A 45,413-nucleotide genomic window follows, 5' to 3' on the forward strand; every position below is an offset into this window, starting at 1 on the left:
CGACCTGCTGCGCCGCGAGCGGATCACCCACTGGACCACCACCCCGGCGGTGCCCGCCCTGATCGACCCTGTTGCGCTCGACGACTTGCGGGTGCTTGCCGTCGCGGGTGACGTGTGCCCGCCGGAATTGGTGTCGCGGTGGGGTTCGGGGCGCACGCTGCTCAACCTGTACGGCCCCACCGAGGCCACCGTGTGGTCCACTGCCGCCGGCCCGTTGGCCGCGGACGATCCGGTGTCGATCGGTGCCCCCATCGACGGCACATCGGTGTTGGTGCTCGACGCGTCGTTGCGGCCGGTGCCGGTGGGCGTGGTGGGCGAGCTGTACCTGACGGGTTCCGGCCTGGCACGCGGATACCTCGGACGTGCGGGGTTGACGGCGGAGCGGTTTGTGGCAAACCTCTTCGGCGATCCGGCCGCACGTATGTACCGGACCGGGGACCTGGTGCGGTGGAACACCTCACACGCCCTGGAATTCGTCGGTCGCGTCGACGATCAGGTGAAGATTCGCGGGTTCCGGGTGGAGCTCGGTGAGATCGACGCGGTGCTCGCGTCCGCGCCCGGCGTCGATACCGCGGTGACGGTGGCCCGCTCCGCGGCGGGTGCGCCGATGCTGGCGTCGTATGTACAAGGTGCGGGGGTGGATTCGGCTGCCGTGCGGGCGTTTGTCGCCGAACGCTTGCCGCGTTTCATGGTGCCCGCGTCTGTGACGGTGCTGGACGAGCTGCCGTTGACACACAGTGGCAAGGTGGATCGGGCGGCGCTGCTCGAGGCGGTGTCGCCCGCTGAAGAGTCGCGTGAACCGCGGACTCCGGTGGAGCAGATAGTGGCGGACGCGGTGGCCGAGGTGCTCGGCGTGCCTGCCGTGGGCGTGGACACGGATTTCTTTGCGTTGGGCGGCAACTCGCTGTCTGCGACCCAGGTGGTGTCCCGGTTGTCGGCGGTGGCCGGCGTGCGCATCGGAGTCCTGGATCTGTTCGAGAACCCCACGGTGTCGGGGCTGGCCGCCCTGATCGCCCACGGGGGACTTTCGGGGACAGGAAGCCCGCGTCCAGCCCTGGTGGCATCTGGTGTCGAAGGTCCCGCGCCGTTGGGACCCGAGCAGCAGCGGCTGTGGCTGATCAACCAGATGGACCCGGCCGCGGACCCGTACGTGATCGCGTTCTCCGTCGACCTGGACGGCCACCTGGATGTGGATGCGTTGCGGTCGGCTCTGGTGGATGTGTTCGATCGGCACGCGCCGCTGCGGACCGTTCTCCCGTTGGTTGACGATGCACCCGTGCAGGTGATCACCGCCGCTTCGGTAGACCTGACGCCGGTGCCGGTGGAGCCCGACACGGTCGATCCGGCGGTGGCTGCGGTGGCCGCGGTGGCGGGTGGCGGGTTCGACCTCGCTGCCGAAACACCGATGCGCCTGAGGCTGTTCCGGATCGCACCCGATCGGCACCTGCTCGCGGTGGCGGTCCACCACATCGCCGTCGACGGGCTGTCGTTTGCCCCGCTGGCCCGCGACCTCACCGCTGCCTACACGGCACGGCTGACCGGCCAGGCCCCCGCCTGGGCGCCACTCCCCGTGCAGTACACCGACTACGCGGTGTCGCAGCGCGCCGTGCTCGGCGATCCCGCCGACCCCACCAGCCTGGCAGCACGCGAGCTGTCCTTCTGGGTGTCGGAGTTGGACGGGATGGACGCCACGCTGCTGCCCACCGACCGTCCGCGCGTGACGCCGGACGCACGGGCCGAGCAGGTCGACTTCGAGATCTCCGCCGAACTGCACCGCGCCATCGAAGCGGTGGCGCAGCAGATCAACGCGACACCCTTCATGGTTCTGCACGCCGCGCTGGCGGTGCTCCTGCGCACACTGACCGGCAGCGCAGACACCGCGATCGGAACATCCGTCTCCGGCCGTACCGACCCCGCGGTGGACGATCTGGTGGGCATGTTCGTCGGCACAGTGGTGCTGCGCGCCCGCGTCGACACCGGGTCGACGTTCGCCGAGCTGCTGGCCTCGGTCCGTCGCGGGGACCTGCGCGCGTTCACACGCACCGACGTGCCGTTCGACCGGGTAGTGGATGCCGTCGCACCCGAACGCTCCGACGATCATCACCCGCTGTTCCAGGTGATGCTGGCCTACCAGAACTTTGTCCCCACCGAACTGGCGCTGCCCGGCCTCACCGCCCGAGCGCGGCCGAGAGGTTCGAAGGCACGAGGATTCGACCTGGACATCGACGTGGAGGAGCTCGGCTCCGGGAACGGGTTGAGCGGGTCGATCACATACCCGACCGCGCTGTTCGACCGCCAGACCATCGAACGATGGGCGGATCTGCTGCAGCACATCCTGAGTTCGGTGGCCGCCGACTCGGCGGTGGTGGTGGGCGACCTGGATCTGATTGCTCCGGCCGACCGCGCAGCACTGGTGCCCGCATCCGGTCCGGCGGCGATGCCTGCACGGACTCTGCCCGACATGTTGGATGCCGGGCTGAGTTCCGGGGGCACAGCCCTGCGGTACGAGGGCGTCGACGTGACCTACCGCGATTTGGATCGTCGCGCGAACCGTCTGGCACGGCAGCTGATCGACCGTGGCATCGGACCCGAGGATCTGGTCGCGGTCATGGCGCCTCGATCGATCGAGTCGGTGGTCGCCCTGTGGGCGGTGGCGCGAGCGGGTGCGGCGTTCGTACCGATCGATCCGGGATATCCGGCCGAGCGGATCGCCCATATGCTCGCCGACTCCGCGGTGAGGGTGGCCCTGGCCGCCGATGCGGCAGTAGTGCCGGGCGGCATCGCCTGGATCAGTACGGCCGAACTGTCCGGGGACGGCTCACCCATCACCGACCGCGACCGCGTCCGTCCGCTGCGCGTGGACCATCCGGCATACGTCATCTACACCTCCGGGTCGACCGGAACCCCCAAAGGCGTCACCGTCACTCACCGCGGTCTTGCCGCAATGGTCGCCGCGAATGCCCAATCCCGGCAACTGGACGAGAACTCACGGGTGATGCACTTCGCGTCGCCGTCGTTCGACGTCTCCGTCGGGGAACTGTTGCTGGCGTTCACCGCCGGGGCCACCCTGGTGATCGCGCCTCCGAGCATGTACGGCGGCGACGAGCTGACCGAGCTGTTCCGGCGTGAACGCGTCACGCACTTCCTCACCACCCCGACCGTGCCGGCGCTGATGAACCCCGAAGGGCTCGACCACCTTCGCGTGCTCGAGGTGTGCGGCGAAGCCTGCCCTCCCGAACTGGCGGCCCGCTGGGCGCCGGGCCGCACCATGATCAACAGCTACGGCCCCACCGAAACTACCGTCGTGTGCACCAGTGCCGAGCCGCTGCGTCCGGGCGTGCACATCACCCTCGGCCGGCCGTACGCGGGCACCGAGGCCGTGGTGCTGGATGAGCGGTTGCGGCCGGTGCCCGTGGGTGTGGTCGGCGAGCTGTACCTGTCCGGCGAGTGCCTGGCCCGCGGATATCACGGCAAGGCGGGGCTGACGGCGGAACGGTTTGTGGCCGGCGCCTTCGGTGCCCACGGTTCGCGCATGTACCGGACCGGTGACATGGTGCGGTGGACGGCGTCTCACGAGTTGGAGTTCGCGGGCCGCACCGACGATCAGGTGAAGATCCGTGGCTTCCGGGTGGAGCTCGGCGAGATCGACGCGGTGCTCGCCCAGTTCCCGGGCGTAGGCACAGCGGTGACGGTGACGCGCACGGCGGCATCGGGCGAGTCGGTGCTGGCGTCGTATGTGCACGGCACGGACGTGGACTCGGCCGCGGTGCTGGCGTTCGTCGCCGAGCGGTTGCCGCCGTACCTGGTACCGGCGTCGGTGACGGTGCTGGACGAGGTGCCGCTGACGCGGAGCGGGAAGCTGGATCGGACGGCGTTGCCGGAGCCGGCAGCGGTCGACGCCCCGTCTCGGGCGCCGCGCGGGGTGCTCGAGGAGCTGGTGGCCGGGGTGGTGGCCGACGTACTCGGTGTGCCGTCGGTGGATGCGGATGCCGATTTCTTTGCGCTGGGCGCAAGTTCACTGACGGCAACCCGGTTGGTGTCACGGTTGGGTGCCGCGTCGGGTCGACGCGTTGCGGTGCGTGAGGTGTTCGAGGCGCCGACCGTCGCACTGCTCGCCGCACGCATATCCGCCGATCGGGTGTCGCGTCCGGCACTGGAGCGTTCATCCGAGGAGGGTCCGGCGCCGTTGGCGCTCGCCCAGCAGCGGTTGTGGTTGCTGGACCGGATGAACCCACGGTCAGCCGACTACCTCGTGCCGTTCGCGGTCGACCTGGACGGCGATGTGGACGTCGACGCCCTCGCGGCGGCGGTGCGGGATGTGGTGACGCGGCACGAGCCGTTGCGCACCGTGTTCCCCGACACCGATTCCGGTCCGGTACAGGAGATACACGCAACGCAACTGGATCTGACGCCGGTAACGACGGGTGCCGAAGGCGTGGACGCTGCGATCGCCGCCCTCGCCGGGCGGGGTTTCGACCTCACCGGTGAGGCGCCGGTGCGGATCCGGATCTTCGAGCGCGCGCCCAGAAATTACACGGTGGCGGTGGTCGTGCACCACATCGTGATGGACGGGTTGTCGTTTGCGCCGCTGATCCGTGACCTGGTCACGGCCTACGAGTCGCGGCGGGCAGGGCGCTCGCCTGCCTGGGCCGAGCTGGCGGTGCGGTACTCCGACTACGCGCGGTGGGAGCGGGAGGTGCAGTCCGCGTCGGCGCAGCAGGATCTCGAGTTCTGGATCGCCGAGCTGGACGGGTTGCCGGAACGGCTGCCATTGCCGACCGACCGGCCCCGCACTTCGCCGGGTCAACTGACCGCCGGTGAAGTGCCGTTCAGGATGGATGCCGAGTTGCATCTCGCGGTAAACGCACTTGCACGCACACACAACTCGACCACATTCATGGTGGTACACGCCGCCCTCGCGGTGGCGCTGTCGGTGGTGAGCGGCAGCCATGACCTTTCTGTCGGCACACCCGTGTCGGGGCGCACCGATCCGGCGCTCGACGATCTGGTGGGGATGTTCGTCGGCACCGTGGTGTTGCGCAGCCGCGTCGACCCGCAGGCCACGTTCGCGGATTTCCTGGCGTCGGTGCGGACGGCGGATCTGGCGGCGTTCGCGCACGCCGATGTGCCGTTCGACCAGGTGGTCGACGCGGTGGGACACGACAGGACCGGCGGTCACACCCCGCTGTTCCAGGTGATGTTGGCCTACGAGAACTTCACTCACGGTGAGGCGGTGTTCGACGGTGTCACCGTCCGGGACCGCGGCGTGGCGAGCACGGTCAGCCGATTCGACCTCGAGGTATCGATCCGGGAACTGCATGGCGAGGGCGGAGTGGCTGCCGGACTCGACGGCGAGATCAGGTACCCGGTCGAGCTGTTCGACCACGCGACCATCGCCCGGTGGGCAGGCCTGCTGCAGCGGGTCCTGGGTGCGGCGGCCGCAGACCCTCTGGTGGTCGTAGGTGAGATCGATGTGATCGATGCTGCCGAGCGGGCGGCGTTGGTTCCCCTCGCCGGTCCGGCTGCCATGGAACCCGTGACGCTCCCGGAACTGCTGCGCGGTGATCTCGAGGGCGTGGCGCTGCGTTTCGAGGGGTCGGACACCACGTATCGGCAGCTCGATGTGCGGGCCAACCGTCTAGCACGCAAGTTGATCGGTCTGGGGGTGGGACCCGAGGATCGGGTGGCGTTGATACTGCCGCGGTCGGTGGACTTCGTGGTGGCAGTGTGGGCGGTGGCCCGGACGGGTGCGGCTTTCGTACCGGTGGACCCCGGCTACCCGGCGGAGCGTGTAGTGCACATGCTCGTCGACTCGGGTGCGACGATCGCGGTGGCCGCGGACGACTCGGTGGTGCCCGCGGGTGTGGACTGGGTAGACGCGGCGGATGGGGCCGGGGATTCGTCTGCGGTGACCGATGCCGATCGGGTGCGGCCGTTATCGGTGAATCATCCCGCATACGTCATCTACACGTCCGGCTCCACGGGAACACCCAAGGGTGTCGTGCTCACGCACGCCGGTCTGGCGAGTCATGCGGCGGCGTTGCGCAGGATGTACGGGGCATCCCCGCAGTCGCGGGTGCTGCAGGCGGCGTCGCCGTCGTTCGATGCGTCGATTCATGAGATGTTGGTGGCGTTCACGGCCGGTGCGACGCTGGTGATCGCCCCGCCGGGAGCGTTCGGCGGGGACGAACTGAAGGATGTGCTGCTGCGTGAGCGGGTGACGCATTGGACGTCGACGCCGGCGGTGCCGGCATTGATGGACCCGAGTGGGCTCGAGAGTCTGCAGCTGTTGGCGGTGGCGGGCGACGTGTGTCCGCCGGAGGTGGTGTCGCAGTGGGGTGCAGACCGCACGGTGCTGAACCTGTACGGGCCGACCGAGACGACGATATGGGCGTCGTCGACGGAGCCGTTGCACCCGGGCACATCCGTGACGATCGGCCGGCCGATCGAGGGTGCGTCGGCGGTGGTGTTGGATGCGATGTTGCGCCCGTCGCCCGTCGGCGTGGTCGGTGAGCTGTACCTGTGGGGCCCGGGAGTGGCACGCGGGTATCTGGGGCAGCCGGGGCTGACGGCAGAACGGTTTGTGGCCAACCCGTTCGGCGATCCGGCAATCCGTATGTATCGGACCGGGGACCTGGCGCGCTGGAGCGCCGGTCACGAGTTGGTGTTCGTGGGCCGCGCCGACGATCAGGTGAAGATCCGAGGGCTGCGAATCGAGCTCGGTGAGGTAGACGCGGTGCTCGCGTCCGCGCTCGGTGTCGACACCGCGGTCACGGTGGTGCGTTCGGTGGCGGGTGCGCCGGTGTTGGCGTCGTATGTGCACGGCACCGAACTGGATTCGGATGCGGTGCGCGCGTACGCGGCGCAGAAGTTGCCCCGCAACATGGTGCCCGCGACGGTGACTGTGTTGGACGCGGTGCCGTTGACTCCTAGCGGCAAGGTGGATCGGGCGGCGCTGCCCGCGCCCGAGGTGCCGGCATTCGCGTCGCGGGCCCCGCAGACCCCGGTGGAGAAGTTGATCGCCGATACCGTGGCCGAGGTGCTGGATGTGTCGGTGGTGGGTGCGGACACGGATTTCTTTGCGCTGGGCGGCAACTCGCTGTCGGCGACGCGGGTGGTTTCCCGGTTGTCGGCGGTGTCCGGGGTGCGTATCGGCGTGCGGGAGTTGTTCGAGAACCCGACGGTCGCGGGGTTGGCCGCGCTGATCGCCGAGGGCGGGGAGCAGCGTCCGCCGTTGGTGGCCCGCGGCCCCGACGGTCCGGCGCCGCTCGCCCCGGCGCAGCAACGGTTGTGGTTGCTGGGCCAGCTCCACCCCGGTTCGGCCGCGTATACCGTGCCGTTCGCCGTCGACCTGGACGGCGACCTGAATGCCGAGGCGCTGCGGTCGGCGCTTGCCGACGTGGTCGAGCGGCACGCGGCGCTGCGGACCGTGTTCCCGGATACAGAAGTCGGCCCGGTACAGCTCATCGCGCCCGTCTCGGTGGACCTACCCGCGGTTGCGGTGGACCCGGACGTCGTCGAATCCGCGGTGGCCGCGGTCGCGGGTCGCGGGTTCGACCTCACCACCGAGCCACCTGTGCGTCTGGCCCTGTTCCGGCTCGCGCCCGATCGGCACCTACTGGCGGTGCTGGTGCACCACATCGCGGTCGACGGACTGTCGTTTGCCCCGCTGATCCGGGACGTGGGAGTGGCGTACCGGGCGCGCTTGGCCGGCTCGGCCCCCGACTGGGTAGCGCTGCCCGTGCAGTACACCGACTATGCGGTGTGGCAGCGCGAGCTGCTCGGCGACCCGGACGACCCCTCCAGCCTGGCTCGCCGCGAACTGAACTATTGGACAACCGCATTGGCCGGCATGCCCGCGCTGCTGGAGTTGCCGGCCGATCGAACGCGTCCGGCGACCGATCAGCTCACCGCAGGTTCTGTGCCCTTCGCTGTGCCGTCCGAGCTGCATCAGATGCTGGAAAATTTGGCTCGCGAACAGAATTCGACATTGTTCATGGTGCTGCATGCGGCACTGGCCGTGTTGCTGGCCAAGCTGACCGGCTCCGACGACTTCGCCGTCGGCACTCCCACGTCCGGTCGCACCGATCCGGCATTGGACGACGTGATCGGGATGTTCGTCGGCACTGTTGCGCTGCGCACCCGCATCAATCCGCGGGCGACGTTCGCTGAGCTGTTGGCATCGGTGCGGGCGACGGACCTGGCGGCGTTCGCGCACGCGGAGGTGCCCTTCGACCAGGTGGTCGACGCCGTGGCCCCCGCCCGGTCGACTGCGCATCACCCGCTGTTCCAGGTGATGCTGGCGTTCGAGAACTTCCACGACATCACCGAGGTGTCCCTGCCGGGGCTCACTGCCCGTGGTCGAGAGATGGGAACCGGAATCAGCCGTTTCGATCTCGAGGTGTCGGTGCGTGAGGAGCGGGCCGACGACGGCACGGCAGCCGGCCTGGATGGGGTGTTCACCTATCCGAGCGAGATGTTCGACCGCGCCACCGTCGCATCATGGGTGCAGCGGCTGCACCGGGTGCTGCGCGCCGTGAGTACCGACCCCGATGTGGTGCTGGGCGCCGTGGACGTGCTGACCGCTGACGAACGTTCCGCGGCGGTCGCGAGCGTCGACGGGACGGCGCCGGACGCCGTGTCACTGGCGGAGCTGTTCACGCAGCGGGCTCTGGAACGCCCCGATGCGGTGGCCGTGACGTTCGGCGAGCAATCGCTGACCTACGCCGAACTGGACGAGCGCTCCGCCGGGGTGGCGTCGGTGCTGATCGACGCCGGCGTGGGTGCAGAAGACGTAGTGGCAGTGGCGGTATCGCGGTCGGTGGACCTGGTGGTAGCGCTGGTCGCAGTGGTGCGGGCCGGCGGCGTGTACCTACCCGTGGACGTGGACTACCCGGTCGAACGCGTCCGGTACCTGCTGGCGGACGCGTCACCGGTGGTACTGGTCTCCACGGTGGCCGACGCACAGCGGCTGCCGGAAGTGTCGTGCCCCACGATGCTGATCGATCGGGCAGCTCCGCTGCCCGGGCGCCTTGTCGGTAGCCAGAGCTACCACAGGGGCGCACGGGCACGAGGCGCATATCTGATCTACACCTCCGGGTCCACCGGACAGCCCAAGGGTGTGCTGGTCTCACACGCCAATGTGCTGTCGCTCCTGGCGAACACGAGCGCCGACTTCGAGTTCGGCCCGCAGGACGTGTGGACGATGTTCCACTCCTATGCCTTCGACTTCTCCGTCTGGGAAATGTGGGGCGCGCTCACCACCGGCGGCCGACTCGTGCTGGTGGACCACTACGTGGCCCGTTCACCCGGCGAGTTCCTGGACCTCCTCGTACGCGAGCGGGTGACCGTGCTCAACCAGACGCCGTCCGCGTTCAGCCAGCTGGCCGAACACGCCGACATCGACCCGGCCGCGGACGACGACCTGGCCGTGCGCCTGCTGATCTTCGGCGGCGAGGCCCTCGATCCGGCGATGGTGTGGCCGTGGCTCGAGCGGCACCCCGGTGTGCGTGCGGTCAACATGTTCGGCATCACCGAAACCACCGTGCACGTCACGCGGCATGACCTGACTGCGACGGATATGTCTCGCGGAAACATCGGGCGGGCGCTACCGGGACTGCACACCTACGTGCTGGACGCCTCGCTGCGCCTGGCGCCTCCCGGCACAGTCGGAGAACTGTACGTGGCAGGTGCACAGGTGTCGCGCGGGTACCTGGGCCGTACCGGGCTGACGGCGCAACGGTTCGTCGCTGATCCCTTCGGCCATGGTTCGGTCATGTACCGCACCGGTGACCTTGCCCGGTACCGCGTCGACGGGCAGCTGGACTACATCGGGCGCGCCGACGCCCAAGTGGAGCTGCGCGGCTACCGCATCGAACCCGGTGAGATCGAGGCGGCACTGCTCCACCACCCCGACGTCGACCGTGCCGCGGTGGTGCTGCGCGACACCGTGATCGGCGAACAGCTCGTGGCGTATGTAGTGGCCGACGCTGATCCGGCCAGCCTGATCAGGCACCTCCGCGCGGCGCTGCCCGAGCACCTGGTGCCCGGATCGGTGGTCCCCCTCTCCGCAATCCCGCTGACCGCCAACGGCAAGCTCGACCGGCAGGCGTTGCCCGATCCGGATCTGGCCGTCGACGGCGTGGACGCCGGGGGGCACGCTGCGCACGGCCCCATCGAGGACGTGGTTGCCGGGGTGTTCGCCGAGCTGCTCGGCGGCATCGACGTGGGCGCGCGGCACAACTTCTTCGACCTGGGCGGCAACTCGATGATCGCCACCCGTGTCGCCGCCCGGGTCAGTGCCGTCTTCGACACCGATGTGACGGTGCGTGATGTGTTCGAGGCGCCCACCGTCGCCGCGCTCGCCGTCCGCGTCGAGGAGCGGGCCGGCGCCGGGCGTCGGCGTCCCGCTCTGCTGCCGGCCACGATCGACGAACCTCTGCCGCTCTCTCCCGCTCAGCAGCGGATGTGGATCGTCAACCAATTCGACACCGGCGCAGCCGGATACAACCTTCCGCTCATCGTGCGACTCGACGGCAACCTGGACGCGGACGCTCTTGCTTCCGCGGCCCGGGACGTGGTGGAGCGGCACCGGACGCTACGCACCGTCTACCCCGCCGCCGCGGACGGGGTCCACCAGGTGCTGCTCGACACCGATGGGGTGGAGCTGGACCTGACACCCGTCGCAATCCCCGACCATGCCGTGACCGCGCACGTGCGCGCACTCGCCGAAGCGGGCTTCGACGTCGCCGTGGAGCAGCCCTTGCGGGCGCGGCTGTACCGCACCGGCCCTCGCGCCCACGTGCTCGCCCTCGTCGTACACCACATCGCGGCCGACGCATGGTCGCTGAACCCGCTGGTCCGCGACACCATCGTGGCGTACCGTGCACGCGCCCTGGGCCGCGCACCCGAATGGCACCCGCTGCCCGTGCAGTACAGCGACTACAGCGTGTGGCAACGCGCGATGCTCGACGGCTCCACCGACGACACACAACAGCAGTACTGGCTCGACACATTGGCAGACCTGCCCGAACAGGTGACGCTGCCCCTCGACCACCCGAGGCCCGCGGAGCCGTCCGGCCGTGGCGCGGCGGTTGCGGTGGAACTGGACGAGCGACTGCACGACGCGCTCGCCGCGTTGGCGCGGGCCGGGCGGGCCACCACGTTCATGGTGCTGCACGCGGCGCTGGCAGCCCTGCTTTCCCGGTACAGCGGCAGCCGCGACGTGCCGATCGGGACGGCTGTCGCCGGACGCACCGACCCACAGCTCGACGACCTGGTCGGCATGTTCGCCGGCACCCTGGTGCTGCGCGCGGACGTGGACCCGTCCGCCACCTTCGCGGAGCTGCTGGCCCACGTGCACGAGCGGGACGTGGCGGCATACACGCACGCGGACATGCCATTCGAGACGTTGGTGGAGCTGCTCAACCCTGCGCGCTCGGCGTCACATCATCCACTGTTCCAGGTGGCGCTGTCGATGCAGCGGCACCGGTCCGGGCACATCGCGCTGCCGGGGTTGAGTGTTACTCCGGTGGCGCTGGCCGCGGAGTGGGCGAACTTCGACCTGCAGCTCACGGTCACCGAACCCGCGCCAGGCGGTCGGATGCACCTCGACTTCGGTTACAACGCAGACCTGTTCGAACCATCGACCATCGAGAGATTTGCATCCCGGTTGGTGCAGTTTCTCGAGGCGGTGACATTGGACGACGGCGTGACGGTGGGCGACATAGACCTGTTGGACGCCGACGAGCGCTCGGCGCTGGTGCCGTCCTGTGGGCCCGATGCGCCCGAACCGCTGTCCATGCAGCAGATCTTGACGCGGGGTGCGGTTCTCGTACCGGACGCGGTGGCGGTCCGGGCCGCCGACGGTGAGCTCACCTATCGTGAGCTGGATGCGCGGTCGGATGCCCTGGCGCGAGAACTGCAGGCGCTCGGTGCAAGACCCGGTGACCCGGTGGCATGGGCGGTGCCGCGATCAGTCGATTCGGTGGTGGCGTTGTGGGCCATAGCGAAGACCGGCGCGGCGCCCGTACTGGTCGATCCCACCCTGCCCGCGGCCCGCATCGAGGTGATGCTGGCGGCGTCGATGGTCTCCGTGGGGGTGGGCGCACCCGACCTCGGTGGCGGCGTGACATGGCTCGATGCAGGGGCGCGCCCATCCGCCCCGGAGGGCGCATTCGCGTGCCCCTACGTGCACCCCGACCACCCGGCGTACGTGGTGTTCACCTCCGGGACCACGGGCACACCCAAGGGGGTGGTGGTGACCCAACGCGGCATGGCCGCCCTCGATGCAGACCTGGCGCACCGGTACGGAGCGGGGCCGGGGTCACGGATGCTGCGCCGCGCCGCGGCCGGATTCGACATGGCACTGCTCGAGGTGCTGGTGGCGGGCGCCTCTGGAGCCACCCTGGTGATTGCGTCGGACACCGAGTTCGCCGGCCCAGCTTTGGGCGACCTACTCGAGCGCGAACGCATCACCCACGCCTGCATCACCCCCACAGCGCTCGCGACCCTCGGCGACCGTGCGCTGCCGGACCTGCGCGTGCTGATGTCCGGCGGCGAACGACTGGGCGCCGAACTGGTCGACCGCTGGGCGCCCGGGCGGCGGATGTTCAACGGGTACGGCCCTGCCGAGGCGACCATGTACGCCGTCAGCTCGAATGCGTTGGTGGCGGGGGAGCCGGTGTCGATCGGCGCACCCGTCCACGGCGTGCGGGCGCTCGTGCTGGATCAGCGGCTGCGGCCGGTGCCCGCGAGCGTCCCTGGTGAGCTGTACCTGGCCGGTGATGCGCTGGCCCGCGGATACTCCGGGCAGCCGGGGCTCACGGCGGAACGGTTCGTCGCTGGTGCCGGTACATCCGACAACCCGGGTGCGCGAATGTATCGGACCGGCGACCTGGTTCGGTGGCGCTCCACCCCGGACGGCTACGTCCTGGACTATCTGAGCCGCAACGACTCTCAACTGAAGATCCGCGGCGTCCGCATCGAACCCGCTGAAATCGACGCCGCCATCGCCCGCGTGGCGGACGTCGACTTCGCCGCCACCGTCGTGCACACCACCCCGGCCGGCGCCGAGGTCCTCGCGTCCTACGTGCTGCCGCGCGGCGAACTGGACGTGACAGAGCTGCGGCGCCGGTTGGCCGCGCTACTGCCGTCGTACCTGGTGCCCACCACGGTGGTGGTGCTCGAGTCGACGCCGCCCACCGTGAACGGCAAGCTGGATGTGCGCGCGCTCGGCGCCTTGGACGGGTGGACACCCCACCTGGGCGTCGAGTTGGATGAGCCGCCCGTCACCGACACCGAACACATAGTCGCCGCGGTGTTCGCCGACCTGCTCGGGGCGGCGGAGGTGGGACGCGGCGCGCACTTCTTCGACGCCGGCGGAAACTCGCTGCTCGCGACGCAGTTGACGGCGCGGCTGGCCGAGACGGTGGGCTTCACGGTGCCGCTTCGCACCCTGTTCGCGCATCCCACGGTCGCCGAACTCGCCGCGGCCCTCGACGGCGCCGTGCCGGAGGCGGACCTGCGTCCCGCTCTGGTGGCCAGGCCGCGGCCGGAGCGAATCCCACTCTCTCGCAGCCAGCACCGCATGTGGGTGCTGGGCCGGAACGATCCCGCCTCCGCCGCCTACAATCTGCCTGTCATGGTGCGGCTGGACGGCCCGCTGGACGCAGCCGCCCTGGCCGCGGCACTCGACGACGTCATCGCCAGGCACGAGATACTGCGAACCCGGTACCCCCTGCTTTCCGGCGAGTTACCTGAGCAGGAGATTCTGCCCGGCCCACCGGTCGACTTGATGCCGGCCGACGTGGCCGCGCCCGAACTTCCAGGCGTGTTGGCGCAGCTCGGCTCCGCGGGCTTCGACCTGACCCGTGACCTACCGATGCGCGCGCGGTTGCTGCGACTCGCACCGCAACGGCACGTCCTGGCCGTGACCATGCACCACATTGCCGCCGACGGCTGGTCGCTGACCCCGCTGGTGGCCGATGTGTTGACGGCGTACGAGGCCCGCCGCTCGGGCACGGCGCCGCAGTGGGCGCCGCTGCCGTTGCAGTACGCCGACTACGCGCTGTGGGAGCAGGAGTTGCTGGGCGGCGGATACGCCGCGCGGTGCGTCGAACATTGGCGACTGGCGCTGGAGGGTGTCGAGTCCTCGGCGCTGCTGCCCACGGACCGACCCCGAACTGTGGCAACGTCCGATCGGGCTGGGGTAGTCGGGTTTCGGGTGTCGGCCTCGGTGCAGAAGGCCGTACACCGGCTGGCCGCTGCTCAGCACGCGACGCCCTTCATGGTGCTGCACGCTGCGCTGGCGGTCCTGTTGGCGCGCATCAACCCAGCGCACCGCGACATCACCATTGCCACCGCCGTCGCCGGGCGCGGCGACCGAGCACTGGACCCGATGGTCGGCAACTTTGTGAACACCCTCGCTCTGCGCGCGCAGGTGGAGCCGGACATGCCGTTCACCGGGCTGCTGGCCCAGGTACGCGACTTCGACGTGGCCGCATTCGAGCACGCCGACGTGCCGTTCGAGACCATCGCCGGCCTTCTCGGTGGGCGAGTCCCGCAGGTGGCGCTGGCCCTGCAGAACCTGGCCGCGCCCACCGTCGAGGTGGCCGGGCTCACGGTGCATGCCGAAGAGTTCGACACCCGCACAGCGAAATTCGACCTGCACTTCACCTTCAGCGAACAGTGGGACGGCGTCGAGCCCGCGGGCATGGACGCTGCCGTGGCATACGCCGCCGACCTGTTCGACCACGCGACGATGCGCTCGACGGCGGAACTGCTTGGGCAGGTGCTCGATGCGATCACCGTCGATGCCGAGATTGCTGTCGGCGACATCGCGCTGACTGCGGCGGAGACCCTGGTGGGCGTGGGGCCGGCCGAGAAACGCACCCTCGCCGAGATCCTGACGGCCACCGCGGCCGCGCATCCGGACAACCACGCAGTGACGGACGGTGCGCTGACGCTGACGTACCGGGCGCTGGACGAGCGGTCCAGCGAGCGGGCGCGGGAGTTGACGGCCGAGGGAATAGGCCCCGGCTCGGTGGTGTCGATCACCGCGCCGCGGTCGGTGGACTTCGTGATCGAACTGTGGGCGATCACCAAGACCGGCGCCGCATTCAGGGCCTCCGGCACCATGCGCCCTTCCGGCAGTCCCGACTACCGAGAAGACGCGCAAGGCCTGGCCTATGTTGTGTACACCTCCGGGTCGACCGGTACCCCCAAGGGCGTCGCCGTCACCCACCGCGGACTCGGTCCGCTCGTCGCCGAGGCCGTACGCCGCTACCGGGTGAGCCCGGAAGACCGGGTGCTGCACGGATATAACCCCGCTTTCGACGCCGCCCTACTCGAGATGCTCCTGGCCTTCGGCTCGGGCGCCTGCCTGGTGGTGGCCCCTGCAGACGTGTACGCCGGCCCGGAGCTGCAGCGGCTGCTGGTGGAGCAGCGCGTCACCCACTACCTGTCGACCCCCGCCGTTCTCGCGACCCTGGACCCTCGCGGGCTCGACGCACTGCGCGTGGTGGCCGTCGGCGGCGAGGCGCTCAGCCGCGAGCTGGCCACGACCTGGTCGGCCGGCCGCCTCATGCTCAACGCATACGGCCCCACCGAGTCGACGGTGGTCGCGACGCTCACCGAGGTGGATGCGCAAGTCACTATCGGCACGCCCATACCGGGCACCACCGCCACGGTGCTCGACGATCGTCTGCGCCCCGTGCCCCTCGGCGGTGTCGGCGAGCTGTACCTCGCGGGGGCAGGGCTTGCGCAGGGGTATATCGACGATCCCGGTCAGACTGCGGAGCGATTCGTGGCGGCGCCCGACGGCGCGCGCAGGTACCGCACCGGCGACCTGGTGCACCGGCGCGCGGACGGCGCCCTGTCCTTCATCGGTCGCGTGGACCGGCAGGTCAAGGTGCGCGGCATGCGCATCGAGCCCGCCGAGGTGGAGGCGGCACTGCTCAGGCTGCCCGGGGTGGACCAAGCGGCTGTGGTGCTGCTGCGGTCCGACCTCGCGGCCTTCGTGGTCGGCACGAACCTCGACCCGGAGTCGCTGAGAGAGCAGCTGACCGAGCAGTTGCCCGCATACCTGGTGCCGCCACGGATCGTGGTGCTCGAAGCCTTGCCGTTGACAGCCAACGGCAAGCTCGATGCCAAGGCGCTGGACGCAATCGAGGACCGTTCGCCGGCCGTGGACCCTCGCACCGTGACCGAGGAACTGGTGGCCGGGGTGTTCGCGGACCTCCTCGGCGGGATCACCGTCGGCTCCCAGCACAGCTTCTTCGAACTCGGTGGCGACTCGCTCTCCGCCACCGCAGTCACCGCCCGCCTGTCCGCGGCATTCGGAGTGGACGTGCCCGCCCGAGTGCTGTTCGAGAACCCCACCGCGGCCGCGCTGGCCCGGTGGCTGGATCATCCGCCGAGCGTCACCCCACGCCCCCCGTTGGTGCCTCGAGACCCCGACGCGCGGATACCGCTCTCGCCGACGCAGCAGCGTATGTGGCTGCTGAGCCGCATGGACCCAGACGCCGTCGTGCACAACATGGTATTCGCGACGCGGCTCGACCCTGCCGTGAATCCCGAGCTGCTGACATTGGCCATCAGCGATGTGCTGGAACGGCATTCGGCGCTCCGCACGGTATTCCCGGAAGACGAGGAGGGACCGCACCAGGTCATCCTGCAAACCCCGCAGGCGCTTGCCGACCTGCACCCGGTGACTGGCGCGGACGTGACGGCCGAGGTGGCGGAGTGGGGGCGGCGCCCGTTCGACCTCACCACCGAGGCGCCGGTTCGAGTACGGATCTGGGCCGAGGAAGGCGGCGGATACGTGATCGCGGCGGTGGTGCACCACATCGCACTGGACGGCGGATCGATGGAGCCACTGCTCACGGACCTCGCGGCGGCCTACCACTCTCGATTGGAAGAGACCGCACCGCAGTGGGTTCCGCCCACCCTGCCGATCGACTATGCAGACTACGCCGTGTGGATGCGCCGACTGCTGGGTGACGTAGCCGACCCGTCCAGCCTCGCCAACGCTCAACTCGAGCACTGGGCGCAGGTCCTCGACGGTGTCGGCACCCCGCTACCGTTGCCGACGGACCGCCCTCGCCCGCCGCTGCCCAGCCGGGCCGCCGACAGCGTGGAGTGGACGGTGGACGCCGATCTGCGTGGTCGACTCGGCGAACTGGCCCGCAAGCGAGGCGCGACCATGTTCATGGTGTTGCACGCGGCGCTCGCGGTGCTTCTCGCGCGCCAGAGTGGACAGTCCGACGTGGTAGTGGGCACGGCAGTGGGCGGACGGCCCGACCCCGCGCTGGACGGGCTGGTGGGAATGTTCGCCGGCACCGTGGCGCTGCGTACCGAGGTGGTTGCGCCGCAGCCCTTCGCGGACCTCCTCGACCACGTCCGCGGTGTCGACCTCGACGCCCTTGCACACGCCGATGTGCCGTTCGACGACGTGGTGGCGCGGCTCGCCCCGCAACGGTCTCCGGCCTACAACCCGCTGTTCCAGGTGATGCTGGCATACCAGCGCGCCGCGCAGCGACCGTTCCCGCTGCCCGGAACGAGCGTCGACGAGTACGCGGCGGGTTCGCCGACCACCGAGTTCGACCTGGTGTGGGATGTGAACGAATCAGCCGACGCGCTGACGGTGCGGTTGGTGTATTCCATCGATCTGTTCGACGAGCCGACGGCTCGAGGGTTCGTTCGGCGCTTCGCACGCATCCTCGACGCGGCCGTGACAGACCCGTCGACGCCGGTCGGGGACCTCGACATGCTCACCGACACCGAGCACGCCGAACTCGTGCGGGGCCCCCGCCGATCGCATGCGCCGCGCACCCTCGCAGAGATCTTCGAAACCCAGTTCCGCGCCACACCATCCGCTGTCGCGGTGGTGGCCGATGGCGAGCAGTGGACCTACCGGGAACTGGACTGCCTGGCCAGCCGGTGGGCGCGGGCTCTCGCGTCGCGCGGTGTCGGTCCCGAGGACGTGGTGGCCGTCGGGACACCACGCGGGTGGCACTGGGTGGTCGCAGTGTGGGCCGTGGCCAAGGCAGGCGCGGCCTGGGTGTCGCTGGACCCTACACACCCCGCGGAGCGACTCGAATTGATGCTGGCCGACTCGCACGCGGTAGTCGGGCTGACCATCCGCGACGTCGCGGACGGTCTTCCTAGGATAGTCGATTGGTTGCGCCTGGACGAGGAACCGGTGGGCGACGCGGACCCGGTCCCGGCGGCCGTGGACAACCCTGCTTACGTCATCTACACGTCCGGATCCACGGGGCAGCCGAAGGGTGTAGCCGTGCCGCACGGGGGTGTCGTCAACGTGGTGGCCGCGCACCGAGCCGTCTTCGGTGACGAGCCTGTGCGGGTACTGCAACTGGCATCGCAGACGTTCGACGCCTCACTGTTCGAGATGCTCTTGGCGATCGCCGCCGGCGGCGCACTGGTGATCGCTCCCGCATTCACCTATGCCGGAGCAGAACTGGAGCACCTCATCGATCGCGAGCAGATCACCCACTTGATCGCGACCCCCACCGTGCTGTCGTCTCTGGACCCGGAGAATCTGAGCCCGCGGACCGTGATGTCCGTCGGCGAGGCATTGACCACCGAGCTGGCAGCGCGATGGTCACGCCGGCACCGCCTGTTCAATGCGTACGGGCCTGCGGAGTTCACCATCCAGGCCTCGCTCGCCGGCCGGATCGAGCACGGACCGGTCACCATCGGCGGTGTCATAGACGGTGCGATTGCACTCGTCCTCGACTCGCGTCTGCACCCGGTGCCCGACGGTGTGCCCGGCGAGTTGTACCTGGCGGGTAGCAGCGTGTCGCGGGGTTATGTGAACCGAAGTGGGCTCACCGCAGCACGATTCGTGGGCCACCCCTACGGCAAGCCGGGCGAGCGGATGTACCGCACCGGTGATGTGGTCCGCCGCCGGCCCTCGGATGGTCAACTCGAATATGTCGGGAGGGCGGACCGGCAGATGAAGGTGCGCGGAATCCGGGTGGAGCCGGCCGAAGTGGATGCCGCGCTGCTACGGCATCCGCACATCAGGTTCGCCGTCACCGTCCCACACGTAACCCCAGGTGGTGAGACGGTTTTGGCGTCCTACGTAGGCGGAAAGGCGAACCTGGCGCCCCGGGCGGTGCGCGAACACGTTCGGGGGTTGCTGCCGCGGCATCTGGTGCCCTCCGCCGTGACCGTTCTGGACCGGATGCCGGTGCTGCCGTCGGGCAAGTTGGACGAGAACGCTCTGCCCGAGCCCGACTTCGGCGCCTGGACAGGCGAACCCGCGCTGCCCTCGGGTGACCTGGAAGAGACCATCGCGGAAGTGTTCGTCCAGATGCTCGGCGCCGAGACGCTGGACGCCAAGGTGGTGCCCGCGGACGAGAGTTTCTTCGCGCTCGGCGGAACCTCGATGGGTGCGGCGCGGGTGGCGGGCGAACTGCGTGAGCGGCTGGGCCGCGACGTGCCGATCGAATGGATCTTCATCGAGAACACGATCCAGCGGCTGGCAGCGCGGATCGAGACCGGCGGCCACGACGACCCCGCGGGGGAGCGGGCGCTGGACACCCTCGTCGAACTGCACCCGGGCCGCATGGACTCGGCGCCTCTGTTCTGTGTGCATCCGCTCAGCGGTCTGGCCTGGTGCTATGCGGGGCTCAGCGAGCACATTGGCGACCGACCGTTGTATGGTCTGCAGGCCACCGGCGTCGCCGAACTCCCCGAGACCGTCGCCGACCTGGCAGCCCGATACGTCAGGGCAATCCGCGAAGTCCAACCCGACGGTCCGTACCACCTGCTGGGCTGGTCGCTGGGTGGCACCGTGGCCCACGAGATGGCCGTTCAGCTCCGCGAGGTGGGCCAGCAGGTGGCGGCGCCGGCGCTCCTCGACACACTGCTGTCGGAGCATCAACTGCCCGAACCGGCGCCGCCGAGCATCGCCGAGCTGCTCGAGGGGTTCGGCGTACCCACACCACACGAGTCGCTCACCCTCGAGGACGCCGCCACCGTGCTGCATGAACATCACCCGGCGCTGGCCTTCGTCACAGCGGACCGGCTGCGGCACTTCACAGCCCTGATGGAGCGGCTCGAGCAAATCGCCCACACGCACCAACCCCGGTTCTTCGACGGTGACGCCGACCTGTTCCTGGCCGCCCAGGATCTGGACCGGCATCCAAACCTGCCGGAGGCGTGGCGTCGACACATCGGCGGCGCCGTCATCGAGCACCACATCGACACCACGCACTCCGCTATGGCGGAGCCCGGGCCGCTGGCGGCGATCGCGAGGCTACTTCGGAGAGCGGAGGGCGGACCGGTGGAATGACGCTCCGTCAGCCGACAGCGATACCGGTCCGTACCATATAGCCGAGTTGTCGGGTCAATATGCAAGGCAAAGAGCAACAGGAACGCCACCATTTCGGTGGTCCAGGTCTCGAGGGGAGACTCGATAATGGAACTGCAAGACTATCTGCGCATACTGCAGGCCCGGTGGAAGATCATTGCGGTCACGACGGTGGTGGCGATCCTGGGGGCGCTCGGCGCCTCACTGCTGACAACCCCGATCTACGAGGCGTCGACGCGGATGTTCGTCTCGACGTCCTCGGGCGCCTCCGTCAACGAGATCTACCAGGGCAACCTGTTCTCGCAGCAGCGCGTCACCTCATACACCAAGCTGCTCACCGGTGACACGCTCGCCCAGCGCACCATCGACAAGCTCGACTTGAACATGACCGCGCCACAGCTCGCCTCCCAGGTGAAGGCGACGTCGGCGCCCGACACTGTGCTGATCGACGTCACGGTCCAGGATCCCTCGCCCGAACGCGCCCGCGACATCGCCAACGCCTTGTCCGACGAGTTCGTCGTCATGGCCCGGGAACTGGAGACCCCGGAGAGGGGCGGCGCTCCGGCAGCGCGTGTCGTGGTCGAACAGCAAGCACAGACGCCGTCGATTCCTGTCTCCCCGAAGACGCTGCGAAACCTGGCGTTGGGTGCGGCGGTCGGCCTGCTCCTGGGCATCGCACTCGCCGTGGTGCGGGACCGTCTCGACAACACCGTCAAGGATCGGCGCACCGTGGAAGAGCTGGCCGGCTCCGCGTTGATCGGAACCATCCCGTTCGACAAGGATCGGCAGACGCAGCAGGCCATCAATTTCACGGAGGGGCACTCGTCGAGTGCGGAAGCCTACCGGGAGCTTCGCACCAACCTCCAGTTCCTCGAAGTCGACAACCCGCCCCGAATCATCGTGGTCACCAGTTCGCTGCCCACCGAAGGCAAGACGACCACAGCGATCAACATCGCGCTGGTCCTGGCCGAAGGCGGCCACAGAGTATGCCTGGTCGAAGGCGATCTCCGCAAGCCGCGGGTATCCAAGTACTTGGGCATCGTCGGTTCGGTCGGTCTCAGCAGCGTGCTGGCTGGCCAGGCCAACCTCGACTCGGTGTTGCAGCCGACCCAGTATCACGGGTTGACCGCGCTCGCGTCCGGCCCCATCCCGCCCAACCCGAGCGAACTCCTCGGAACCGACACCGCCCGTAAGGTTCTCGAAGATCTGCGGGAACGCTTCGACTACGTCATCATCGACGCGTCGCCCTTGCTTCCGGTCACAGATGCCACCGTCCTGACTGCGATGTCCGACGGGGCGCTCGTCATTGCCCGGCACGCCGAAACCAGGCGTGATCAACTCACCCGTGCTGTAGGCAACCTGCACAGCGTGGGAGCCACCATCCTGGGCACGATCATCACGATGACACCGAGCCGGGGCAGGGGCGTGTACGAGTACAAGTACTACTACGAGACCGACAAGTCACTGCCTCAGATGCAGAAGGCACCCGTGCCGAGTCCACAACTGGCCACTGTCGGCGCTCCCGCGTTCCCGACGGCGCCGCCGTCACGGACCCATGCTCCGAACGGGAACGGCGGTAACGGAGGAAACGGTCACCACGGCCCCACATACCCGGAACCCCAGGCACATCAGGTGCTCGAACAAGAACATGACACCGACTGGGTCGACCAGGTGAATCCGTCTACGCCGGGCGCAGCGCAGCCTCCCGCGCCGCGCCGCGCCCGGCGATATCGCGAAGACGTGGAGGGACAGTCAGGGCCGGACGGTCCGCGTCAGTAGTCCCAGCAGTTCCGCGATCTCGGACCCGATGGCCAGGAAGGTGTCTTCGTCCTTCCCTATCGGGTCCGAGATGTCTTCAGGTGTCACCTCAGGCCTGTGCTTGGGACGCGCCGCCGCCAATTCGGCAACCGTCTTCGCCTCCGCAGCGACGGCAAGCCGCGCGGCCTCCTTGAGCGTGAAGGTCTTCTTCAACTGTTCAGGTGCCAGAGCCAATACCTTGTCGCGCTGACGCTCGGTCATGGTGAGCACGAGGTCGGCGTCCACCGTGAGATCCTCGGTGAGCCGCCGCGCCGTGAATCCGCTGGGGTCGCCCCCGAGGCCCTCGAGGACCTGTGCCGCGGTGGGTTCCATCGGATGACCGACCATGGCCCGCGTACCGGCACTTTCGGCAGTGAGATCGGTGATTCCGAGCTCCTCGGCAAATGCCGTTGTGAGGCGCTCAGCCGTTGGGGAGCGACAGACGTTTCCGGTGCAGACGAAGAGAACATGCATGGGCGAAGCATAAGGTCTCGGTCCGCACCGTGCGTACACGCACTGTTGGCTTCGAACATCTGTCGGGTAAATATCGCGCTCACCTGCACTGGTTATCAATGGTGCATGCGCTGCACCGTGTTTGGAACCGGATACCTGGGAGCCACCCACGCCGCCTGCATGGCGGAGCTGGGTCACGACGTCCTCGGCGTCGATATCGATCCCGGAAAAGTGGCGAAGCTCTCCTCCGGCGAGGTCCCGATCTACGAGCCCGGCCTCGCGGACGTTCTGCGCCGGAACATCGACGCCGGCCGACTGCACTTCACCACGTCGTACCGCGAGGCCGCAGAGTTCGCGGACCTCCACTTCCTCGGTGTCGGCACCCCGCAGAAGAAGGGGGAGTACGGCGCGGACCTGCGGCACGTGCACTCGGTGATCGACACCCTCGCGCCGATGCTCGACCGTCCCGCCGTCATCGTCGGCAAGTCGACCGTTCCCGTCGGGACGGCGGCCGATCTGGGTGCCCGGGCCCGCGCGCTGGCGCCGGCGGGGGACGCCGTGGAGGTGGCGTGGAACCCGGAGTTCCTCCGGGAGGGCTTCGCCGTCGAGGACACCCTGCACCCCGACCGGATGGTGCTCGGGGTGGACCGCCTGCACCCCGGACGCGCGGAGGCCGAGTTGCGTGAGCTGTACGCCCGGCTGCTCGGTGAGGACATTCCGTTCCTGGTCACCGACCTCGCCACCGCGAAACTGGTGAAGGTCTCGGCCAACGCGTTCCTCGCCACCAAGATCTCCTTCATCAACGCCATCTCCGAGGTGTGCGAGGCCACCGGCGCCGACGTCACCCAACTCGCCGACGCCCTCGGCTACGACGCGCGGATCGGCCGCAGGTTCCTCAACGCCGGTCTCGGCTTCGGCGGCGGCTGCCTGCCCAAGGACATCCGGGCGTTCATGGCCCGGGCCGGTGAGCTGGGTGCGAACCAGGCACTGCACTTCCTGCGGGAGGTCGACAGCATCAACATGCGCCGACGCACCCGGATGGTGGAGTTGGCGGCGCAGGCCTGCGGAGGGTCACTGCTCGGCGCCAACGTGGCCGTCCTCGGCGCCGCGTTCAAACCGGAATCCGACGACGTCCGCGACTCCCCGGCACTCAACGTCGCGGGAATGATGCAGCTGCACGGGGCCGTCGTCAGCGTCTACGACCCGAAGGCCCTCGACAACTCCCGAAGGCTGTTCCCGACGCTGAACTACGCGACGTCGGCGGTCGAGGCCTGCGACAACGCGGACGCCGTCCTGCTGCTCACCGAATGGGCGGAGTTCGCCGCCCTGAAACCGGAGGATCTGAACGGCGTGGTGCGTGCGCGGGTGATGGTCGACGGCCGCAACTGCCTCGACGCCGAGGACTGGCGCACCGCCGGGTGGGTCTATCGGGGCCTCGGGAGGGGATAGCGGCGCCGAGTACGGAACCCCGCGATAGCGGATTTGACGATCTCCACCACCATCAGCATCGGCGGACGGTAGCGTCAGCCCCAATCGCAACGGAGGGCTGGGCGATGTCGAAAGCATGTCACGGATCCCTACTCGTACTCCTCGCTGCCGTGATCTGCGTGCTCGGCGCCGCGCCCGCGCACGCGGCGGAAGTCCCGACCCTGCCGGGGCCTCCGCAATCCGACCCCGGCACCGCGATCGCGTACGCGAAGCACCATCCGTATTCCGCGCCGCCCGGTGCCAACGACTTCTCGTGCCGCCCCGATCCCGCACATCCCCGCCCCGTGATTCTCGTGCACGGAAGCGACGGCAGCGCCTATGCGAACTGGGCCGGGCTGAGCCCGAAACTGAAGGCCGCCGGTTACTGTGTGTTCGCCGTCAACTACGGGCAGAAACCGGGGACCGAACACTTCGGGATGCAGACGATGACCCAGGGGTCAGCCGAACTTCAGGTGTTCGTCGACGAGGTGCTGTCCGCAACCGGTGCGGACGAGGTCGACCTGATCGGTCACTCGCAGGGCGCGACGGTGGCCCGGTACTACGTCAACCGGCTCGGTGGAGCCTCGAAGGTGCACCGCTGGATCGGTCTGGCGTCGCCCACCTACGGGGGAACTTTCTTCGGGATCGCGACGGCGGTGACGTCCGTTCCCGGGGGCACCGATCTGATCGAAGGGATCGGTTCGGAGGCGCTCGCCGAGCAGGTACAGGGATCGCCGTTCCTCACGGCGCTCAATGCCGGTGGTGACACCGTGCCCGGCGTCGAATACACCACGATCGGGACGCGCTACGACGAGGTCATTCAGCCGTACACCAACGTCGCGCTGCACGACCCCGGTGCCACCAACATCCTCGTCCAGGACCTGTGCCCGCTGGATCAGACCGGACATTTCAACCTGCCCTACGACCCGTTCTCCCAGCAACTCGTACTCAACACCCTCGATCCCACCCACGCGGTCGTGCCGCCGTGCACGTTCGTGCCGCTGGGCACCGGCATCGCGGGAGTGATCATCGCGAGCAACTTCTGAGTTGCCTACCGCCGAACGGTGGCCCGGTTGCCGTGTCGGACCGCTTCGCTAGACTGCGCGCCATGGAGTGGGGGGATTCCGGATCGAACCCGTGCACAGTCGAGTCAGGCGGCCCATGAGTTCGGTTCTAGGTGTGTCGGTCGGTGCGAGCGCTGTGCGTTTGGCACGACCCGACTCCGTGAACCGTGACGACGCCGCGAGCCGGCACGTCCCCGATTTCCGGGCCCAGGTCGTCGCCGCAGGCCGCGACCTGCCGGAGGAACTGGCCGCCGAATCGATCGGCGTCGTCCTCGCGGGGGCACCCGACGCCGGGCAGGTGCACGCCACCGGTGTCGCCTACCGCGACGAAGCGCAGGCGGGAGCCGTCCAGGCGGCGATGGCCCGGCAGCAACTCGCCAACTACCAACTCGTCACCGAGGTCTCGGCCGCGCTGAAATTCCTCGAAGTCTCGGGAGCCCTGGGCGGCCACGCGACGCTGGTGTTCTACGACCTGGGCAGCTCCGGGCTCACTGTCAGCGTCGTCGACCGGGCGACGGGTGAGGTGGTCGAGACGGTCCGCACCGACACGGTGAGCGGCGACGTCTTCGACCGGATGGTTCGGGCCAACCAGTTGGAGAACAACCGCATCGAGGCGCCCCGCGACGCGGCCGCGAGCCAGGCACTCGACCTCCGCTGTCGTGAGGCGAAGGAGCGGCTCTCCACCGGCGGCGCCGTCGCCGTGCCCGGCGAGGGTGGACTGCTGCTGTTGTCGCGCGACGTCTTCGACGGGCTGATCGGTGTCACCGTCGAATCGTCGGCACGCCTCGCCCGCGACGTGATCACGTGGTCGGGGCGGACCCCGGATGCCGTGGTGCTCACCGGTGGCGGTGCGCGCATCCCACTCGTGCGCACGGTGCTGCAGTCGTGGCTCGGGTTGCCGGTCATCGTTCCCGACGATCCCGAACTCGTTGCGGCACAAGGTGCTGCGCTGCTCGCCCAGGCTGTGGTGCCGCCGGCCGTCGAGGTTGCCCGAGTCCTCCCGCCGCCGCAGTACACGCCTGAGTCGAACGCCTTCCGGCACGCTTCGACCGCAGTGGTCGCGCGCAGCGGTGCGCCGTCGAGTACCCCGTCGTGGCTGCGCGCCGCGGCGCCGCCGCCGAGCCAGCAGGTGGCCAAAATCCAGATCCGTGGTGCCGCACTGGCGGGCACCGCGCTCGCCGTGGTGGCGGTCATCGGCCTCGGTCTTGGGTACGGCCAGAACCTGTGGGCGCGCACCGAGGGGTCATCGCAGCCGGTGACCACGCAACTCGTCACCGAACCGCCGGTCGTCACCGAGATGGCCACACCGTCACCGACGACGCCCTCGCCGCCTCCGACGTCCGAGACCGTCGAGGCGCCCGTGCAGACGGCGTCGCAGATCCGGATTCCCGAGGCGGAACCTGCACCGCCCCCGCCTCCGCCCGCACCGATATTTCCCGGTCTGCCGCAGATCCAACTGCCGCCGTTCCAACTGCCCGAACTCCCCAGGTTCCCTGGAACCTAGACATCCGGCGCGACCCGGCTGCCGATTCGAGGTGCCGGGTCCCACCCCGCGGGCCTACGATGGGAATGGTTCCGGCGTAGAGAGGATGTGTGCAGTGACTGCAAATCCCGCGGAGTTCCACAGCACTCCCAACGTTTCCCCGTCTTCGGCGGCCGCGCCGGTAGAGACACGACGGCTCGTGGCGTATACGAAGCCGATCCTGAAGATGTTTCCGCCCACCAGCGAACATGCGGCCAAGGTGACGATGCTGACCGTCTACGCGCTGATGGTCATCGCCATCATTTTCATCGTCCTCCGGGAGGTCGGACTCTTCAGCTAGCGGTCTACCCACTACCTGGAATGACGGCCACCCCGTGACGGCCTGACCGCGGGCGTGTTGCCGCTGGGACCCGCGCCGATCGGGCGTGCCAGCATCACAGCGATCGCGGTTGTCAGCGGCACCGACAACGCCAACGCGATGCCGCCGACCGCCGACCGCACGATCTCGATGGCCACGGCGTCGCTGAGCAGCACGTCCTGGATCGACCGGCCCGCCACACTGAACAGCAACAGCAGCGGCAGCGCCCCGCCGGCATACGCGAGGACGAGGGTGTACACGGTGCTGGCGATGTGATCGCGGCCCACGCGCATCGCGGAACCGAAGATCTGGCGCCTCGACGCGTCCGGGTCGAGCGACGCCAGTTCGAACGCCGACGCCGCCTGCGTGATGGTGACGTCGTTGAGCACACCCAGCGAGCCGATGATAAAACCGGCCAGCAGCAGTCCGGTGATGCTGACGTGCTGGATGTACGTCTGGACGTTGGTGTTCTGTTCCTCGGACAGCCCGGTCAGGCGCGTCATCTCGATGGTGGCGTAGGAGAGGACCGCCGCCAGAGCCATCGACGCGAGGGTGCCCAGCAACGCCGAACTGGTGCGCAGCGAGACGCCGTGCGCGAGATACAGCACGGCATACAGGATGACGGCGCCGGAGACGAGAGCCACCGGGATCGCCGGTTGCCCGTCCAGCAGGGCTGGGAGCGTGAACAGCACGAGCACCCCGAACGAGACGACGATGCCGACGAGCGCCCGGAACCCGCGCCACCGCGCGACCGCGATCACGACGGCGGCGAACGCGAGTGCGATGAGGGTGACGGGCAGACCGCGGGCGTAGTCCTCGAACGAGTACTCCGTCGTGCCGTTCACATCCGTCTGGCGGGACAGCCGGATGCGCTCGCCCACCCGGAGGTCGGGCTGGCCGGGGCCCGGAATGATCTCGAGCAGTGTCTGGGTGCCGGAGTTGGGACCGGACTCGATGTCGACGACGCTGCGCTGACATTCGTAGGCACCCGCGGGCGGGGGCAGCGGCGCGCCGGTGAACGCGCGCCCGGCCGACGGACTACCGCAGTCGCCGATGTTCTGCATGGTGACCGTGCCCGACTCCGTGACGACAGCGCCGCCCTGGGCGCTCTGAAACGGCTGTTCGACGTCGACGCTCGGCTTGCCGGGCCACAACGCGATTGCGCCGATGAGGACCGCGACACCGATGGCGACGAGGAGCCCGACCACCACCTTGGCGGCGACGGGTCCCATCGGGGCCGGCCCGTCGCTGTGGCCGTGGCCGTGTCCGTGGAATTCGCTCATCGTCCGCGCTGCGTCGGCTGCTGGGGGGATTGTCTCCGCACGCACGACAGGGTAGCCGGAAGCGCACCGGGGGCGCTGTGACGGAAGTGGCGTGCGGTGCCGGTGTTGCCGTCCTGTCCGGTGCGTATTGCTCTCGTATCGCTTATATGTCGCCAGTGTGATTAGATATCGGAGGACGGCACGCAGCAGCTAATTTGCAGCGAACGCCGAACTTCACGCAAAGGTGGTCCGGAACTCCGAACGAGGGGTGTGTTCCGCGGACTACAAGCCGCTGCGTGGAGAGAAGTGCCGAGCTGGGTGGCGGGGTACAGGGGGGGTTGACCCCGCCACCAACCTGGCGCCCACAGGGGGGGGGAGGGGCGACAGGTGCTCGCGGCACTCGAGGTGCCGGTTGCCAATCTACCGACACGGTGGGGGTATTCGTCAACTGGGTAGGTGAAATCTGCCACCGTGTCGTGACCTGGAGTCCGACGGCTTAGGATTATCGCCGTTCGGAGGTGTTCCCAGTGCGAATCTCGCGGCCGTCGCGATCCAGAAACCACCTTCGCCGGATCATGGCGGAGATGGGTATTCCCATGCCCTGGACCAGGGATCAGCTCGTCGACAGTGTGGCGAGCCGTCGTGGACGGCCCATCGAGTTGATTTCCGTCGACCGGTCACTCATTGCGGGAGGTCACTTCGGCCTCTGGCTCTCGCGAGCCGACGACGACGTGATTCTGTATCCCGGCGGGACGTCGGACGTGCACGCCACTCACATCATCTGCCACGAGATTGCTCACATGGAATTAGGGCACGATCGCGAGGCGATCGGCGAGATCTCGGAACCTGCACAGTTGCCGCGGAGGGGCATTCCTGGCGTCGACACAGCGGGTGTCGTGAAGGTGTTCGGGCGGTCCAACTACTCGAGCGATCAGGAATACGAGGCGGAGCTACTGGCTACGCTCATCATGGCCGGTCGTCGAGCCGACGGTAGCGAGCACCACAGCGATGCTCGCACCGCTCGGATGCTCGGAAGCTTCTAACGCGTGCACATGCCGCCCGCCTTCGTCGTCTGGCCCGTGCTCGCCCTGATATGGGGCGTGGCTTTGGTGCGTTTCGCAGTCCTCCGTTCGACACTCGCCGAACACAGGATGAATGCAGCGCTCACCTTCGCCGCCCTCTCGGTCACGCTGCCACAGCCAGGAGTTCGTGAGCTCGCCAGCTCATGGCTGGGTCGCGGGGCCGCTACCTCGGCCAGCAATATCTGCATCATGCTGATGGCGGCGTCCCTGCTGAGCTTGTTCTCGACGTGGGCACTGGGACCTGATCGGATGCCGAGAATCCACAGCATTGCCCTCATTGCGATGGCGGTGCCCTCGATGGCGCTGATCTTTCTGAGCGGTCCCGCTCGAGAAGCGAATGTGTCCATCGAGAAGGGTGCCGCGTGGTACTTCGCCGCGTATTGCATCACCTATTCGATCCCGCTTTTCAGCGCGTGCGTATTGATCACCTGGATAGCGGCAAAAAGTATCCGCCGCGCCTCACGGGGGCGCGAACGCCGCATCTTCGTTGCTGTTCTGGCGCTGGCATTTGTGGAGGCGATGGACATGGCGCTCATAGCGGCGGCTGGTGTTCTCAATGTCGTCCGGGAGGGCAACGGATTCACAGAAGTACGCGCCGAGTCGGGGCTGCTGGTCCGCCTGATCGCAGTATCGGTAGGCACACTTATCGCGGCGGGGCCGGCCGTCCGGGTGCTCGGTCACCGGTGGCGGTCGCGGCGGGTCATTCGCCGGCTGCAGCCGATGTGGCGGACCCTGACGGGCGCGGTCCCCGAAGTGGTCCTGGAACTGCGGCCGGCCGACCGCCGGGCGCTGTCCGTCCGCGGCCGCCTGGACCGGATGAGCGTCGAGATCCGCGACGCGATCATGATCCTCGACCGGCACGTCGTGTTCGAACTCGGCGACCACACCGGCATCGCACCGCCCGTGGTCACGGCGGCGCGACTGCACCTCGCGTGCCTGGCCCGCAGCGCCGGTCACCGGGCACACGGCACGGGCGGGACGACGCACCGGTTCGCGACCGACGTCGGCGGCGAACCCTGGGAACTGGCACGGCTGGCCGACCACTGGAAGGACGGCGAGCAGACGGCGGCCGCGCTGTGGGCGCGGCGCCTCCCGCAGTTCGGCGGGCCCGAGGACCCGTCGGCGCGCGTCCCCGCTCAGGTCTGACGGGGGTCCGGCGACGCGACCGGCAACGGGCCGTGGCTCCGCCGCAGATTCTCCAGCAGCGGGATCAGCGATTCCATCTCGGCGGTGGTCGGCTCCGCGTTCGCGTCGAGCGATCTCATCGACAGGTGCCGCACCCCCGCCTCGCGGACCGCGATCTTGAACCGGACCAGGGTGTCGTAGTCGTGGTAGCCGTCGGCCGCGAGGTACTGCTCGGGGGCGTGGAAATGCTGCGCGACCGCCCGCAGGACGTCGGGCTCCGGAGGCTCGTGATCGTTCCTGCGCAGAGACTCGATCTCGGACGGCGCGACGGGGCGGCCGAGGATCCGCGACACCCCCGCGGCGACCGTGTCCTCGCCCGGTTCGGGACCGTCGAGATCGTGGGCGAGGGAGAACAGGCGGTTGACCCGCACCGACAACGGCACCCCGTTCATGCGGTCACCTCCGCGTCTCCGCTGCGTTCAGGATCGTCGGTGGCGACGAGTTTCACCGCGTCCTCCCATCGGCGCCAGAAACGCTCCCGGGTGGCCGCGTCGAGATCCTCCCCCCGGCCGTAGAGGAAACGGCGATACCGCGCCTCCTCCAGTTCGCGAGGGTCGGTGACGGTCGACGGCTCCTCCAGGAGGTGGCCGAACGCGAACTCCACCAGCGGCTGGCGGGGTCCGGCAGGTCCTCCGTTGACTTCCAGCAACCGCGTCACGTAAGCGCCGGTGATCTTCGAGACCACACGGCTCAGTTCACCTGCCGCCTCGACCAGACCCGGAACCTCGGGGTGCGCCACGCTCAGCCTCGTGAGCTGGGTGTGCGGCCCCAGGATCTCGATGATCGTGTCCAGATCCAGCGGAATCTCCGACGGTCCGAGCGTCAGCGGACGCGACGACGGCGCCCGCTCGTCCCCGTCGAGCGCCTCGAGGGGAGTCGGGTGACCGCCGTCGAGGGTGCGGGCCGCGCTGCCCGGCGCCCACCGCAGCGCGACGTCTAGTTTGCGGAGCGTCTCGATGCTCGGATCCGGGCCGGTCCCGTTCTCGGCGCGTGTCTGAGCTGCGTCGGACGGGCCACCGGCGGCCGTGACCTGGTCCTGTGTGAGGTTCAGCAAACGCCGTCGCCGGTGGACGAATTGTCCGAAACGCGCGCGGGTGCTGGTGACCATTGTTTTCCCCCAGGAGACACGCAAGCGACGCGCGTGTCGCTTGCTGTGTCTCGATCCTACTGCTTGTAGCTGGTGAGGAAATTACCGAACCGCTCGATGGCGACAGCGAGATCCCGTGCCCACGGCAGCGTCACGATCCGGAGGTGGTCGTGGTCCGGCCAGTTGAAACCGGTGCCCTGCACCATCAGGATCTTCTCCTGCAGCAGCAGGTCCTGGACCAGCTTCTCGTCGTCGTAGATCTCGTAGACGTTCGGGTCCAGACGCGGGAACGCGTACAGCGCGCCCTTCGGCTTCACACACGAGACACCCGGGATCATGTTCAGGCGTTCCCACGCCACGTCACGCTGCTCGAGCAGCCGGCCACCCGGCAGGATCAGGTCTTCGATGCTCTGGTGCCCGCCGAGCGCCACCTGGATGGCGTGCTGACCGGGCACGTTCGGGCACAGCCGCGTCGACGCCAGCAGGTCGAGACCCTCCAGGAAACCGGCGGCGTGCTCCTTCGGGCCGGTGATGGCCACCCAGCCGGACCGGTAACCCGCGACGCGGTACGCCTTCGACAGGCCGTTGAACGTCAGGCACAGCAGATCCGGGGCCAGCGTCGCCAGCGAGATGTGCTTGGCGTCGTCGTAGAGGATCTTGTCGTAGATCTCGTCCGCGAGAAGCAGCAGCTGATGCTTGCGCGCCAGGTCGACGAGCTGCTGCAGCACCTCCATCGAGTACACCGCACCCGTCGGATTGTTCGGGTTGATGACGAGCAGGGCCTTGGTCTTGTCGGTGATCTTGGACTCGATGTCCGCGATGTCCGGGTTCCAGTCGTTGCCCTCGTCGCACAGGTAGTGCACCGGGGTACCGCCGGCGAGGCTCGTCATCGCCGTCCACAGCGGGTAGTCCGGCGCCGGGATCAGCACCTCGTCGCCGTTGTCGAGGAGCGCCTGCATCGTCATCGTGATGAGCTCGGACACGCCGTTGCCCAGGTAGATGTCGTCGACGTCGAGTTCGGGGAATCCGGCGACCAGTTCGTAGCGGGTGACGATCGCGCGGCGCGCCGACAGGATGCCCTTGGACTCGGAGTACCCCTGCGCGTACGGGAGCGCGGCGATCATGTCGCGCATGATCACGTCGGGCGCGTCGAAACCGAACGGCGCGGGGTTGCCGATGTTGAGCTTGAGGATCCGGTGTCCCTCCGCCTCCAGCCGGGCGGCGTGGGCATGGACCGGTCCACGAATCTCGTAGAGCACGTTCTGGAGCTTGGTGGACTGCTCCAGCTTGCGATGCGGCATGCGGTGGTGGCCGTGGTCTGGGTTGCTCACGACGGTCATTCTCCCACTCCCGGGCAACCCGATTTCTACTGGTGGGTATCGGGCCGCCGTCGTGTCGTCGAAACCCGCCGCCCGCGCAGGTGCCCGACGTACCCTCGAGAGGGGGTCGTGTTCACCGCGCCCGGAGGGAATGACCCCACATGTCAGCACCGGTAACCCGTCGTCCCGGCCCCGTCGATATCGCGCACCACAGCCATCTCGTCGGGGTGTTCGAGCCGCAGCGGGAGGAGGTCGACGTCCGGGACCTCGAGGTGATCGGCGAACTGCCCGCCGATCTGCACGGCGCCTATCTGCGCAACGGTCCCAATCCGCGGTTCGACCCGATCGGCACCTACGTGTATCCGCTCGACGGTGACGGAATGGTTCACCGGGTCGAATTGGCCGACGGCGCGGCCCGGTACACCAACCGGTTCGTCCGCACGCCCATGGTGACGGCGGAAGAGAAGGCCGGGCACGTCATCTGGGCCGGGGTCACCGACCTCTACACGCCGACCGAGGACGAAGTGGGGCCCGAACTGGCCGGCACGTCCCGGGAACTGCCCGACATCAACATCGTCCGGCACGGCGGACGACTCCTCGCGATGGCCGAGACCACGCTGCCGTTCCGCCTCGACCCGGCCGACCTGAGCACGCTCGGGCGGGACAACTGCGACGGCGCCATGAGCGTGGGCAGCACCGCGCACCCCAAGATCGACCCGGTCAACGGGCAGATGGTCCTGTTCAATTACATGTTGGAGCCCCCGTATCTGACGTGGTCGGTGGCGAATCCCGACGGCTCGGTCGCGCGGACCCCGACGGCGGTCGAGGGCGTCGACACACCGCTGATGATCCACGACATGGCGCTGACAGAGCGGTACATCGTGCTGATGCTGTGCCCGCTGGTGTTCGACATCGCCGCGGTGCTGACCGGCGGGTCCGTGCTGGACTGGCGGCCGGAGGACGGCACGCGTATCGCGCTGATTCCCCGCGACGGCGGTCCGGTGCGGTGGACGACGCACGACGCGTACTGGGTGTGGCACTTCGCGAACGCGTTCGACCTGCCCGACGGGAGGGTGAGCGTCGACTACGTGGAGTGGACGTATCCCGGTGGATTCGCGAAGGCTCCGGCGCCGTCCCTCGGCTCGCTGGTCCGCGCCGTCGTCGACCCCGGCAGTGGACGGGTGACACGAGAGGTGGTGTGCGACCGCGACGTCGAGTTCCCACGGGTCGACGACCGGGAACTGACCAGGGGGCACCGCACCGTGGCGACGGTCGGCAAACTCGACCGCAGCCAGGGACGGCAGGATTCGCTGTGGTTCTTCGACACCGCCCGCGGCACCGAGACGCACTGGGACCCGGGCAGCGTGTCGGTGGGCGAACCGATCTTCATGCCCGGCGCCGAGCACGAGTACTGGGGGATGATCGGCACCGACCGCAGCGACCTGACGTCCTGGTTCTTCGTGCTGCCCGCCGACGACCCCGGGTCGGGGCCGATCGGGAAGGTGCGACTACCGATTCGGGTTCCGGCGGGCCTTCACGGCGCGTGGCTGCCAGCGGAGTAGCGGGCGGCGGAATATCCTCGGCGGATGACCTCTGCGCCCTACGGTTCCTGGCCCTCTCCGATCGCGGCGGCGGACCTCGCCTCCAGCGGCCACGCCGTCGAGGGTGGCCGGTACGTGGGCGACGACGTGTGGTGGTCGGAACTACGACCCAGCGAAGGCGGGCGGGTCGCGGTGCGGCGGCTCGGCCTCGACGACGAGCCGGAAGACATTCTGCCCGCGCCGTGGAACGCCCGCACCCGCGTCCACGAGTACGGCGGCGGCGGCTGGACCGTCACCGACGCCGGCCACCTGGTGTTCGCCGAGTTCAGCGACCAGCGCCTGTACCTGCTGGAAGGCGGGACCCCGGTGCCGCTGACACCGGAGCCGCCGCAGCCCTGCTCGCTGCGGTACGGCGACCTGTCGGTGGTCGACGGCGAGGTGTGGGCGGTCCGCGAAACGCACGACACCGAGGGCGGCGTGTCCCGCGACATCTGCGTCGTCCCGCTGGACGGGTCGGCGGCCGAAGACCCGCATCGGGTGCGGTCCGTCGTCGCCGGCTCGGACTTCCTGGCCAATCCGCGGCTGTCCCCGGACCGCAGACACCTCGCGTGGATCGCGTGGGACCACCCCCAGATGCCGTGGGACGGCACCGAGCTCAGGGTCGTGGCCGTCGAGGGCGGCCGCGTCAACGGGAAGGTGCGGACACTTCTCGGCGGTACCGAGGAATCGGTGCTGCAACCGGAATGGGCCGGGCCCACCGAGCTGTACACGATCAGCGACCGCAGCGGCTGGTGGAATCTGTACCGGGTGGGCATCGACGACCCCGCGCCGGTGGCGTTGTGCCCGATGGACGCCGACTTCGGCGGTGCCCTGTGGATGCTCGGCGGCCGCTGGCACACCCGCCGCGACGACGGCTCACTGCTGACCGTGCGGACGTTCGGCACCGACACCCTCGCCGTGCTCGATCCGGCGACCGGTTCGCTGGTGGACATCCCGCTGGACGGGCACACCAGCATCGGGCTCGGGGATCGTAACGGTAACCGGATCCTGCTGCTCACCGGCGGCGCCCAGACCCCGGCGGGCCTGCGCGAACTCGACCTCGACACCGGTGAACTCCGCACCGTCCGGCTGTCCGTCACCGAACTGCCCGAGGCGGCGTACCTCCCCGAAGCCCGGCAGCTGACATTCCAGGGTGCCGAACGCGAAGTGCACGCGATCGCCTACCCGCCGCGGCACCCGCGGTACCGGGGCGAGGACGGCGAACTGCCGCCGTACGTGGCGTTCGTGCACGGCGGGCCGACGTCGCGGGTCGCGCCGTCGCTGAATCCCGTGTTCGCGTTCTTCACCAGCCGCGGCATCGGTGTCGTCGACGTGAACTACGGCGGGTCCACCGGGTACGGGCGCGAATACCGCAACCGGCTGCGGGGCCAGTGGGGGGTCGTCGACGTCGAGGACGTGGTGACCGCGGTGACCGGCCTGGCCGAGGCGGGGATGGCGGACCCCCGCCGGCTGGCGATCGAAGGCGGATCCGCCGGCGGCTGGACCGTGCTCGCGGCACTGACGACGTCGGACGTGTTCGCCTGCGGTGCCTCCTACTTCGGTGTGGCCGAACTCGACGGTTTCGTGAAGGAGACGCACGACTTCGAGTCCCGGTACATCGACGGTCTGATCGGACCGCTGCCCGAGGCCGCCGACCTCTACGCCGAGCGGGCGCCGCTCAACAACGTCGCCGGGCTGAACTGCCCGGTGCTGCTGCTGCAGGGGCTCGACGATCCGATCGTGCCGCCGTCGCAGGCGGAACGGTTCCGGGATGCGCTCGTGGAGAAGGGAATTCCGCACGCCTACCTCGAGTACGAGGGGGAGTCGCACGGATTCCGGAAGCTGGCCACCCTCATCAGCTCCCGTAACGCCGAACTCTCCTTCTACGGGCAGGTACTGGGATTCGAGCCGCCGGACATTCCGCGACTCGAACTGTGGCGGCCGGCCAACGGCTGACCGTCCACCCGGAACCTGAAGCGTTTGATGCACAAAAAAAACCGTCCGTTGTGCTCTCCTCTGATCGCCGAGATTTAGAGACCGCGGGGTCTGAACGGAGCAAGGTCTCGCGTCGGCTGCTGGGGCGCGCGTAGCGTCGGAGAGACGAGTCGATAGCCGCAACTGAGTGACATGGGTGTTCCCTTCGCGCGCTTCAGTGTCGATATATGGATTGCCGAGGGCCGAGGGTGTCATCGCTGGACGATTTCGATACGAATTCGGTCCCTTCGGACACGGTGATGGCGAATGTCGTAGCGCCGTCCGAGTTGTTCCCACTCTCCGCCGCTCAACGTGGAATGTGGTTCGCCCAGCACCTGCTGGGCGACGTTCCGATCGTCATCGCTCAGTACGTCGAGGTCGGTATCGCCGATCTCGACATCGGCCTGCTCGCGCGGATCGGACCCGCCGCGCTCCGGGAACTCGGTACCGGACTGCTCCGGATCGTCGAGTGGGACGGTGAGCCGCTCCAGACGGTCGACGAGTCGCTCGGCTTCGAGATGACACACCTCGACTTCCGTTCCGACCCCGATCCGCGGGCTGCGGCGCACGCGTGGATGCGCGCCGAATGCGGCAACCCGATCGATCTCCTCCATGATCGGCTGATCCGCTCGGCCATGTTGCGTGTCGCCGACGACTGCTACTTCTGGTACTCGCGAATTCACCACATTGCCCTCGACGGCTTCGGCGCCATGACGTTCATGAACCGCGCCGCGGAGCTGTACACCGCGGCTGTCGAGGGTCGGACGCCGGCCGAGTTCACCGCGAGTGGATTGCGGGAGGTCGTCGAAGAAGAGGCGCGCTACCGCACCTCGAGCCGGTTCGAGACGGACCGCAAGTACTGGGCCGAACGCAGCCTCGATCTTCCACCGACGATCAGCCTCGCCGGGCGAGCGGCCGAGATCGGCGCGCAGTCGCTGGTGAGCAGCGCACCGCTGTCCGCCGCTACGACAGCCGCACTGCAGAATCTGACCGATCGGGAACCCGGGGCGACGTTCGCGACAGCCGCGGTGGCTGCCGTCGCTGCATTCCTGTCCCGCCTGACCGGCCAGGACGACGTGGTGTTGAGCTTGCCGGTCTCGGCACGCACCACCTCCCGGTTGCGCCGCTCGGGCGGCATGATCTCCAACGTCCTCCCGATCCGACTCTCGGTCGGGGAGGAAACGACCTCCGTCGACTTGATGAGATGCACGCAACTGGCGCTCACCGGAGCGCTACGTCACCAGAGGTACCGGCACGAGGACATACGACGGGATGCGGGCATCCTGGGTGGTCGTCGCGGCTTTTTCGGGCCGTCGATCAACATCATGATGTTCCACGACGAGATTCGGCTCGGTCCGTCGATCGGCCGGCTCCACGTGCTGACCACCGGTCCGGTGGAGGACCTCGCAGTGAACATCTATCCCGGTGTCGCAGGCGACGTGGCGCAGGTCGACTTCGAGGCCAACCCTAATCTGTACACCGAACAGGAACTGCACGGTCACCATGCCCGGTTCCTCGAATTCTTCGCCGCCTTCGCCGCGTCGGCCGCCACCGACCGCATCGCCGCTCTCGACGTGCTGCACGCCGACGAACGCGCGGATCTCGTGCCGTGTCGCGGTCCGCGGGCAGAGCCGGCGCGGCTCCTCCCCGACTTGCTGGCCGACGGCGTTGCGACCTCACCGGACGCAGTCGCGATTCGGGCGGCGGGACGGGCGATCACCTACCGCGAGCTGGACCAGCGATCCAATCAACTGGCGCGACTGCTGATCGAATCGGGGGCCGGACCGGAAACCTTCGTCGCGCTGAGTCTTCCCCGGTCGGCAGAGTCACTCGTCGCGTTCTGGGCGGTCGCCAAGACCGGGGCCGCTTTCGTGCCTGTCGATCCGAAGCTGCCACCCGAGCGAGTCGCGCACATGCTGTCCGATTCGGGGGCACTGGTGGGGCTCACACTGCACGAACTGCGTGCAACACTGCCCGACGGCATTCACTGGCTCGTCCTCGACGACGACGAGGTGCGCGCCCGGTGCGACCGGGAGCGGAGCGCCGCGATCGGCGACGTGGATCGTCGCGCCCCGCTGTCGGTCCACCACCCCGCGTACATGATCTACACATCGGGATCGACAGGGCTTCCGAAAGGGGTCGTCGTCACCCACAGCGGTCTGTCGAACTTCGCGGCCGGCGCCCGCCCGGAACTCGGCATTCACCACGAATCGCGGATGCTGCGGTTCTCGTCGGCCAGTTTCGATGCCTCGGTATTCGAGATGATCCAGGCGTTCAGCGCCGGTGCCACGATGGTTGTCACCCCGCCCGAGGTGCACGGTGGAACCGACCTCGTCGACCTGCTGAGCGAACAGCGCGTGACCCACATCATCACGGCTCCGACGGTGATGAACACAGTCGACCCGCGTGGGCTCGAACATCTCGAGGCGGTGGTGGTGGGCGGGGACGTGTGCACCCCCGACCTGGTGGAGCGCTTCGGGCAGGTGTGCCGCCTCACCAACAGTTACGGGCCGACCGAGACGACCATCATCATCACCGCAGGTGAGCCGCTGACGCCGGGCGATCCGATTACCATCGGCAGGCCGATCCAGGGGGCGAGCGTCGTGGTGCTCGACCGCAAGCTCCGTGCCGTGCCCGTGGGGGTGGTGGGTGAGCTCTACCTCGCCGGCCCCGGAATCGCACGTGGCTATCACCATCGGCACGGGCTGACGGCGAACCGATTCGTGGCCAACCCCTTCGGTGAGCCGGGGTCTCGGCTCTACCGCACCGGTGACGAGGTGCGCTGGGTGCGGTCGTCGCAGGGAACCGAGGCAGGCAACTACACGCTCGAGTTCATCGGCCGGTCCGACACCCAGGTCAAGATCCGTGGCTTCCGCATCGAGCTCGGCGAGATCGACGCGGCACTGCTCGCCCAGGACGGCGTCAACTTCGCGGCGACGGTGGTTCATCGGACGGCGAGCGGCACGACGGCGCTGGTCTCGTACGTGCGTCTCGACACCGGTCGTGAATTCGATCCGGTCGCGATTGTCGAGGGTGTCGCCGAAATCGTGCCGTCCCACATGATCCCGTCGGTAGTGATGTCGCTCGAACACGTGCCGGTGACGGCGGCAGGCAAACTCGACCGGAGTGCACTGCCTCAACCGCACTTCGGGTCAGCTGAACACGAGTTCCGCGCCGCGTCGACACCGGCGGAGGAGCTGCTCTCGGGTCTCGTCACCGAGGCGCTCGGCCTCGACCGGGTGAGTGTGGACGACAGTCTCTTCGCGCTCGGCGGCGACAGCATCGTCGCGATGCAGATCGCCGCCCGAGCCAGGGAGCTCGGTCTCAGCTTCAGTGCGCGGGCGGTGTTCGAGCACAAGACGATCGCCGCAATCGCCGCAGTGGCGGTGCCGGTGGAGGCGGCAACGGCGGTCGTCCTCGAGGAGCTCGAGGGCGGCGGCGTCGGGCGTATCCCGCCGACGCCGATCATGTGCTCGATGCTCGAGCGCGGCCCTTTCGACGATTACTTCCAGGCGCTCCTGCTGACTTTGCCGTCAGATGTCGATTCGGATCGGTTGAGTGCGACGCTCGCGGCGGTGCTCGATCACCACGATGCTCTGCGCTCGAAGTTCGTCCCCGACGGCGACGGTACCTGGGCGTTCGAGACGACGGCCGTCGGCAGCGTGCCGGCGGGCGATCGGATTTCGAGGGTCGTCACGGCGGCGGCACCCGGGAGCCGTGCGTTCACCGACGTGGTGAGCGTCGAGTGTGCGGCGGCTGCGGCGCGCCTGGACCCGGCGAGCGGGGTCATGCTTCAGCTGGTGTGGTGTGTCTCCGAATCTGCCGGTGCACCAGGCCGACTGCTGATTCTCGCGCACCACCTGGTGGTGGACGGTGTGTCGTGGCGCGTGCTGTTGCCGGACCTCGCGACGGCGTGGCTGCAGCTGAGTGCGGGGCAGACGCCGACGCTGGCCCCGGTGGGCACGTCGTTCCGCCGCTGGGCGTATGGACTGCAGGACGCGGCAGATCGAGGAGCTCACAGAGACGAGTTGCCCTATTGGCGAGAGGTTCTCAGCGGCCCCGACCCACAGATCGGCACACGTCCGATCGCGCCCGCGATCGACACGATGCGCACGACCGAGCGGGTACACATCGACGTGAATTCCGCCGTGACCGATGCGGTGCTCGCTCGACTTCCTGATGTGTTCGGCTGCGGCGTCAACGACGGGCTCCTGTCGGCACTGGCGATGGCGGTCGTGCAGTGGCGACACTCGCACGGGGTCGACGAACGTTCGGTGTTGCTGACGTTGGAAGGCCATGGGCGCGAGGAGGAGGCCGTGGCCGGTGCGGATCCTGCACGTACCGTCGGTTGGTTCACCAGTGCCTTCCCGGTCCGGCTCGAACTGCCGGCCGTCGATCTCGGCGGGGCGTTCGAGGGTGCACATGCTGCCGGTGTCGTGATCAAGACCGTCAAGGAACAGCTCGTCGCGGTGCCTGCCCGTGGCATCGGATTCGGATTGCTTCGGCATCTCGACGAGAGCGCAAGGTCGATTCTCGGGGGTCTTCCGGAGCCGCAGATCAGCTTCAACTACCTGGGCCGCGTGGGCGTGCAACACCTCGGCGAGTTGCAGGATCTGGGCTGGATGCCGGACCCCGAGTCACCGGACCTGATCACAGCGAGTGGATCCGGCATGGCGGTGGCTGCGGTGATCGACATCAACGCGATGGTGGTCGACAGCCCCGAGGGGCCCCGGTTGACGGCATCGTTCGCATATCCGACCGGGGTGATCCGCGACTCCGACGTCGCCGCCCTCGCGGATCTGTGGCGAAGCGCCCTCGACGGTCTTGCCGCGCACACTGTTCAGCCCGTCGCGGGTGGTCTGACACCGTCCGATTGCCCGCTGGTCACGGTGAGCCAGAGTCGGATCGAGTGTTGGGAACACTCGTATCCGGGGCTGCGAGAGATCTGGTCGCTGTCCCCGTTGCAATCCGGTCTGCTGTTCCACTCGACGCTCGCCGCCGATTCACTGGACATCTACACCGCGCAACTGCGCATCGACCTCGAGGGCGCGGTCGACTCGGCGCGGTTGCGCCGTGCTGCCGCCGGCGTGCTCGCACACCACGCCAATCTGCGTGCCGCATTCGAGTACAACGAGCACGGAGTCCCGGCGCAGTTGGTTGTCGACAGGGTGGACGTGCCGTGGCGTGAGGTGGATCTGACCGGGTACGGGTCGAGGGCCGGAGAGGAACTCGAGCGTCTCCTCGACGACGACCGTGTCGCCCGATTCGACCTCGCCCGACCTCCGCTGGTGCGCCTGCTGTTGATTCGCACTGCACCCGAGCGTCACGTGCTGGCACTGACCAACCACCACATCATCCTCGACGGATGGTCGATGCCACTGCTGGTGCGCGAGTTACTGGTCCGCTATGCCGCGGACGGCGCTCCCGCCCTCCCGGAACCGCGGCCGTACAGCGCCTACCTGGAATGGGTGGCGACACGCGACCGAGACGAATCCCTGAGGGCCTGGGAACGCGCGCTGGAGGGGTTCGACGAGCCGACACTGCTGGCACCGCATGCGTCCTCCGAACAGCACGGCGTTCCGGGTGAGCTCGACATCGCACTACCCGCGGCCCTCATCGATGCGCTCGACGCGGTGGTGGCGCGCCACGGAGTCACCATGAACACCGTGGTCCAGGCGGCGTGGGGAATACTGCTGTCCCGGTTGCTCTCCCGTCGCGACGTGGTGTTCGGTGCCACCGTGTCGGGTCGTCCGCCGCAGCTGTCCGGTGTCGAGGGCATGCTGGGGCTTTTCATCAACACCGTGCCCGTGCGGATGCGGATGGACCCGGACGAGACGTGTGCGCAGCTGCTCACACGCCTCCAGGGTGAGCAGGTTTCCCTGCTCGATCACCATTACCTCGGACTCGGCGACATCCAGGCGCGCATGGGTCTGGGCAACCTGTTCGACACGCTGTCGGTGTTCGAGTCGTACCCCGTCGACAAGTCCGGATTCGACGAGCACACCGACATCGCGGGAATGCGAGTGACCGCTCTCGATGCGCGTGACGCCACGCACTACCCGATCACACTGCTGTCGATCCTCGAACCCCGATTGCGGTTGAGCCTGCGTTACCGGCGCGGAATTTTCGATCGCGATACCGTCACGACACTCGCGGCGCGCGTGATCGGGATTCTCGAGACCATCGCGCGCGACGCGGACACACCGGTCGGCGACGTCGACGTTTTTGTTCCGAAGGAACGGGAGCTGGTGGTCGACACGTGGAATGCGACGGAGCACCACGTGCCTCGACTCACTCTCGCCGAGCTGTTCGACGCGCAGGTGGCTCACACGCCCGACGCCCCAGCCGTCGTGTTCGAGGGGGCCGTGTCGACGTACGCACAGTTCGACGCTCGCGCGAATCAGCTGGCGCGGTTCCTGATCAACGGCGGCGTGGGCCCCGAATCGCTCGTGGGTGTAGCGGTGCGACGGTCGGTGGATCTGCTGGTGGGAATCTATGCCGTGATCAAGGCCGGCGGTGCGTACGTCCCGATAGACCCGGACCAGCCGGCCGAGCGGATCGCGTACATCGCGGCCACTGCCGGTCCGGTCGTCGTTCTCACCACCACCGCGGATCGGGTGACGCTGCCCACCGAGGTTCCGGCGGTCGACCTCGACACCCTCGACCTGTCGGGGCTGTCCGATGACCCCGTCCGAGAGCGGGACCGGTTGGGGCCGTTGCATGCCCGAAGCCCTGCGTATGTCATCTTCACCTCCGGCTCCACGGGCAGACCCAAGGGTGTGGCAGTACCGCACGAGGGCATCGTCAACCGGCTGCTGTGGATGCAGAATCGGTACCCGCTCAGCGGCGACGACGTGGTTCTCCAGAAGACCCCCGCGACCTTCGACGTGTCGGTGTGGGAGTTGTTCTGGCCGTTGCAGACCGGCGCGCGGCTGGTGATCGCCGAGCCGGACGGGCACCGTGATCCCGCCTATCTCGAGCGGGTGATCCGCGAAGAATCCGTGACCACGGTGCATTTCGTGCCGTCGATGCTCGCGGTGTTCCTGGCCGGGGCACACGTCGACGGGTGCCCTTCGTTGCGCCGGGTGTTCACCAGTGGTGAGGCGCTGCCTCCTGTGACGGCGGCGGATCTGCACCGGATGAGCGGGGCGGAGCTGCACAACCTGTACGGTCCCACCGAAGCAGCGGTGGACGTGACCCACTACGAGACCGGGCCGGACGAGTCCACCGTGCCGATCGGAGCGCCGGTCTGGAACACCCAGACGTATGTGCTCGACGGACGCCTGGGTCCCGTCCCCGTCGGGGTAGCGGGGGAGTTGTATCTCGGCGGGATCCAACTCGCCCGCGGATACCAGGCCCGGCCGGATCTGACGGCGAACAGGTTCGTCGCGAACCCCTTCGTGGCCGCGGGAAATGCGCGAGACGGTAGTCGGCTGTACCGCACCGGTGACCTTGTTCGGTGGCTCCCGACCGGGCACCTCGAATATTTGGGCCGCACGGACTTCCAGGTCAAGCTCCGCGGCCAGCGCATCGAACTCGGGGAGATCGAGGCGGCGCTGCTCCGGCACGAAGATGTCGCACAGGCGGCGGCACTGGCCCGCAATGACGGGTCCACCGGCGACTACCTCGCCGGATACGTGGTGCCTGCGCCCGGAAGATCCCCGGACGAGCGGGCGCTACTCGACGCGGCCGCAACGGTGCTTCCCCGGTACATGGTGCCGTCGGCGCTGGTCGTGCTCGCGGAACTGCCGTTGACTGCGAACGGCAAACTCGACCGCAAGGCACTGCCGGTCCCGGAGTTCGCGAGTTCCGCACAGTTCGTCCCGCCCGGCACCCCGACCGAGTACGTCCTCGCGGAGATTCTCGCGGACGTACTCGGCGTCTCGCGGATCGGTATGTCGGACAATTTCTTCGATCTCGGCGGCAACTCCCTCACCGCGACTCGTGTGGTGGCCCGGATCAACGCTGAGCTCGGCACCGGGTTGAACGTGCGGTCGCTGTTCGAGGCGCCCACCGTGGGGGTTCTGGCCGCCGTCGTCGACCGGTCGCACGCCGGTGCGGGACCGCGCCCCGCACTCGTGTCCGGCCCGAGGCCGGACAGGCTTCCCCTGTCCCTGGCTCAGACTCGAGTGTGGTTCTTCAATCGGTTCGACCCCACGTCGAGTGCCTACAATGTCGCGGCGGCACTGCGGCTGTCCGGCTCCCTCGACGTCGAGGCGCTCCGCCGGGCCGCCGCGGACATCGTCGAACGGCACGAATCGCTGCGGACGATGTTTCCCGAATCCCCTGACGGCCCCTATCAGCTGGTGCTGCCGGTCGATCACGCCGCGACCGATGATCTGGTCGATGTTGTGCCCGGCGTCGCCCCGGCCGACGCTCTGGATACACGGATCCGGGAAGCGGTGGCACGCGGATTCGACGTGACCACACACATCCCGATCGCCCTCACATTGTTGCGGTGCGAGGCGCCCGACGAACACGTGCTGGTGATGGTGGTGCACCACATCAGCATCGACGGGTGGTCGATTCAGGTACTCGCCCGCGACCTGGTGCACGCCTATTCCACGCGTACAGCCGGCGACGCACCGTCGTGGACCCCGCTGCCGGTGCAGTATGCGGACTACACCCTGTGGCAACGAGACGTTCTCGGCTCCGAGGACGATCCCACGTCGCTGATGTCGCAGCAGCTCGAGTACTGGGTGGATGCGCTGTCGGGTCTGCCGGACGTGCTGGCTCTGCCGCTTGATCGGCCACGTCCGGCGGTGCGGTCGGGGGTGGGTGCGAGTATCGACTTCACGGTGCCGACGGCGACGGTGGCGCGTCTCGCGGCGCTGGCCCGCGAGCAGAGTGCGACGCCGTTCATGGTGGTGCATGCGGCGTTGGCGGTGCTGTTGGCGAAGTTGAGCGGGTCGACCGATATCGCGATCGGGACGCCGGGCGCGGGCCGGGGGGGTGCGGGGTGGG

Annotated in this window: 16 protein-coding genes (1 of these 16 only partly in view); 11 read left to right on the top strand and 5 right to left on the bottom strand. The window is 68.5% G+C overall.

Translation table 11 applies throughout. The features are described from left to right. Positions 1 to 20,320, top strand: partial view of a non-ribosomal peptide synthetase gene (locus MLGJGCBP_RS15165; RefSeq protein ID WP_160096583.1) — the 3' portion only. Its footprint begins 2,015 nt before the window's first position; only the last 20,320 of its 22,335 coding nucleotides appear in the window; its start codon lies beyond the left edge, outside the window; its stop codon occupies positions 20,318 to 20,320. A 126-nt stretch (positions 20,321 to 20,446) separates the two neighbouring features. Continuing rightward, positions 20,447 to 22,117 carry a polysaccharide biosynthesis tyrosine autokinase gene (locus MLGJGCBP_RS15170; protein ID WP_160096585.1) on the top strand — a complete coding sequence of 557 codons (1,671 nt, stop codon included), beginning with the start codon at positions 20,447 to 20,449 and terminating at the stop codon, positions 22,115 to 22,117. Here MLGJGCBP_RS15170 and MLGJGCBP_RS15175 read toward each other — a convergent pair. After that, entirely contained in the window at positions 22,091 to 22,609 is a 519-nt protein-coding gene (locus MLGJGCBP_RS15175) for an arsenate reductase/protein-tyrosine-phosphatase family protein (RefSeq protein WP_160096587.1), read from the bottom strand. The genes MLGJGCBP_RS15170 and MLGJGCBP_RS15175 overlap by 27 nt on opposite strands. Positions 22,610 to 22,714: 105 nt before the next feature. Between MLGJGCBP_RS15175 and MLGJGCBP_RS15180 the strand changes: the two genes are divergently transcribed. The 4 genes from MLGJGCBP_RS15180 to MLGJGCBP_RS15195 all read left to right on the top strand — a co-directional run bounded on the left by MLGJGCBP_RS15180 (position 22,715) and on the right by MLGJGCBP_RS15195 (position 26,942). Then, positions 22,715 to 24,037, top strand: coding sequence for a UDP-glucose dehydrogenase family protein (locus tag MLGJGCBP_RS15180; protein WP_160096589.1), 1,323 nt, complete (start codon positions 22,715 to 22,717; stop codon positions 24,035 to 24,037). 104 nt (positions 24,038 to 24,141) lie between these two features. Next, positions 24,142 to 25,101, top strand: coding sequence for an esterase/lipase family protein (locus MLGJGCBP_RS15185; protein WP_160096591.1), 960 nt, complete (start codon positions 24,142 to 24,144; stop codon positions 25,099 to 25,101). A 115-nt stretch (positions 25,102 to 25,216) separates the two neighbouring features. After that, positions 25,217 to 26,623 (top strand): Hsp70 family protein, encoded by a 1,407-nt coding sequence (locus tag MLGJGCBP_RS15190; protein ID WP_201453068.1) that lies wholly within the window; start codon positions 25,217 to 25,219, stop codon positions 26,621 to 26,623. Positions 26,624 to 26,708: 85 nt separating this feature from the next. After that, positions 26,709 to 26,942: a hypothetical protein gene (locus MLGJGCBP_RS15195; protein WP_236581105.1), complete on the top strand. Its 234-nt coding sequence runs from the start codon at positions 26,709 to 26,711 to the stop codon at positions 26,940 to 26,942. Positions 26,943 to 26,953: 11 nt separating this feature from the next. Here the strand turns inward: MLGJGCBP_RS15195 and MLGJGCBP_RS15200 are convergent, their stop codons facing one another. Further along, entirely contained in the window at positions 26,954 to 28,243 is a 1,290-nt protein-coding gene (locus MLGJGCBP_RS15200; protein WP_160096595.1) for a YibE/F family protein, read from the bottom strand. A 575-nt stretch (positions 28,244 to 28,818) separates the two neighbouring features. Between MLGJGCBP_RS15200 and MLGJGCBP_RS15205 the strand changes: the two genes are divergently transcribed. After that, positions 28,819 to 29,265, top strand: coding sequence for a hypothetical protein (locus tag MLGJGCBP_RS15205; RefSeq protein ID WP_236581106.1), 447 nt, complete (start codon positions 28,819 to 28,821; stop codon positions 29,263 to 29,265). A 9-nt stretch (positions 29,266 to 29,274) separates the two neighbouring features. After that, entirely contained in the window at positions 29,275 to 30,450 is a 1,176-nt protein-coding gene (locus tag MLGJGCBP_RS15210) for an MAB_1171c family putative transporter (protein ID WP_328799518.1), read from the top strand. Here MLGJGCBP_RS15210 and MLGJGCBP_RS15215 read toward each other — a convergent pair. The 3 genes from MLGJGCBP_RS15215 to MLGJGCBP_RS15225 are packed head-to-tail and all read right to left on the bottom strand — an operon-like array spanning position 30,441 to position 32,916. Beyond that, positions 30,441 to 30,881, bottom strand: coding sequence for a hypothetical protein (locus tag MLGJGCBP_RS15215; protein ID WP_087561845.1), 441 nt, complete (start codon positions 30,879 to 30,881; stop codon positions 30,441 to 30,443). The two genes, MLGJGCBP_RS15210 and MLGJGCBP_RS15215, sit on opposite strands and share 10 nt — an antisense overlap. Continuing rightward, on the bottom strand, positions 30,878 to 31,597 hold the full coding sequence (locus tag MLGJGCBP_RS15220; protein ID WP_124395729.1) for a helix-turn-helix domain-containing protein: 720 nt from the start codon (positions 31,595 to 31,597) through the stop codon (positions 30,878 to 30,880). The genes MLGJGCBP_RS15215 and MLGJGCBP_RS15220 overlap by 4 nt, the downstream gene beginning before the upstream one ends. Before the next feature lie 56 nt (positions 31,598 to 31,653). Then, on the bottom strand, positions 31,654 to 32,916 hold the full coding sequence (locus MLGJGCBP_RS15225; RefSeq protein WP_005253480.1) for a pyridoxal phosphate-dependent aminotransferase: 1,263 nt from the start codon (positions 32,914 to 32,916) through the stop codon (positions 31,654 to 31,656). Positions 32,917 to 33,056: 140 nt separating this feature from the next. On the opposite strand from MLGJGCBP_RS15225, the gene MLGJGCBP_RS15230 reads away from it, so the two are divergent. From MLGJGCBP_RS15230 to MLGJGCBP_RS15240, 3 genes are all read left to right on the top strand, one after another. Next, positions 33,057 to 34,457 (top strand): carotenoid oxygenase family protein, encoded by a 1,401-nt coding sequence (locus MLGJGCBP_RS15230; RefSeq protein ID WP_160096601.1) that lies wholly within the window; start codon positions 33,057 to 33,059, stop codon positions 34,455 to 34,457. A 24-nt stretch (positions 34,458 to 34,481) separates the two neighbouring features. Continuing rightward, positions 34,482 to 36,431 carry a S9 family peptidase gene (locus MLGJGCBP_RS15235; protein WP_160096603.1) on the top strand — a complete coding sequence of 650 codons (1,950 nt, stop codon included), beginning with the start codon at positions 34,482 to 34,484 and terminating at the stop codon, positions 36,429 to 36,431. 206 nt (positions 36,432 to 36,637) lie between these two features. After that, positions 36,638 to 45,413, top strand: an 8,776-nt coding sequence (locus tag MLGJGCBP_RS15240; RefSeq protein WP_160096605.1) for a non-ribosomal peptide synthetase, incomplete at its 3' end; no start/stop codon positions are given.

The sequence above is a fragment of the Rhodococcus sp. T7 genome, from assembly GCF_009872365.1.
Taxonomy (GTDB): domain Bacteria; phylum Actinomycetota; class Actinomycetes; order Mycobacteriales; family Mycobacteriaceae; genus Rhodococcus_F.

Coding starts and splice junctions, on each gene's coding strand:
- MLGJGCBP_RS15170 (WP_160096585.1), top strand. CDS start 20,447: ATGGAACTGCAAGACTATCTGCGCATACTGCAGGCCCGGTGGAAGATC.
- MLGJGCBP_RS15175 (WP_160096587.1), bottom strand. CDS start 22,609: ATGCATGTTCTCTTCGTCTGCACCGGAAACGTCTGTCGCTCCCCAACG.
- MLGJGCBP_RS15180 (WP_160096589.1), top strand. CDS start 22,715: ATGCGCTGCACCGTGTTTGGAACCGGATACCTGGGAGCCACCCACGCC.
- MLGJGCBP_RS15185 (WP_160096591.1), top strand. CDS start 24,142: ATGTCGAAAGCATGTCACGGATCCCTACTCGTACTCCTCGCTGCCGTG.
- MLGJGCBP_RS15190 (WP_201453068.1), top strand. CDS start 25,217: ATGAGTTCGGTTCTAGGTGTGTCGGTCGGTGCGAGCGCTGTGCGTTTG.
- MLGJGCBP_RS15195 (WP_236581105.1), top strand. CDS start 26,709: ATGTGTGCAGTGACTGCAAATCCCGCGGAGTTCCACAGCACTCCCAAC.
- MLGJGCBP_RS15200 (WP_160096595.1), bottom strand. CDS start 28,243: ATGAGCGAATTCCACGGACACGGCCACGGCCACAGCGACGGGCCGGCC.
- MLGJGCBP_RS15205 (WP_236581106.1), top strand. CDS start 28,819: ATGCCCTGGACCAGGGATCAGCTCGTCGACAGTGTGGCGAGCCGTCGT.
- MLGJGCBP_RS15210 (WP_328799518.1), top strand. CDS start 29,275: ATGCCGCCCGCCTTCGTCGTCTGGCCCGTGCTCGCCCTGATATGGGGC.
- MLGJGCBP_RS15215 (WP_087561845.1), bottom strand. CDS start 30,881: ATGAACGGGGTGCCGTTGTCGGTGCGGGTCAACCGCCTGTTCTCCCTC.
- MLGJGCBP_RS15220 (WP_124395729.1), bottom strand. CDS start 31,597: ATGGTCACCAGCACCCGCGCGCGTTTCGGACAATTCGTCCACCGGCGA.
- MLGJGCBP_RS15225 (WP_005253480.1), bottom strand. CDS start 32,916: ATGACCGTCGTGAGCAACCCAGACCACGGCCACCACCGCATGCCGCAT.
- MLGJGCBP_RS15230 (WP_160096601.1), top strand. CDS start 33,057: ATGTCAGCACCGGTAACCCGTCGTCCCGGCCCCGTCGATATCGCGCAC.
- MLGJGCBP_RS15235 (WP_160096603.1), top strand. CDS start 34,482: ATGACCTCTGCGCCCTACGGTTCCTGGCCCTCTCCGATCGCGGCGGCG.